General features: G+C 71.5%; 36 protein-coding genes, 1 tRNA gene and 2 rRNA genes. 8 read left to right on the plus strand and 31 right to left on the minus strand.

Going from position 1 to position 43,256, the window contains the following annotated elements:
• Window positions 1-564 precede the first annotated feature (564 nt).
• A tRNA-Ala gene (locus HII36_RS24395) sits at window positions 565-637 on the minus strand.
• A gap of 729 nt (window positions 638-1,366) precedes the next feature.
• On the minus strand, window positions 1,367-2,377 hold the full coding sequence (locus HII36_RS24400; RefSeq protein ID WP_328807858.1) for a GntR family transcriptional regulator: 1,011 nt from the start codon (window positions 2,375-2,377) through the stop codon (window positions 1,367-1,369).
• A gap of 717 nt (window positions 2,378-3,094) precedes the next feature.
• Between HII36_RS24400 and HII36_RS24405 the strand changes: the two genes are divergently transcribed.
• On the plus strand, window positions 3,095-4,495 hold the full coding sequence (locus HII36_RS24405; RefSeq protein ID WP_173525566.1) for an FAD-dependent monooxygenase: 1,401 nt from the start codon (window positions 3,095-3,097) through the stop codon (window positions 4,493-4,495).
• Between the two features lie 1,073 nt (window positions 4,496-5,568).
• Here the strand turns inward: HII36_RS24405 and HII36_RS24410 are convergent.
• Together HII36_RS24410 and rsfS are read right to left on the minus strand one after the other, a co-directional pair.
• Window positions 5,569-6,198 (minus strand): histidine phosphatase family protein, encoded by a 630-nt coding sequence (locus HII36_RS24410; RefSeq protein ID WP_173525567.1) that lies wholly within the window; start codon window positions 6,196-6,198, stop codon window positions 5,569-5,571.
• On the minus strand, window positions 6,195-6,590 hold the full coding sequence (gene rsfS, locus HII36_RS24415) for a ribosome silencing factor (protein WP_173525568.1): 396 nt from the start codon (window positions 6,588-6,590) through the stop codon (window positions 6,195-6,197). Before rsfS ends, HII36_RS24410 begins: the two co-directional genes overlap by 4 nt.
• 193 nt (window positions 6,591-6,783) lie before the next feature.
• Here rsfS and HII36_RS24420 point away from each other — a divergent pair, with 193 nt between their 5' ends.
• On the plus strand, window positions 6,784-7,776 hold the full coding sequence (locus HII36_RS24420; RefSeq protein ID WP_217369900.1) for a hypothetical protein: 993 nt from the start codon (window positions 6,784-6,786) through the stop codon (window positions 7,774-7,776).
• 37 nt (window positions 7,777-7,813) lie between these two features.
• On the opposite strand, the gene nadD is transcribed toward HII36_RS24420, so the two are convergent.
• Window positions 7,814-8,422, minus strand: coding sequence for a nicotinate-nucleotide adenylyltransferase (gene nadD / locus HII36_RS24425; RefSeq protein WP_173525569.1), 609 nt, complete (start codon window positions 8,420-8,422; stop codon window positions 7,814-7,816).
• An 88-nt stretch (window positions 8,423-8,510) separates the two neighbouring features.
• On the opposite strand from nadD, the gene HII36_RS24430 reads away from it, so the two are divergent.
• Window positions 8,511-9,542, plus strand: coding sequence for a M48 family metallopeptidase (locus HII36_RS24430; protein WP_173525570.1), 1,032 nt, complete (start codon window positions 8,511-8,513; stop codon window positions 9,540-9,542).
• Window positions 9,543-9,566: 24 nt separating this feature from the next.
• Here the strand turns inward: HII36_RS24430 and HII36_RS24435 are convergent, their stop codons facing one another.
• From HII36_RS24435 to HII36_RS24460, 6 genes are all read right to left on the minus strand, one after another.
• Window positions 9,567-11,330 (minus strand): serine/threonine-protein kinase, encoded by a 1,764-nt coding sequence (locus tag HII36_RS24435; RefSeq protein WP_173525571.1) that lies wholly within the window; start codon window positions 11,328-11,330, stop codon window positions 9,567-9,569.
• A gap of 91 nt (window positions 11,331-11,421) precedes the next feature.
• The gene (locus HII36_RS24440; protein ID WP_173525572.1) at window positions 11,422-11,598 is read right to left on the minus strand and encodes a hypothetical protein; all 177 of its coding nucleotides are present in this window, start codon (window positions 11,596-11,598) and stop codon (window positions 11,422-11,424) included.
• Between the two features lie 50 nt (window positions 11,599-11,648).
• Window positions 11,649-12,932, minus strand: coding sequence for a glutamate-5-semialdehyde dehydrogenase (locus HII36_RS24445; protein ID WP_173525573.1), 1,284 nt, complete (start codon window positions 12,930-12,932; stop codon window positions 11,649-11,651).
• A gap of 124 nt (window positions 12,933-13,056) precedes the next feature.
• Entirely contained in the window at window positions 13,057-14,175 is a 1,119-nt protein-coding gene (gene proB, locus HII36_RS24450) for a glutamate 5-kinase (RefSeq protein ID WP_328807859.1), read from the minus strand.
• A gap of 10 nt (window positions 14,176-14,185) precedes the next feature.
• Window positions 14,186-14,818, minus strand: a complete 633-nt coding sequence (locus tag HII36_RS24455; protein WP_173525574.1) for an MBL fold metallo-hydrolase — start codon at window positions 14,816-14,818, stop codon at window positions 14,186-14,188.
• Window positions 14,819-14,871: 53 nt separating this feature from the next.
• On the minus strand, window positions 14,872-15,852 hold the full coding sequence (locus HII36_RS24460) for a DsbA family oxidoreductase (RefSeq protein ID WP_173525575.1): 981 nt from the start codon (window positions 15,850-15,852) through the stop codon (window positions 14,872-14,874).
• 68 nt (window positions 15,853-15,920) lie between these two features.
• Between HII36_RS24460 and HII36_RS24465 the strand changes: the two genes are divergently transcribed.
• Window positions 15,921-16,478 carry a TetR/AcrR family transcriptional regulator gene (locus tag HII36_RS24465; protein ID WP_173525576.1) on the plus strand — a complete coding sequence of 186 codons (558 nt, stop codon included), beginning with the start codon at window positions 15,921-15,923 and terminating at the stop codon, window positions 16,476-16,478.
• Between the two features lie 83 nt (window positions 16,479-16,561).
• Here HII36_RS24465 and HII36_RS24470 read toward each other — a convergent pair whose 3' ends face one another.
• Window positions 16,562-19,078 (minus strand): ATP-binding protein, encoded by a 2,517-nt coding sequence (locus HII36_RS24470; RefSeq protein ID WP_173525577.1) that lies wholly within the window; start codon window positions 19,076-19,078, stop codon window positions 16,562-16,564.
• 88 nt (window positions 19,079-19,166) lie between these two features.
• On the opposite strand from HII36_RS24470, the gene HII36_RS24475 reads away from it, so the two are divergent.
• A complete protein-coding gene (locus HII36_RS24475; protein WP_173525578.1) occupies window positions 19,167-20,285 on the plus strand; it encodes an MFS transporter in 1,119 nt (372 codons plus the stop codon).
• On the opposite strand, the gene HII36_RS24480 is transcribed toward HII36_RS24475, so the two are convergent.
• Window positions 20,251-20,841, minus strand: a complete 591-nt coding sequence (locus HII36_RS24480; protein WP_173525579.1) for a TetR/AcrR family transcriptional regulator — start codon at window positions 20,839-20,841, stop codon at window positions 20,251-20,253. The genes HII36_RS24475 and HII36_RS24480 overlap by 35 nt on opposite strands.
• 78 nt (window positions 20,842-20,919) lie before the next feature.
• Between HII36_RS24480 and HII36_RS24485 the strand changes: the two genes are divergently transcribed.
• Together HII36_RS24485 and HII36_RS24490 are read left to right on the plus strand one after the other, a co-directional pair.
• The gene (locus HII36_RS24485) at window positions 20,920-21,957 is read left to right on the plus strand and encodes an FAD-dependent monooxygenase (RefSeq protein WP_173525580.1); all 1,038 of its coding nucleotides are present in this window, start codon (window positions 20,920-20,922) and stop codon (window positions 21,955-21,957) included.
• Between the two features lie 26 nt (window positions 21,958-21,983).
• A complete protein-coding gene (locus HII36_RS24490) occupies window positions 21,984-22,901 on the plus strand; it encodes a GNAT family N-acetyltransferase (RefSeq protein WP_173525581.1) in 918 nt (305 codons plus the stop codon).
• A 13-nt stretch (window positions 22,902-22,914) separates the two neighbouring features.
• Here HII36_RS24490 and obgE read toward each other — a convergent pair whose 3' ends face one another.
• The 16 genes from obgE to HII36_RS24570 form a co-directional block, all read right to left on the minus strand.
• Window positions 22,915-24,267: a GTPase ObgE gene (gene obgE / locus HII36_RS24495; protein ID WP_173525582.1), complete on the minus strand. Its 1,353-nt coding sequence runs from the start codon at window positions 24,265-24,267 to the stop codon at window positions 22,915-22,917.
• An 86-nt stretch (window positions 24,268-24,353) separates the two neighbouring features.
• The gene (gene rpmA / locus HII36_RS24500) at window positions 24,354-24,611 is read right to left on the minus strand and encodes a 50S ribosomal protein L27 (RefSeq protein WP_173525583.1); all 258 of its coding nucleotides are present in this window, start codon (window positions 24,609-24,611) and stop codon (window positions 24,354-24,356) included.
• 15 nt (window positions 24,612-24,626) lie between these two features.
• Window positions 24,627-24,929 (minus strand): 50S ribosomal protein L21, encoded by a 303-nt coding sequence (gene rplU / locus HII36_RS24505; protein WP_049575732.1) that lies wholly within the window; start codon window positions 24,927-24,929, stop codon window positions 24,627-24,629.
• A 207-nt stretch (window positions 24,930-25,136) separates the two neighbouring features.
• Window positions 25,137-28,268, minus strand: a complete 3,132-nt coding sequence (locus tag HII36_RS24510; protein WP_236003829.1) for an Rne/Rng family ribonuclease — start codon at window positions 28,266-28,268, stop codon at window positions 25,137-25,139.
• A 144-nt stretch (window positions 28,269-28,412) separates the two neighbouring features.
• On the minus strand, window positions 28,413-29,240 hold the full coding sequence (locus HII36_RS24515; protein WP_173525584.1) for a TIGR03936 family radical SAM-associated protein: 828 nt from the start codon (window positions 29,238-29,240) through the stop codon (window positions 28,413-28,415).
• Window positions 29,241-29,320: 80 nt separating this feature from the next.
• Window positions 29,321-31,231, minus strand: a complete 1,911-nt coding sequence (locus tag HII36_RS24520; protein ID WP_173525585.1) for a TIGR03960 family B12-binding radical SAM protein — start codon at window positions 31,229-31,231, stop codon at window positions 29,321-29,323.
• Window positions 31,232-31,272: 41 nt separating this feature from the next.
• Window positions 31,273-31,452 carry a hypothetical protein gene (locus HII36_RS24525; RefSeq protein WP_173525586.1) on the minus strand — a complete coding sequence of 60 codons (180 nt, stop codon included), beginning with the start codon at window positions 31,450-31,452 and terminating at the stop codon, window positions 31,273-31,275.
• An 8-nt stretch (window positions 31,453-31,460) separates the two neighbouring features.
• The gene (rodA, locus tag HII36_RS24530; RefSeq protein WP_173525587.1) at window positions 31,461-32,624 is read right to left on the minus strand and encodes a rod shape-determining protein RodA; all 1,164 of its coding nucleotides are present in this window, start codon (window positions 32,622-32,624) and stop codon (window positions 31,461-31,463) included.
• A complete protein-coding gene (gene mrdA / locus HII36_RS24535; protein ID WP_173525588.1) occupies window positions 32,617-34,662 on the minus strand; it encodes a penicillin-binding protein 2 in 2,046 nt (681 codons plus the stop codon). Before mrdA ends, rodA begins: the two co-directional genes overlap by 8 nt.
• Entirely contained in the window at window positions 34,659-35,123 is a 465-nt protein-coding gene (gene mreD / locus HII36_RS24540) for a rod shape-determining protein MreD (RefSeq protein WP_173525589.1), read from the minus strand. Before mreD ends, mrdA begins: the two co-directional genes overlap by 4 nt.
• Window positions 35,120-35,998, minus strand: coding sequence for a rod shape-determining protein MreC (mreC, locus tag HII36_RS24545; RefSeq protein ID WP_173525590.1), 879 nt, complete (start codon window positions 35,996-35,998; stop codon window positions 35,120-35,122). The genes mreD and mreC overlap by 4 nt, the downstream gene beginning before the upstream one ends.
• Window positions 35,998-37,029 (minus strand): rod shape-determining protein, encoded by a 1,032-nt coding sequence (locus tag HII36_RS24550; protein WP_173525591.1) that lies wholly within the window; start codon window positions 37,027-37,029, stop codon window positions 35,998-36,000. Before HII36_RS24550 ends, mreC begins: the two co-directional genes overlap by 1 nt.
• Before the next feature lie 244 nt (window positions 37,030-37,273).
• Window positions 37,274-37,684 (minus strand): nucleoside-diphosphate kinase, encoded by a 411-nt coding sequence (gene ndk / locus HII36_RS24555; RefSeq protein WP_090773482.1) that lies wholly within the window; start codon window positions 37,682-37,684, stop codon window positions 37,274-37,276.
• A 118-nt stretch (window positions 37,685-37,802) separates the two neighbouring features.
• Complete coding sequence (locus HII36_RS24560) at window positions 37,803-39,527, minus strand: hypothetical protein (protein ID WP_173525592.1); 1,725 nt, start codon at window positions 39,525-39,527, stop codon at window positions 37,803-37,805.
• Window positions 39,528-39,583: 56 nt separating this feature from the next.
• Window positions 39,584-39,925: a DUF4233 domain-containing protein gene (locus HII36_RS24565; RefSeq protein ID WP_173525593.1), complete on the minus strand. Its 342-nt coding sequence runs from the start codon at window positions 39,923-39,925 to the stop codon at window positions 39,584-39,586.
• Between the two features lie 196 nt (window positions 39,926-40,121).
• Window positions 40,122-41,411, minus strand: a complete 1,290-nt coding sequence (locus HII36_RS24570; RefSeq protein WP_173525597.1) for a bifunctional folylpolyglutamate synthase/dihydrofolate synthase — start codon at window positions 41,409-41,411, stop codon at window positions 40,122-40,124.
• 183 nt (window positions 41,412-41,594) lie between these two features.
• Between HII36_RS24570 and HII36_RS24575 the strand changes: the two genes are divergently transcribed.
• On the plus strand, window positions 41,595-42,419 hold the full coding sequence (locus HII36_RS24575) for a dioxygenase family protein (RefSeq protein WP_173525594.1): 825 nt from the start codon (window positions 41,595-41,597) through the stop codon (window positions 42,417-42,419).
• A gap of 526 nt (window positions 42,420-42,945) precedes the next feature.
• On the opposite strand, the gene rrf is transcribed toward HII36_RS24575, so the two are convergent.
• Together rrf and HII36_RS24585 are read right to left on the minus strand one after the other, a co-directional pair.
• A 5S ribosomal RNA gene (gene rrf, locus HII36_RS24580) occupies window positions 42,946-43,062 on the minus strand.
• Between the two features lie 74 nt (window positions 43,063-43,136).
• Window positions 43,137-43,256 (minus strand): 23S ribosomal RNA (locus HII36_RS24585); the annotation flags it as partial.

The following is a 43,256-nucleotide window of genomic DNA, read 5'->3' on the forward strand; positions in this document are numbered from 1 at the left end:
CCCATCGGCCGTTTCCGTTCCCCAAGCCTTCCCTCCCCTCGGCCCTCCCCATGGTCAGGCGGGCGAGGCTGGCGATGGTCCGACTGGTTGCGGCGAGAGGCGTCTTGCATGAGGTGACACGGCGGGCGTAGTGGTCGACCCAAGCGGTCTACTTCGATCGACCACCACGCCCGTCCCGGAGATGGGCCTGCCGCACGCACACCCTCTTCGAGCACATCACGCCCCCCGTTCAAGCCCCCTTGCCGTGAAGGCATCCGAAGCCAACCGTGAGCGATGCTTTACCTACAGCAACCGCACACCCGAATCCCCACGACCGAGGCCACCCCACCCCTCAGACCGCTTCTCACAATCCCGGACACCTCCCGCGATCCTGCGCCATCCCATGAACAAGAGCAGGAGGACAACGGCGTAGGAGATGACGAGGCGCTTGTAGGAGACCTGGCTGAGGATCCGACTTCGATGGCCCATGGGGGCGCAGGGTCCGTGGGGGGTGCATCATCAGGTGAACGAAAAAACGCCCCTGCCCGTCGATAGTTCGACGAGACAGAGGCGGTTCTGTTTGTGTGGAGCTATGGGGATTCGAACCCCAGACCTCCTCCATGCCATGGAGGCGCGCTACCAACTGCGCTATAGCCCCTGGTCACCGCCTCGAGTCCTCCCGTTGCGGCGCTCCGAGAGCATATAGCCATCTGGACCCATTCGCATAATCGCGCCCGCCCCGCCTACTCGTTCAACCCTCCGCCCGATCTGCACACAGACGCCCACAGGCGTTCCCTGGACGCTCATGCACGTTCCATGAACACCCACAGACGCTCACCCCGCCCACTTCTTGGCCGACACCCTCTCGCCCGACACCCGTTCGCCCGACGCCATCTTGGCCGACACCCGTTCGCCCGACGCCATCTTGGCCGACACCCTCACCCGATACCCCTTGCACGATCTCGCCCGATACCCCACTCGCCTGATGCCCCTCGCACAACGCCCTGCCGGTTCCCATTCGGGAAGTTGCGACTTCGCCGCCACGCTGTCGCGTTGTCATCCGGCTAGCCAGGCCGAAAGCTGCCGTGCGTACTCGATTTGTCGTCTGACGCCTGTTGCTCACCGTCATGGCTCCCCCGCACGCCCCGATTCGTCGTCCGAACGCCTGTTGCCTCACCGCCGCGACTCCCCCGCACACCTCTCCTACTTCTGGCTAGGGACGGCGGGGCCACTCCTAGCCACCTCCTCCGCCAGGACGCCCGTCAGAACGGCACTCGTCTCACCACCAGCGACCCACCTCCCGTCTCCACGACCAGCCCCAAGGGAGGCCCCAGGCCGAGAACGCCATAGGCTCCGGCAGCCCCATCCAGCCGCACCAACGCGCCGCTCAGCCGCGAGTCCTCGTTGCATGTGATCCGTATGGCGCTCTGGTGCGGGTCCCGCCGTCTCGGGTTCTGGCCAGGAGGACGGCGAGGCCGTCCAGGTGGCGGTTCAGGCCGAACTCGAACAGCGAGTCCAGGTCCAGGTTCAGGTCCGGGCTCATCAGGACGCCGGCCAGCGTCGGGTACGCGCCGTCGGCGAACAGGGCGGTCAGGTCGGGTTCGCGGGTTTGGATCCACTCGTCGTCGGTGAGGCCGGTGTCGGTGCGGGCCTGTTCTTCGGGTTCGAGGCTGGCGGCCGTACCGCGGACGAAGTTGGCCAGCGACACGGTGACGTGCAGCATGGCGTTGGGGTCGAGCCCGAGGCCGTGCACGGCGCGCAGCAGCCACTCGGTGTGCGCCATGCCGCCAGGGACGAACTCCGGCCTGGTCAGCGAGATGGCCTGGGCGAGCCAGGGGTGGCGGCGGTAGATGCGCCACTGCAGGCGTAGCGACAGCTCCACCTGGGCGCGCCAGCCGCGGGGTGGCCGGGCGGGCAGCGGATCCCCGGCGTAGGCGGCGTCGGCCATGAGGTGGACGAGTTCGTCCTTGCCCGCGACGTGCCGGTACAGCGACATCGCGGAGACGCCGAGTTCGGTCGCGAGGCGGCGCATGGAGACGGCGGGCAGGCCCTCACCGTCGGCGATCTGGATGGCGGCGCGGACGATGCGCTGCCTGGCGAGGTCCTGCGGAGGGCGTGCGGGCGGGTCCTGGTCGCGGCCGGTGACCACGGTGCCTACCCCGGGTACGGCACGGGCCAGCCCTTCCTCCTGCAGCCGGCTGAGCACCTTGGTCGCGGTGGCCATGGCGACCCCCCAGTCTCGGGTGATCTGCCGGGTGGATGGCAGTTTGTCACCTGCGGCCAGTTCGCCGGTGGCGATGCGTTTCCGCAGTTCCTCGACGATTCGGAGGTATGGCGCGTCGGATCGGTCCGTCGATGCCGTCGATGGTCTCGAGGACATGCCTGGTCTCTCTGGCATTCCTGCATCACTCCCGTCTCGTTCGTTTCGGTCGTTCGCCAACCCCTGCCACGCCTGGCTCCGGGCACCGGGCCTGGGTTCGCAGCTCGGTCCCGGGCCTGGTTCCCGGGTTCCGGTTCCGGGTCCTGGTTCCCGGGTCCTGGTTCCCGGGTCCGGGGCCCGGGGTTCCGGGCCCGCGTTCCAGGTCCGCGGGTTCCAGGTCCGCGGGTTCCAGGTCCAGGTCCAGGTCCGGGGTCCCGAGTCCGAGGATCCGGGTTCCGTGTCCGCGGTTCCAGGTCCGCCGTTCCAGGTCTGCGGGTTCCAGGCTCAGGTCCGGGATTCCAGGCCCGGGTCCGCGGCTCCAGGTCCGGGGTTCCAGGTCGGCGGCTTCAGGTCCAGGTCCGGAGCGCCAGGTCCGGAGCTCCGGGCCGGGGATTCAGGTCCAGGCGCTGGCCCCGGAACGAGGCTCGCGGCTCGGTCCCGGCCCAGGCCCCAGGTTCCGGTTCCAGTTCCGGTTTCGAGCCTGGATCCCAGGGTTGGGGTTGGTCCCAGCCATGATCCCGATCCAGGTCCGGGTGCGGTTCTGGTGCGGTTCTGTCCTAGTGCACCTCCTGCCATCCAACCACGTGGCGGCCACTCGGTGCACTAGTGCGGGACTCCCGAGTATTGCCTGGAAAGTGGCGCGATCCTATGGTTCGCGTACGACGTACACCACCGCACTGGAGAGCGAGCCGCACTATGCGCAACCAGAACATCCTGATCTCCGGCGCCGGCGTGGCCGGACCCGCACTCGCCTACTGGCTGGCCAGGTACGGATTTCGTCCCACAGTCGTCGAGCGGGCCCCTGCGCTGCGCCCCGGCGGTCAGGCGGTGGACTTCCGTGGCGCGCCGCAGTTGGACGTGCTCGACCGCATGGGCATGCTGCCGACCGTCAGGGCGGCGGCGACCGGAATGGGTGACATAGTCATCGTCAACGCCGCGGGGCGACGGTTGTCGAGCCTGCCCGCCGAGGTGTTCGGCGGTGAGGTGGAGATCCTGCGCGGCGACCTGTCGCGCATCCTGTACGAGGCCTCATTGCCCGGCACCGAGTACATCTTCGGCGACTCCATCACCACGCTCACCGAGACCGGGGACGGCGTGCACGTCACGTTCGAGCGGTCGCCGACGCGGACGTTCGACCTAGTCGTCGGCGCGGACGGGGTGCGATCGAAGGTACGCGAGCTGGCGTTCCCGCCGGTGGAGCCCGTCCACCTGGGCCTGTACGGCGCGATCTTCACCGTGCCCGACGAACTCGGCACCGGCAGCCAGGGCCGGATGTACAGCGTCCCCGGTCGCTGCGCCACGATCCAGGGCACCCGGGCCTCGCTCGACTTCGCCTCTCCTCCCCTGGACTACGACCACCGCGACCCGGCCGCGCAACGAGCGCTGATCTCACGCGCGTTCGACGGGCTCGGCTGGCGGGTGCCCGAACTGCTGGCGGCCATGGACGAGGCCGTCGACTTCTACTTCGCCCCCGCCTGCCAGCTCGTGCTCGATCGGTACGCGGCGGGACGCGTCGTCCTGGTCGGCGACGCGGGTTACGCACCCGGGCCCGGCGGGATGGGTACGGGGTTGGGAGTGATCGGGGCGTACGTGCTGGCGGGAGAGCTGACCTCGGCCCGGGGTGACCATCGGGCGGCGTTCTCGGCGTACGAGACGCTCATGCGCCCATATATCGCTACGTGCCAGAGCCAGGCCAAGGGGGCGGACAAGTACCTGGTTCCGCAGAAGAGGTCCCAGATCTGGACGCGTAATCAGATGATGCGGCTTTTGCCGTACATGCCGGGGAAAAACATGATCAAAAGGATGACCGAGCGCGCCGCCAGTGCCATCACGCTCAAGAACTACAACGACAGCAGCAACCTGCATATCACCACTCCGGCCGCCGCCCATCGGGGCGTCCCTGCCGCCGCCCATGTCAGCGCTCACACCGACGTCCATACCCGCGCCCGGACCGACGTCCATGCCCGGGCCAATGCCGACCGCAGGCTGACGTCGACGCCTCACGCTGACTCCGCCACCGCTACAGCCACCGCAAACGCCTCCGCTTCCGCTTCCGCGACGGCCACGCCTCCTCGTGTGGCGCTCTCAGGTCATTGAACGCGCGCGCGTGGGTTCCGGCCGCCCAAGACAGCGCAGGACACAAGCAACCGTCTGGCCAGGTCACGGCCACGGTCGCGATCACAGCCGCGGCCACGGTCGCGGTCAGAGCCGCAGTCACGGCTGCGGCTACGGGTTACGGCCGCGGTTCGGCCCATCGACCGACCAACCAGTCGCGCGCCATCAACCACCGGGTCCTGTTCGGCGCGACACCCACGGCGGTCTGGGCGAACGGCGACGGCTGGGCGAACGGCGACGGCCGGGTGACCGCTCGGCCGGCCACGGTCTCCGCGCGGTCGGCGACGGTCTCCGCGCGCTAGGCAACGGCTGGCTGGGCGCTGCGGGCTCGGGTGAGTGTCGGCGGGCGTTGGTTCCGCCGACGTGAGTGGCGCACCTGGCTGCTGGAGCGAGGCCCGATCGGTGGGTCGTCGTGCCGACAGGAGCCGCCGACACCCTGGTCGCCCAGCGGTCACCCGGCGGCGCGGCTCGGCCAAGAACGGTCACCCGGCAGCGCAACTCGCCCCAGCGGTCACCCCACCACAGCGGTCGCCCCGACAGCGCCCGCCGACAAAGGTTGCCCGACGGCAGTTGCCCGGCAGCGGTTACCCGACGGCAGCTGCCCAACAGCGGGTTACCCGTTGGCACCGCCCGACCCGCGCTGCGCCGACCGCACCCTGCCGACACGACAGCGCCCGGTGACAACGGTTGCCCGTCAGCGGATACCCCTCAGCACCCGCCCGACAGCGCCGACCGCATTCTGCCGACACGACAGCGCCCGGTGACAACGGTTGCCCAACGGCGGTTGTCCAACCGCCGTTGGCGACAACGGTTGCCCGTCAGCTGTTGCCGACAACGGTTGCCCGTCAGCGATTACCCCTCAGCACCCGCCCAACAACGCTGGGCTGACAGCACCTGCCCGACAACGGTCACCCGCCGCCACTCACCTGCCGCCACTCGGCCCAACGCTCCCCAACCGCCCAAAACCACCCCGAACCCGCGCCAAACACAAACCCGCCTCAACAACACTCCACAGCCGAGCCACCCGCAACCGAGCCACCCAGCCGCGCGACCCGTCAGACCTCCGCGTCCGGACGGTCGTCGCTGCTGATCGGCTCAGGCAGCGTGCCCGCGTTGTGCTCCACCAGCCGCCACCCCCGCCGCCCTTCCTCCAGCACCGACCACGAGCAGTTCCCCAGCCCGCCCAGCGCCGACCACAGCGGCTCAGGCAGCCCCAGCAGCTCGCAGATGCCCAGCCGCAGCGCGGCCCCGTGCGAGGCCACGACGAGCAGGCCGTCGTCGTCGAGTCTGGCGGCCCAGCGCCGCATGGCCCCGGCCACCCGGGCGGCCACCTCGGTCACCGGCTCGCCGTCGGGCGCCTCCCAGGCCGCGTACTCCTCGGGCCACTGGGCGGCGATCTCGTCGCGGGTCAGGCCTTCCCACTGGCCGCCGCCGCGTTCGCGGAAGTCCTTGTCGACGGCCACGTCGAGCCCGACGAGACGGCCGAGCGCGAGCGCGGTGTCGTTGGCCCGCCGCAGGTCGGAGGAGACGATGAGGGTCGGCCGCAGCGACGCGAGCAGGGAGCCGGCCCTGGCCGCCTGGGCGAGGCCGGTCTCGTCGAGCGGGATGTCGGAGTGCCCCTGGAAGCGATGTTCGACGTTCCACAGGGTCTGCCCGTGCCTGAGGCAGACGATGCGCTTGCTCAAGTGCGCGCCCGCTGGATGTTGGACTGCAGCACGCTCTCGGGAAGGCCGATGGCCGGGCAGTCCTTCCACAGGCGCTCGAGCGCGTAGAAGGTGCGGTCTTCCTCGTGCTGGACGTGTACGACGATGTCGATGTAGTCGAGCAACACCCAGCGGCCCTCGCGCTCGCCCTCGCGGCGCACGGGCTTGGCGTCCGCCTCGATGCGCAGGCGGTCTTCGATCTCGTCGACGATGGCGCGTACCTGGCGGTCGTTGGTGGCGGAGCAGAGCAGGAAAGCGTCGGTGATGACGAGCTGCTCGCTGACGTCGTAGGCGAGGATGTCATCGGCCAGCTTGTCGGCGGCCGCCTCTGCGGCGATGCGGACGAGCTGGACGGCTCTGTCAGATGCGGTCACGATGCGGGTCTATCCTCCTGAGTTGACTGCCCTACCTTGAGGTTACCCTTCCGGACCGACACCCCACCTCTGAGTATCGGCGAGTGTCCCGAACCTTCACCGATTCGTCCGGTTATTAGGGCAAATATGACGACTTGGTGAGCGGGCACTTGCGCACACCCACCGCCGCCCGCCCCTCGGTAGGGTCGAGGCCGTGGGCGGGGTGAAGATCAAGGGCATCTCGTACGTCTGCGACGGCGTGCCCGCCGAGGCCGTGCGGCGCGATCTGCGGGCGATCAGGCGAGATCTGCACTGCACCACCGTCATGCTGATCGCCTCGGACCACGCGGCCCAGGTCGCCGCCGCCGAGGCCGCGCTGGAGGCCGGGCTCGACGTCCATCTCCGGCCGGACCTGTCCGGCCGCTCCCGCGCCGAGCTCCTCGCCAGGCTCGCCCGCACGGCCGTCGCGGCCGAGGAGCTGCGGGCGCGTCATCCGGGCCGGGTCACGCTCGTCCTCGGCACGGAACTGTCGGTCACCACGTCAGGCATGGTCCCCGGGCCGGGCGTCCTCGTCCGGCTGCGGGTCCTGATCCGCTGGGGGCACCTGTTCAGACGGCGCATCACGCGCAAGCTGAACGCGCTGCTCGGCGAGGCCCTGGCCACCGCCCGCAGGGACTTCCACGGCCCGATCACGTACGCGGCCGGCTACTGGGAGGACGTCGACTGGTCCGCCTTCGACCTCGCCGGCGTGAACCTCTACCGGATGGGCCCGGACCCGGCGGCGTACCAGGCACGGCTGCTCGGCCTGCTGCGAGACGCCGGCAAGCCGGTGGTGATCACCGAATTCGGCTGCGGCGCGCACATCGGGGCCGATCTGCGCGGCCCGGGCTCGTTCATGATCGTCAACTGGTTCGCGAACCCGCCCCGGGTCAGGGACGGCCACGTACGGGACGAACGCACCCAGGCGCGCTACCTGTCCGAGCTGATCGAACTTTACGACCGGCACGGCGTGCACGGCTGTTTCGTGTTCACCTTCGCCATGCGCGACTTCCCCCATCGCCCGGATCCGCGCGCCGACCTGGACATGGCCGGGTTCGGCCTGGTCAAGACAGATCCGGCCGACCCGGGACGCTGGACGCCCAAGGCCGCCTTCCACGAGGTGGCCCGCCGCTACACGCCCCACGCAACGCCCCCGGACCCGCAGTGAGCGCACCCACGGCCACCCAACGGCCGCGAACAGCCCCCTAGCTGTAGAGACCGCGCTTGTTGATGTACTGGACGATCCCGTCGGGCACCAGGTACCAGATCGGCTCCCCCTTGGCCACCCGCTGCCGGCACTCCGACGAGGAGATGGCCAGCGCCGGGATCTCCAGCAGGGTCACGCGCCCCTCGGGCAGCCCCGGGTCGTGCAGGGTGTGCCCAGGACGGGTACAGCCGACGAAGTGGGCCAGCTCGAACAGCTCGTCGGCGTCCTGCCAGCCCAGGATGGCCCCGAGCGCGTCGGCGCCGGTGATGAAGTACAGCTCCGCCTCGGGCCCGTAGATCTCGGAGATGTCACGCAGCGTGTCGATGGTGAACGTCGGCCCCGGCCGGTCCACGTCCACCCGGCTCACCGAGAAGCGGGGGTTGGACGCCGTCGCGATCACGGTCATCAGGTAGCGGTCCTCTGCCGCGGAGACCTCGCGCTCGGCCTTCTGGTACGGGCGTCCCGTGGGCACGAAGACGACCTCGTCGAGGTTGAAATGGTGGGCCACCTCGCTGGCCGCGACGAGGTGACCGTGGTGAATGGGGTCGAACGTACCGCCCATAACACCCACGCGTCGCTTCCCCTGGACACCAGGCGCGTTCATCATGAAACGGACCTTACGCGGACTCAGTATCCCAACATGATGCCACCCCCCTTCGTTGATGACCGCGCATCACTTCCGTGGCGGACGTAGCATGCCGGGCATGACGACCACCCCGGACCGCAATCGCGTCCAACTGCCCGGCATCTCGTCCCGAGCCTACGAACACCCCGCAGACCGGTCCGCCCTGGTCGCTCTGCGTAAGTTGAGTGGGTTCGACACCGTTCTCAAGCAGATGTCCGGCCTCATCAGCGAACGACGACTGCGCCTGATGTACCTCGCCTCCGCCGTACGCGTGAGCGAGACCCAGTTCCGCTCCCTGTACGACATGGGCCGCGACGCCGCCTACATCCTCGACCTGCACCGGATCCCCGAGATCTACGTCCAGCAGGACCCGCAGGTCCAGGCCAAGGCCATCGGCTTCGACGACCCGTTCATCGTCGTGACCACCGGGCTGCTCAACCTCATGAACGAGGAGGAGCAGCGCTTCGTCATCGGCCACGAGACCTCGCACATCCTGTCGGGTCACGCGGTCTACCGGACGATGCTCGACATCCTCACCCGCCTGGCCACCCGCGTCGCGTGGATCCCGCTCGGCTACATCGGCCTGCGCGCGATCGTGGCGGGCCTGGAGGAGTGGTACCGCAAGTCCGAGCTGTCCTCCGACCGCGGCGGCCTGCTGACGGGCCAGAACCCCGAGGCGGCCAAGCGCGCGCTGATGAAGCTGGCCGGCGGCGACTACACCCACGAGATGAACATCGAGGCGTTCCTGGAGCAGTACCAGGAATACGACACCGCCGGCGACCTGCGCGACGGCTTCCTCAAGGTGCTCAACCTGCTCGGCACCACCCACCCGTTCGCCGTGGTGCGCGTGGCCGAGCTGGACAAGTGGCACCGCGGCGGCGAGTACGAGCGCATCCTCGGCGGCGACTACCCGCGCAGGGAGGACGACGCCGACGCCAGGGTCACCGACGAGATCAAGGCCGCGGCCGAGTCGTACCGGGCCTCCTGGGCCCAGTCGCAAGACCCGTTCATCGGCGTGCTGCGCGACGTGGCCGAAGGCGCCGTCAACGCGGGCGAGCGCATCTTCAACCGCTTCTCGCGCCGCGACGGCGGCCAGGGCTGACCCCGCCAAGCAGGTCGGCGCAGGTCAGAGCAGGAGAGCGATCGCGCGCACTGCCGCCGCGCACAGGGCGACGAACCCGCCCAGCACGGCCAGTGCGCGCAGCCCCTCCCTGCGCAGCTCGGGCAGCCGCCCGCCGATCCGCTCGATCTCGCGCCCGCTGACGGCCCCGCACAACATGCCGAACACCACGCCGGCCACGGTGACGGGCGCGGGCTGCTGCCACCAGTCCGAGGTGATCTGACCGCCGCCGGTCGCCCACAGCGCGCCGCCGGAGGCCACGGCCACCGGCACGCCCGGCCACACCACGGCCGTCGCCGCAGCCCCGGTCAGGGCGAACGGGAACGACAACACCCGCAACGCGATCCTGGTGCGCCGCGCGCTGCGGTTCCTGACCAGCCAGTGGCTCATCCACAACGACCTGGTCACCACCACGAACGCGGCCGTGATGGCGATGGAGGCGATCGGCCAGATCACCGACGTCACCACGCACGGCACGGCCAGCACCGCCAGCAGCAACAACGCGCCGTTGCCGGCCGGCAGCGTGGTGGGCGCCTCGGTACGCAGCCCGCTCCTGCGCCCGGCGGTCGGCTTGGCCTGCTGCTTGGCCGGGGTCCTCGGACGAGCGCGCGGCCCGGTCGACTCGCCGCTCGTGCGCCCGCGTACGGCGGGCTTGGCGTCCGTGCTCGTGCGTGGACGAGCGGCGGTGACCTTGCCCTCCGGATTCGTCCGGCCACGGGGGGCGGGCACCTTGCCGTCCTGGTTCGTCCTGGCACGGGCGGCGGGCTGCTTGCCTTCGGGGTTCGAGCGGCCACGTGACGTGGCGGCCTTGCCGTCCTGGTTCGTCCTGGTGCGCGGGGCGGGCACCTTGCCGTCGGCGCCGCCCGGGCGGGCGCGTCCCTCGTCGGCGCGGCTGCGTACCGCCGTGCCCTTGCCTTCCTCGGCCACCACCGCGGCGGCGGCGCGGGCCGGGGCCGGCGGCTCGGGCTCGGGCGTGCTGGTGGCCTTGGCCAGCCGAGACAGCCGGTCGGCGAGGATCGCGGCGGTGGGCCGCTTGCTCGGCTCGCGGTTGAGCGCGGCCCGCACCAGAGGCAGCAGCGCGACCGGCACCCCCTTGAGGTCGGCCTGGCCGTTCAGCACCGCGTACATCTGCGCCTCGGCGGTGCCGCGGCCGAACGTGGGCCGGCCGGTGGCGGCGAACGCCACCGTGGCGCCCCAGGCGTGGACGTCGGCGGGCGAGTCGACGTGCTCGTCGGCGAAGATCTCGGGCGCGGTGTAGCCGGGCGTGCCGAGGAACGTGCCGGTCATGGTCAGCCGGGTGGCGTCGAGCACCTGCGCGATGCCGAAGTCGATGAGCACCGGACCGGTCGAGCCCATGAGGATGTTGCCCGGCTTGAGGTCGCGGTGCACCACCCCGGCCGCGTGGATGATGGCCAGCGCGGCGGCGATGCCCTGCGCCATGTCGACCAGGTCGGCCACGTCGAGGGGGCCGCTCTGGCGTACCAGGTCGAGGAGGGTGGCGCCCTCGATGTGCTCCATGACCAGGTAGGGCCGGTCACAGCTCAGATCGGCGTCGAGCACCTTCGCCACGTACGGGCTCTCGACCCGGCGCAGCGCGCGGACCTCACGCTCAAGCCTGATGCGGGAGGTCTCGTCCTGTGCCAGGTCGTGCAGCACCTTGAGTGCGACGCGCTCGCCACGGCGGGCGCTGGCGAGGTAGACCTCGCCCATGCCGCCACGGCCCAGCCGCTCGACCAAGGTGTACGGCCCGACCTTGCCGAGCTTGCTCACCGTCCCTCCCCGCTCGGCGCGCCCATAAGGGACACAACCCTAGCGCTGGGGCGACGGTTGACGCCTGCGGCACGCCGGAACCCGCGCGGGTTTATCGCCGCGAACGGTCGGAGAGCATGCTGTCGAACTCGCCGGTGGGCTCGTCCGACAGATCCTTGCGCCCCTTCCTGCGCCAGTTGACGTGCCCGCGGGCCTCCAGCCAGAGCAGCAGGCGGTCGGCGCCGAACAGCACGGCGGCCGAGAAGACGAGAGCGATGACAATCTCCATGCCTCCCAGTCAAACCACCCGGTACGGGGCCGGTCAGGCCGACACGCCGGTCAGTCGCAATCGCAGCTCGCCATCACGGTGCCCTCTGACGTGCGCAGTTGCCCCTCACCGGTGTAGACCCACTTGGTGGAGGTCAGCTCGGGCAGGCCCATCGGGCCGCGGGCGTGCAGCTTCTGGGTGGAGATGCCGATCTCGGCGCCGAACCCGAACTCACCGCCGTCGGTGAACCTGGTGGACGCGTTGACCGCCACGGCCGCCGAGTCGACCAGCGACACGAAGCGGCGCGCGGCCCGCTGCGACCGGGTGACGATGGCGTCGGTGTGGCCCGAGCCGTACTTCCTGATGTGCGCCACCGCCTCCTCCAGCGAGTCGACGACGGCGGCGGCGATGTCGAGCGAGAGGTATTCGGTGAAGAAGTCGTCGTCGGTGACCGGCACGACCTCGCCGTGGCTGGCGATGCGCGCGTCGCCGTGCACGGTCACGCCCGCCTCGGCCAGCGCGGCCAGCGCCCGCGGCACGAACGCGCCGGCCACGTCCGCGTGCACCAGGAACGTCTCGGCCGCGTTGCACACCGACGGCCGCTGCGCCTTGGCGTTGACCAGGATCTGCACGGCCAGCTCCACGTCGGCGTCGGCGTCGACGTAGACGTGGCAGTTGCCGACGCCGGTCTCGATCACCGGCACGGTGGACTCCTCGACCACCGAGTTGATCAGGGACGCGCCGCCGCGCGGAATGAGCACGTCGACCAGGCCCCGGGCGCGCATGAGCGCCTTGACCGAGTCGCGGGTCTGGCCGGGCACGAGCTGCACCGCGCCGGACGGCACCTCGGTCTCCGCCAGCGCCGCCTGCATGATCTTCACCAGCGCCGTGTTGGACGAGTACGCGCTCGACGACCCGCGCAGCAGCACCGCGTTGCCGCTCTTGAGACAGAGCGCGGCTGCGTCGACGGTGACGTTCGGCCGGCCTTCGTAGATGATGCCGATCACGCCCAGCGGCACCCTGAGCTGGCGCAGCTCCAGGCCGTTCGGCAGCGTGGAGCCCCGGACCACCTCACCCACCGGGTCGGGCAGGTCGGCGACCTGGCGCACGGCCTCGGCGATGGCGGCGATCCTGGTCTCGTCGAGCCGCAGCCGGTCGATCATCGCCTCGGACGTGCCCTGGGCCCTGGCCCGCTCGACGTCCTCGGCATTGGCCTCGACGATCTCGGCGGCGTGCGCGACCAGGGCGTCGGCGACGGCACGCAAAGCCCGGTCCTTCGGCGCCCGCGGCAGTGGGGCCAGCTCGGCGGCGGCCTCTCGTGCCGCGTGGGCAACCTCCAGGAACTCCGTTGTCATGGCTCCGCTCCGCTCCGCTGCTCCGGGCTCTTCGAGCCCCGATCTTCCCTCGTCACTCCAGTGATCGCCGCCCGGCGGCGCTCCTCGATCGGGAGCGGGACGTCGCGCGCCCCTCGCCGGCGGGTCAGCCGTGGCTCTCCAGTATGACGATGTCGTCGCGGTGAATCAGCTCGCGTTCATATTCCGGACCGAGCGCGCTGGCCAGCTCCCGCGTGGAGCGCCCGAGCAGGCCGGGGATCTCGGTGGCGTCGAAGTTGACCAGCCCCCTGGCCACCACGCCGCCCCGCGGCCCGCACAGGTCGACCGGGTCGCCGGCGGCGAAGTCGCCCTCCACCGAGGTCACCCCGGCCGGCAGCAGCGACTTGCGCCGGCCCACGATCGCCTCGACCGCGCCCTGGTCGAGGATGAGCCGGCCGCGGCCGGTGGTGGCGTGGGCGAGCCAGAGCAGCCGGGTGCCCGGGTGGCGGCCGCCGGGGTGGAAGTAGGTGCCGACGTCGGCCCCGGCCAGCGCCTGGGCGGCGTGCGCGGCGGCGGTGAGCACGACGGGCACGTCGGCGCCGGTGGCGATCCTGGCCGCCTGCACCTTGGTGATCATGCCGCCGGTGCCGACCGCCGCGCCGTTCTTGCCCAGCTCGACGCCGACCAGGTCTTCGGGACCGCGGATCTCGGCCAGCCGCCGCGACCCCGGCCGGCTGGGCGGGCCGTCGTAGAGCGCGTCGACGTCGGACAGCAGCACCAGCGCGTCGGCGTGGATCAGGTGGGAGACGAGCGCGGCCAGCCGGTCGTTGTCGCCGAAGCGGATCTCGTCGGTGGCGACGGTGTCGTTCTCGTTGACGATGGGCATGATGCCCAGCTCCAGCAGCCTGGCCAGGGTGCGCTGGGCGTTGGCGTGGTGCGCGCGGCGCATCATGTCGTCGGCGGTCAGCAGCACCTGGCCGACGCGCAGGCCGTACCTGGCGAAGGAGGAGGTGTAGCGGGCGACCAGCACCCCCTGGCCGACGGAGGCCGCCGCCTGCTGCGTGGCGAGGTCGCGTGGTCGCGCCGACAGCCCGAGCGGGCCGAGGCCCGCCGCGATCGCGCCCGACGACACCAGGACGATCTGTGTCCCGGTGCGCCGCCGCGAGGCCAGCACGTCGACCAGGGCGTCGACCCGGTCCACGTCGATCGTGCCCTGGGGGGTGGTGAGCGAGGAGGAGCCGATCTTGACGACGACCCTCGACGCTGAGCTGATCCGATCTCGCACGCCCTGAACCCTATCCGAGGGCCGCCGACTCCCCTGTCGCGATGTCCAGGTAAGCGGTCTCGCCCTTGAACTCCATCCACTGCGCGAAATAGTCGCGGCCCAGGTCGTTCAGCGTGGCGTCGTGGATGGGGAACGCGCGGGCCGGCCGCACCGCGCGGACGAAGTCCAGCGCCTCGGCCAGCTTGAGCCAGGGCGCGGCGGCGGGCACGAGCAGCGTCGTCACCGGCGAGCTCGGGACGAACAGCGAATCACCCGGGTGATAGACGTCGCCCTCGACGAGGTAGCCGACGTTGGCGCAGCCGGGCAGGCCGTCGTAGATCTCGGCGTGCCTGCCGCCGACGACCTCGACGCCGAACCCGGCCGCGGTGAAGCGCTGCCCCGGCTCGACCGGGACCAGGGCGTCGCCGAGCTCGGGGACCTCGGCGGCGGCCGCCTGCGGCAGGTGGACGCGCAGCGCCGGCTCGCGCAGGCGGGCCGCCGCGAGCTTGTCGGCGTCGAGGTGGTCGGGGTGCTCGTGGGTCACCAGGACGTCCGTGGCCCCGTCGAGCGCCTCGGCCTCGGTGAACACGCCCGGGTCGATGACGAGCACCCGGTCGCCGACCTCCAGGCGGACGCAGGCGTGGCCGTACTTGATCAAACGCATGCGGCCACTGTGCCAGGCCCGCCCACACCCGCACAGGCCGGGGCTGCCGCCGGTCAGCCGGCGTATTCGGGGGTCATGGCGGCGGCCATGGCCAGGTGCGGGGCGGCCTGCTCGGCCTTGCCCTGCCGCTGCAGCGTGCGCCCGAGCAGGTGCCGGACGTAGGAGTCGTCCGGCGTCTGCGCGGCCAGCTCGGTCAGCGCGGCGGCGGCCCGGCCGAGCTGGGCGGAGGCGTAGTAGGCGCGGGCGGCCAGCAGGCGCAGGCCGCGGTCCTCGCCGTGCTCGGCCAGCAGCGGCTTGAGCAGGGTGAGCGCGCCCAGCGGGTCGCGCCGGTCGAGCAGGGACTCGGCGTGCCTGAGCCGCTCGACCTCGGCGGGCAGCCGCCGCTGGACGTGCCCGGCGGCCTCGGTGAGGAACGCCAGGATCGTCGCGGACGACTGCGCGCCGGCCAGGGCCAGCCCGTTGACGACGAAGGTGGGCGAGGTGGCCACGCCCCGTGCCTTGCCGACGAGCAGCAGCTCGCGCACCTCGTCGGCGCCGTCGCCGTGGGCCAGCAGCCCGGGGCCCTGATCGAAGCCGGCCGCCCGGGCCGCGTGCGCCAGCACGTCGGGGCTGCCGATGTCCTCGCCCCTGCTGAACACGGCCGCGAGCACCTGCTGTGCCACGGCGTCCTGCAGCGCCGCGCCGCCGTGCTCGTGGGCCAGCACGATCAGGCGGTGCGCGTCGTGGCTCCTGGTACGCCAGGCCGAGCCGGTCCACGGCGCGATCCCCTCACCGGCGGCGACCTCGGAGACGCGCACCCGGTTCCCCGCCGGGGTCAGCCCGGGCGCGCAGGCCCGCAGCGCTTCGTCGGCCGCCGGGTCGCGCAGCAGCTCCTCCATCGGGGTGGCGACGGCGGGCGCCGACGGGTCGATGAGGTACGGCCGCCACACCACCTCGACCGGCTCACCGTCCCAGGCCGCCAGCGCGCTCTCCAGCCGCCGCCTGCCGATGCCGGCCCACGCGCAGATCATGTCCGCCCAGATTTCGATTCGCATAGCGAACAAGATAATCGACAACTGTCGTTTAAGCAACACCTGTCGGCCTGTGCGGTAGAGTGGCGGCCGTGAACGTGGACGATCCGCGCGTGCAGCGCACCCGGGCCAGGCTGCGGGCCGCCATCCTCGACCTGTCGGCCGACCACGACCTGGCCGACATCACCATGTCGGCGGTGGCCAAGCGGGCCGAGATCAACCGCGCCACGGTCTACCAGCACTACCCCGACCTCGACAGCCTGGTCACCGACGCGATGGAGGACGCCATGGTCCGCATCGTCCAGGCGGCCGGGCTGTGCCCGTTCGACGCCCCGCGCGACGTCGTGCCGCCGCCGCTGGCCGAGCTGTTCGAGCACGTGGCGGCCCAGGCGCCGCTGTACGCGCGGATGCTCGACGCGCACGGCAGCGCCAGGCTCGCCGTGGGCCTGCGCGAACGGCTGACCACCGAGCTGACCAGGCGTTTCGCCGAGGGCAACCGGCCGTCGGGCCACGGCGACGTGCCGGTCGAGCTGCACGCGGCCTACCTGGCGGGGGCGCTGTGCGGCGTCGTCGCGCACTGGATCACCGCGCCGCGTCCGCGGCCCGCGCACGAGACAGCGCTCGCCTTCTGGCGGCTCTTCCGCGACTGAGGCGCTTCTCCTGCGACCAAGGCGCGCCTTCTGGCTCCTCTTCCGCGACCGAGGCGCTTCAGTCGACGACTGAAGCGGCGGCGTCAGACGACCCCGTCGCGGCGGGCCAGCGCGGCGGCCTCCACCCGGGAGGCCACGCCCAGCTTGGCCAGGATGTTCGACACGTGCACGCCCGAGGTCCTGGCCGAGATGAACAGCCGCTCGGCGATCTGCCTGTTGCTCAGCCCCTCGGCCACCAGCCGCAGCACCTCCAGCTCGCGCGGCGACAACCCGGGATCGCCCGCCAGGCTGACCCGCGCCGCCGCGGCCGCCGCCGCGACCTCACGCCGCAGCGGCGGCGAGCCGATCCGCTCGGCGATCGCGGCCGCCTCACGCAGCGAGTCCCCGGCCGCCGCCCGGTCCTGGCCGGCCGCCCTGACCAGGGCCTGCGCCAGCGCGTACGGCTGACCGACCGCCCGCCACGCGGCCACCGCCGCCGCCCACGAACCCCCGCACTCGGCCTCGAACGTGGCCCGGTGGGCCCGCTGCACCAGCCCGGTCGTCGCGATGCCCGCGGGCGCCACGTGTATCCGGCCCAGCCTGGCCGCCACCACCAGCAGCGGCCAGGCGTAGCGGCGGCTGAGCGTCAGGTCGTGCTCCGTCAGCACGTGCTCGACCAGCCGCCCGGCCCGCCCGGTGTCGGCGCGGGCCAGGGCCAGCTTCGCTTCGAGCAGATCGGGCTCCAGGCACGAGTCGTAGCCGCGCGAGCGGCCCCGCATGAGCGGCCTGGCCTGGCCGAGCAGGTCCTCGGCCGCGTCGGGTTCGCCGTCCAGGAGCGCGACCGCGCCCCTGACCAGGAGGACCCAGGCCCGGTGGATCGGCGGCGGGTCGAGCGCCAGGGCCGCGTCCAGCACCGCGCGTGCCTCCTGGTGACGGCCGAGCGAGACCAGCGTCTCGCCCAGGTTCGAGGCCAGGTGCGCGCCGCGCGAACGCACCATGCCCAGGTGCTCGGCCTGGGCCAGTCCGCGCCTGGCCGCCGCCTCGGCCCCGGCGTGCTCGCCCGCGGCCTCCAGCACGTCGGCCTCGCCGGCGTAGGAGATCAGCAGCGTGTCGTCGTCCGGCGCGGACGCCCTGGCCCGGGCGTACAGGGTGGCGGCGGCGTCGAGGTCGCCGTCCAGTGCGGTGAGCGCGGCCAGGGTGACCAGCGACGGCGTGTCGCCGAGCGCCAGCGCGGCCGTGGCGTGGGCGCGGGCCTCGGCGTCCTGGCCGTTCCAGTACAGGGTGGTGGCGAGTGCGCCGATCAGCCTGGACTCGCGCGGGGCCAGCCGGACGGCCAGGCGCAGGTCGTCCAGCCCGTCCTCGCCGAGCAGGTCGCGGATCGCCACGCGCAGTTCCAGCAGGCGGGCGGCACGCAGCGGGTCGTCGCCCACCTCGCCGAGCGCCCGGGTGGCGAGCTCCTCGGCGCGGACGGCGTCACCGGCGTGCAGCGCGTCCCTGGCGGCCAGGGCCAGGACCTCGGCGTGGTCGGCGGGCGCCGGGTGGGCCGGATCCCACAGGTCGAGCACGCGTTCCCAGCGGCCCGCCCGCCAGGCGGCGTCGAAGGCGCGCCGCCGGTCGCCCGCCGCGTACCAGTGGTCGGCGGCCTGTTCTGGCCAGGCCTCGGCGCAGCGGGCGTGCAATCGGCGCCGCTCACCCGGCAGCAGGTCCTCGTAGACCGCGTCGCGGATCAAGGCGTGCCTGAAGACGTACGCGTCGCCGTCGACGAGCAGCAGCCTGGCCGACACGACGGGCCGGAGTGCGTCGTCCAGGGCCAGGTCGTCCAGTCCGGCGACGGATCTGAGCACCTCGTGCGGCGTGCTGCGGCCGGCGACGGCGGCCACGCGCAGCACGTCGAGGCTCGCCCGCCCGAGACGTTCGGCCCCGGCCAGCAGCAGCTCGCGCAGCGAGGCCGGGGTGCGCGCGGCCGCGCCGCCCGCCTCGGCCAGCGCCTCGACGAACAGCGGGTTGCCCTCGCTGCGCGCGGCGATCCGCGCCACCTCGCCGGGATCGGCGTCGGGGCCGAGCAGCGCGGCCACGTCGTCCGTGGCGAGCGGCGGCACCCTGATCACCGTCGCGCCGGGCAGCCGCAGCGGCTCGCGCGAGGTCGCGACGATCAGCGGGCCCGGCCGCGTGAGGTTCCGCAGCAGGAACGCCAGCAGGTCGCGGCCGGCCCGGTCGGCCCAGTGCAGGTCCTCCAGCACGAGCACCAGCGGGCGGCGCTCGGCAGCGCGCTCGACCAGCAGCAGCGCCTCCTCGAACAGCCGCGCCCGGCCCAGGTCCCGGTGCTCGCCGGCCTCGCCTAGCTCGGGCAGCAGCCGGGCCAGCCCGTGCCGTCCGCCGCCGGGCACCAGCTCGGGCCCGTAAGCACGCACCAGCCTGCGCAACACCGGGACGAACGCCGCATAAGCCACGTTCCCCGGATCGGCGCCGCCCGCCACCACCAGGGCGTCGACCTGCCGGGTGAACTCGGCGACCAGCCTGGACTTGCCGATCCCGGCCTCGCCCACGACCAGCGCCGCACCGGGCGTCCGCGCCCAGGCGCCGGCCAGCGCGGCCAACTCCGCCCTCCGTCCGACGAACACATCGCCCATTATCGGCGGCCGCTTTACGTAGGCCGCTACGCATCCTGCCCGATGTGCGGCGACCGGCTGGTTTGCCAGCGTCGTCGGCATGATGACGCGTTCGATGATCCACATGATGATCGCCTCGGTGAGCGGGCTGCTCGGCTTCTACCTGCTGTTCTCCACGGTCCCGCTGTACGCGGCACAGGGCGGCGCGGGCGAGTTCGGCGCGGGGGCGACGACCGGCGCGATGATGGCCGCCACGGTGGCGGCCGAGCTGGCGGTGCCGTGGCTGCTGGCCAGGCTCGGCTACCGCCGGGTGCTGGCGCTCGGCCTGCTGCTGCTCGGCCTGCCCGCGCTGGTCCTGCCGCTCTCGCCGGCGCTGCCGCTGGTGCTGGCGGTGAGCCTGCTGCGCGGCGGCGGTCTTGGCGTGCTCGTGGTCGCCGGCACCGCGCTGGCCGCCGAGCTGACCCCGCACGAGCGGCGCGGCGAAGGTCTCGGCCTGTACGGCGTGGCCGTCGGCGTCCCCTCGGTGCTGGGGCTGCCGCTGGGCCTGTGGGCGGGCGACGCGCTCGGGTTCACCCCGGTGCTGGTCGCCGCCGGGCTCGTCCCGCTGGCCGGGCTGCTGGCCGTACTGCCGGCTGGGCTGCCGGCTGGGCCCGCGCTGCCCGACACCAGGCCCGTACGCACCAGGACCCCGGGTCGCCTGGCCGGGCTGAGTGGCTTGGCGGGGCTCACCGTGCTCTTCGCCTCGGTCACGGTGGCCACCGGGGTGCTGGTGACGTTCCTGCCGCTGGCGGGCTCGCCCGAGCTGGCCTCGCTGGCGCTGCTGGCGCAGTCGATCGCCACGCCGGTGGCCCGGTACTGGGCGGGCAGGCACGGTGACAGGCACGGCTCGGCCCGGCTGCTCGGGCCCGGCGTCCTGGCCGCGGCCGCGGGCGTCGCGGCGCAGATCTGGGTGGACGCCCCGATCACGGTGGTGGCGGGCATGGCGTTGTTCGGCGCCGGGTTCGGCGTGCTGCAGAACGCCACGCTGACGCTGATGTTCGAGCGGGGCGAGACGGGCACGGTCAGCGCGCTGTGGAACCTGGCCTACGACGCCGGGATGGGCGTGGGCGCGCTGGGCTTCGGCCTGTTGCTCCCGGCCGTCGGCTATCCGGCCGGGTTCGCGGCGATCGCCGTACTGATGATCGTCACGTTGCCGCTGCGGGGTAGGCCGTGTCGATGAGCCCGCGCAGGAAGGCGGGGACGTCGTCCAGCCCGTACGCCTTGAGCGTCTCCGGGCTCTGCGTGAGCAGGTAGGTCAGCGCGGTGTTGACGCACATGGTCACCATGGCCGCGGCCGATCGGGTGGCCGGCAGCCCGGCCGCCCGCTGCGACTCCAGGTGCAGCGCCAGATCGGCCTGGGTGAGCTCGGCCAGCGTCTCCCGCACGCGCGGTCGCCGCGCCGCCTCCGCGTGCAGCTCGACGTAGGCCAGCACGCGGGAGCGGTTGACCGTGCGCGCCCGCTCGACCAGCTCGGCCAGCAACGCGACCAGCCCGTCGCGGCCGTCGACGCTGATCGACTGCGCGTGCCGCAGATCGGCCCAGTAACGCTCGACGCAGCGTTCGGCGGCGGCCTGCAGCAGCGCGTCACGGCTGGCGAAGTAGTTCTTGGCGGTGCCTTCGGGCAGGCCGGCCCGCTGGTCGACGGCCCGGTGGGTCAGCCCTCTGCCGCCCTGCTCGGCCAGCACCTCGATGGCCGCGTCACGCAGCAGGTCGCGCCGGTCCCGGTTCTCCGCCATGGCCTTCATTATGGCGACTTGCCCGATCTACCACAACAGTGGTACCACAGTTGGGGTAGATCAAGGAGAGGATGACCCATGAAGGGAACCGCCGCCATCGTCGGCGCGGGCATCGGCGGGCTGGCGACCGCCGTCGGGCTGCGCCGTATCGGCTGGCAGGTGACCGTGCTGGAGCGCTGGACGCGGATCAGGCCCGAGGGCACCGCGCTCGGCCTGCGTCCCGACGCGCAGGCCGCGCTCGCCAGGCTGGGGCTGGCCGACGAGCTGCGCCACCGCACGATCCCCTACCGGCACGCGCAGATCCGCACCCCGGGCGGCCGCCGCATCGCCGACCTGCCGCTGGAACGCATCGAGCGGGCGGGCGGGGCGCCGGTGCTGATGTTGTCCAGGACGTCGCTGATGGAGCTCCTGCTCGCCGCCGCGCACGACCTCCCGGTGGAGACCGGCACGAAGATCGCCGACCCCGAGGCGCTGCGCCGGGACCACGACCTGGTGGTGGGCGCCGACGGGCTGCGCAGCACGGTCCGCGCCGCCTACTTCGGCACCGGCGTACGCCCCCGCTACAGCGGCATCGTGGCCTGGCGCGGCGTCGCCGGGTTCGAGCCGCCCGCCCACGGCGAGACCTGGGGTCCCGGCCAGGTGTTCGGCATCACGCCGCAGGAGCCGGGTGTCAGCAACTGGTACGCCGCCGTCCAGACCCCGGAAGGCCACCGCGAGACCCTGGACGACCTGCGCCGGCGCTACGCCGGCTGGCACGACCCGATCCCCCGGATCCTGGCCGAGGCGAGCGAGGACGGCGTGCTGCGGCACGAGATCCACGACCTCGCACCGCATCTGAAGTCGTTCGTCACCGGCAACGTCGCCCTGGTCGGCGACGCCGCGCACGCCATGACGCCGGCGCTCGGCCAGGGCGCCTGCCAGGCCCTGCTGGACGCGGCCGCGCTCACCGCCTGCCTGGAGTCCGCGGACGAGGTGGCGGGGGCGCTGCGCGCGTACGACGCCCAGCGCAGGAGGCCGGCGCAACGCGTGGTGACGCTGTCGCGCCGCATGACCCGGCTGGCCGGCCACCGCCTGACCGGGCCGCGCAACACACTCATGCGCCTGCTGCCCGCCTGAGCGAGTCGTCGGGGACAATCCTCCCCATGACTGACCTCAGGTTGCCCGCCGGGTTCCGGGCCGGGCCGGCCTCGCTCGCCGACGCCCCGGCGATCCACCGGCTGGTCGCGGCCGCCGAGCACGACCTGCTCGGCCGGCCGGAGACCGGCCAGGACGCCATCACCGCCGACCTCGCGCGTCCCGGCCTGGACCTGGCCGCCGACACGCTGCTCGTGCACGACCCGCATGGCAACCCGGCCGCCCGCGCCTGGGTGAACCGGGGCCGGCGGTGCGCGATCGACGTCCACCCCCGCCATCGGGGGCTCGGGCTGGGCGGCGCGCTGCTCGGCTGGGCCGAGGTCAGGGCACGCCGGCTGGGCAGCCCGCGCCTCGCCCAGACCATCCAGGACGCGGATCACGCGGCGACGCTGCTGCTGCGCTCGCGCGGCTACACGGCGTTCGTCACCCAGTGGCTGCTGCAGATCGCGCTGCCCACGGCGCCGGCGGTACCGGGTCCGCCACCGGGCATCACCGTGCGGCCGTTCGAGCCGGGCGACGAGCAGGCGGCGTACCTGCTGACCGAGGACGCCTTCGACTCCTGGCAGCAGCGGCGCAAGTCGTACCAGGAGTGGGCGCGGCTGACCGTCGGCCGCCCCACCTTCGCGCCCGCCGCCTCACCGCTGGCCTTCGCCGGCGGCGAACTGGTCGGCGCGGTGTTGTCCCTGGACGCCCCCGGCACGAACGAGGGGTACGTCGACCGGGTGGCCGTCCGCGCCGATCACCGCGGCCGGGGCATCGCGGGCCTGCTGCTGCGTACCGCGTTCCACGCCTTGCACCAGGGCGGCCGGCGCGGCTGCACGCTCTGGACCCATTCGGACACCGGCGCGCTGTCGCTGTACGAGCGGGCCGGTATGACGGTCAGGAGCAGCTCCACCGTCTACGGCAAGCCGCTCACCGACGCGTGACGGGCGAGGGCGGCTACCCCAGCCGGTTGTCCGTGCCGCGCGGCCCCTGGCGCACCGACTCCGCGTGCAGCGTCGGCTGCCAGTCGAAGACGTAGCCGCCTTCCATGGGCCCGATCACGACCTCGGCCCCGGCCTTCGCCCCGGCCTTGACCAGCTCTTCCTCGACCCCGAGCCGCTCCAGCCTGTCGGCCAGGTAGCCCACGGCCTCGTCGTTGGTGAAGTCGGTCTGGCGGATCCACCGCTCCGGCTTCTCGCCGGTGACCTGGAACATGTTCTCGTTCACCCGGCGCACCTTGAACCCGGTCTCGCCGAGCTGCTTGGGCCGGATCACCAGCCTGGTCGGCTCCTCGACCGGCTTGTTCGCCCGGGCCGCGGCCACCCACTCGCCCATCGCGAACGTGAACTCGCGCAACCCGTCGTGCGTGGCCGCCGAGATGGTGAACACCTGCAGCCCCTTGGCCTCGAACTCGGGCCTGACCAGCTCGGCCAGCTCCCGCGCGTCGGGCACGTCGGCCTTGTTCAGCACGACCATGCGGGGCCGGTCTTCGAGTTTCCCGTACGCCGCCAGCTCGGCCTCGATCACCTCGTAGTCGGTGACCGGGTCGCGGCCGGGCTCCATGGTGGCGCAGTCGATGACGTGCACGAGCATGTCGCACCGCTCGACGTGGCGCAGGAACTCGTGCCCGAGCCCCTTGCCCTGCGAGGCGCCGGGGATCAGCCCGGGCACGTCGGCGACCGTGAACACGGTCTCGCCCGCGGTGACGACCCCGAGGTTCGGGATCAGCGTGGTGAACGGGTAGTCGGCGATCTTCGGCTTGGCCGCGCTGAGCGCCGCGATCAGCGACGACTTGCCCGCGCTGGGGAACCCGACGAGCGCCACGTCGGCCACGCTCTTGAGCTCCAGCATGACGTCGAGCCCGTCGCCGGGCTCGCCGAGCAGCGCGAAACCGGGGGCCTTGCGCTTGGTGCTGGCCAGCGCGGCGTTGCCGAGCCCGCCGTGCCCGCCCTGCGCGATCACGTATCGGGTGCCGGCGCCGACCAGGTCGACCAGCACCTCGCCGGTCTGGGCGTCCTTGACCACGGTGCCGTTGGGCACCGCCAGGATCACGTCGCCGCCGTTGGCGCCGTCGCGGTTGGAGCCCTGCCCCTGCTTGCCGTTGTCGGCCTTGCGGTGCGGACGCCGGTGGTATTCCAGCAGCGTCGCGGTGTTCGGGTCGACCTCCAGGACGACGTCACCGCCCCGCCCGCCGTTGCCGCCGTCGGGCCCGCCCAGCGGCTTGAACTTCTCCCGGTGGATGGAGGCGCAGCCGTTTCCCCCGTCACCGGCCCTGATGTGCAGGACCACCTGGTCCACGAAGTCCGGCATTACCTTCTCCCCCAGTACGTACAAGAAAAAAAGCTAGGGGTGGATCGGATCGATCCACCCCTAGTGCAACTTCGAGAGCCGCGAAATTACTCCGCGACCGGAATGATGCTCACGGCCTTGCGACCGCGCTTGACACCGAACTGCACGTGGCCCGCGGCCAGCGCGAACAGCGTGTCGTCGCCACCGCGGCCGACGTTGTCGCCGGGGTGGAAGTGGGTGCCGCGCTGACGGACGATGATCTCGCCCGCGTTCACCAGCTGCCCACCGAAGCGCTTGACGCCCAGGCGCTGAGCGTTCGAGTCACGGCCGTTCCGGGTGGACGACGCGCCCTTCTTGTGTGCCATCTCTCAAACTCCCGATCAGGCCTGGTCGATACCGGTGATCTTCACCTGGGTGTACCGCTGACGGTGACCCTGGCGCTTCTTGTAACCGGTCTTGTTCTTGTACTTGAGAATGCGGATCTTCGGGCCCTTGGTCTCACCGAGGATCTCGGCGCTGACCGTGAACTTGCCCGCCTCCGTGGTCACATCGCCGTCGTTGACGACGAGCACCGTCGGCAGCGAAACCGAAGAGCCGACCTCGCCGGCGACCTTGTCCACCTCGAGGACGTCACCGACGGAGACCTTCTGCTGCCTGCCGCCGCAACGAACGATCGCGTACACCGCGGAACCCTTCTACTGACTCACTGTTGCGTCACCGGCCGCTCCCGCGGAGCGACCGGCCGAATGCTGCGCCATGTTCATTCGGCCTGTCTCAAACCGACGAACCGAGTAGGCGCGCCAACAGGGCACGTCACCTGACGCACCGATTCACCAGGATACCGGATGAACGGTTTCCCAGCGAACCGGCCGGATCGTCGGACAGCCCACCTAGTCGGTGGACTTGGCTCGGCGGGAGCGTCGCCGCCCCCTGCCGGAAGTCTGGCTTGCCTGGTCGTCCTCTCCCGGGACGTCTTCAAGCGCACCGGTCACGGTATCACGGCTCGCGGAGTCTTTCGCCGCGGAAACCTTGTCGGAGACCGCCTTCTCGATCGCCATCTTGCCCTGCGTGCCGCGCGGCTCGGGCTTGGCCTCCACCGGCTCCGTGGAGACGATGAGGCCCCGGCCGTTGCAGCACTCGCACGGCGTCGAGAACGCCTCCAGGAGGCCCTGTCCGACCCGCTTACGGGTCATCTGGACCAGCCCCAGCGAGGTCACCTCGGCGACCTGGTGCTTGGTCCTGTCGCGCGCCAGGCACTCCAGCAGCCGGCGCAGCACCAGGTCACGGTTCGACTCCAGCACCATGTCGATGAAGTCGATCACGATGATGCCGCCGATGTCGCGCAGCCTGAGCTGCCGGACGATCTCCTCGGCCGCCTCCAGGTTGTTCCTGGTGACGGTCTCCTCGAGGTTGCCGCCCTGGCCGGTGAACTTGCCGGTGTTGACGTCGACGACGGTCATCGCCTCGGTACGGTCGATCACCAGCGAGCCGCCGCTGGGCAGCCACACCTTGCGCTCCAGCGCCTTGGCCAGCTGCTCGTCGATCCGGTACGACTCGAAAACGTCGCCGTTCTCGTCGGTGTCCCACTTCGACAGCCGCTCGCCCAGGTGCGGCGCGACGTACTTGACGTACTCGTCGACCGTCTCCCAGGCGTCGTCGCCCTGCACGACCAGGGAGGTGAAGTCCTCGTTGAAGACGTCGCGCACCACCCGGATGGTCAGGTCGGGCTCGGCCGACAGCAGCTCGGGCGGGCTGGCCGACTTGGCCTTCTTCTGGATGTTCTCCCACTGCGCCGACAGGCGGGCCACGTCGCGCGCCAGCTCGTCCTCCGAGGCGCCCTCGGCCGCGGTGCGGACGATGACCCCGGCGTTCTCCGGCATGACCTTCTTCAGGATGCTCTTGAGCCGGGTGCGTTCCTTGTCGGGCAGCTTGCGGCTGATGCCGGTCATCGACCCGTCGGGGACGTAGACCAGGTACCGGCCGGGCAGGCTGATCTGCGACGTCAGCCGGGCGCCCTTGTGCCCGATCGGGTCCTTGGTGACCTGCACGAGCACCGACTGGCCCGACTTCAGCGCCGACTCGATGCGCTTGGGCTGGCCTTCGAGCCCGGCCGTGTCGAAGTTCACCTCGCCGGCGTACAGGACGGCGTTGCGCCCCTTGCCGATGTCGACGAACGCGGCCTCCATCGACGGCAGCACGTTCTGGACCTTGCCCAGGTAGACGTTGCCGACGTAGGACTGGCTGGCCTCGCGGTTGACGTAGTGCTCGACGAGCACGCCGTCCTCCAGCACCGCCATCTGCGTGCGGTCGCCCTGGCGGCGCACCACCATCATCCGGTCGACCGACTCGCGGCGGGCCAGGAACTCCGACTCGGTGATGATCGGCGGACGCCTGCGGCCCAGCTCGCGGCCCTCGCGGCGGCGCTGCTTCTTGGCCTCGAGCCTGGTGGAGCCGCGCACGCTCTGCACGCCGTCGGTGGCGGTGTCGAGCGCGGCGCGACCTGCGCGCGGCGCGCGGATGCGCACGACGGTGTTCGGCGGGTCGTCGCTGGACGGCTCGGCGCCGTCCTCGGTGCCGCGGCGACGGCGCCTGCGGCGGCGGCGCGAGCTGGAGGTCTCCTCCTCCTGCGCCTCCTCGGCCTGCTCCTCGTCGCCTTCGTCCTCTGACTCGTCGCCCTCTTCCGACTCGTCGCGCTCACGCGACTTGCCGCGGCCCCGGCCGCCCCTGCGCCTGCGGCGGCGCCGGCCGGTGCCCTCTTCCTCCTGCTCGTCGGTGTCGAGGTCGGCGAGGTCGCCCTCGTCCTCGGCGATCTCCTCGACCGGCTCCTCGTCGGCCTCGCGCGGCTCACGCGTCTCGCGGACCTCACGGACCTCGGCGGCGGGCGGCTGCACGGGCTCGGGCAGCCTGGCGGGCTTGGCCTGGGTGGGGTCGGGCGCCTGGAACAGCGGCGCGAAGATGGCGGCGGGCCGCTGGAACGTCATGCCCGGCTGGTCCTGCCTGCGCGCGGACAGCCCGAACGGGTCGGACAGCAGGCTGGGCCGCTCGACCTCCTCGTCGAGGTCTTCGCCGGCGGGCTCGTCGTCGAGCGGCTCGTCCTCGGGCAGGATCTCCAGAATGTCCTCGTCGGCCCTGGCCTCGGGCTCGGCTTCCTGCCGCGCGGCGGGGGCGGCCTCTGCCAGCACCTCGGCGGACTCGGGCTCGATGGCCTCGGCGATCACGGCGTCGGCGACCACGGGCTCGGGCGCGATGGCCTCGGGCTCGGGCTCGGCCTTCTTGCGGGTACGGCGGCGCTTCACCGGCGCGGCCTCGACCTCGCCGGGCGCGGCCACCTCACTGACCTGCGGAGCCTCGGCGGGCTCCGCGACCGGAGCCTCGGCAGGGGCCTGCGCCGGGAGCGCTCCCGCGACCTCCGCGCCGGCCTCGGCCTCCGCGGCCTTCTTCGTGGTACGGCGGCGCGGCGTGGTGGCGGTGGACCGGGTCCTGGTGGCGCGCTTGGGCTTCTCCGCGGGCGCCTCCTCGGCGACCTGCCCAGCGATCGGCCCAGTGATCGGCCCAGTGATCGGCTCAGGCGTGGCGACGGGCGCGCCGGTCTCCGCGACGGCCTCGGCCACCGCGTCGGCCACCGCGTCCGCCATGGTCTCGGCCACGCTCTCGGCCACCGCCGCTTCCGCGACCGCCTCGGCGACGGCGTCGGCCACGGCGGCCTCCACCGTGCTCTGCGGCTCGGCAGCGCTCTGCGGCTCAGCCGGGCTCTGCGCCTCGGCCAGGCTCGTGTACTCCTCGATCGGGGCGGGCTCACCGGCGGCGCGCTGCGCGGCCGTGCTCGGCAAAGGCTTGCCCGGCGCCACGGTGGGCGCGGCCTGTGCCGCTGGGACCGTGACCGGAGCGGACGCCGGCTCCTCCGGCAACTCCGGCGGCGGGCCCGCCGGGCGGCTGGAGCGGCGACGCTTGATCACCTTGGGCTGTTCAGTTGTCTCCCCGTCAGGGCCAATGGCCCCGCCGTTGGGCTCGTTCTCGAGCATGCGGGCGCTCTCCCGTCAGCTCCCGGGCGCGTCACCGCGCCGCGCAGGAGCTCTCGTGTCTCGTTGTCCGCCTGCGCCCCCGGTGAGGAGGCGCAGGCGCCAAGTCCTGTCAGCGGTCGTGCCCCGCGTGCGCGGGTCACGCCCTTAACCGCCGACGTGCTCACCCGCCGGTCCCGCCTCGCCGCCGCGCGTGTCGCGGTCCAGGCCGAGCGGGTCGGCAAGCGCACCGGTACCGGCGTCGAGCGGCCCCTGCGCCAGCCTGGTCACCTCGGGAGGGACCGGCGGCGCGAAGTCGGCCACAAGGCGCAGCCCTGTGAGCACATCGTCGGGTCGAACGGCAGGCGTTGTGTGCCGAACAACCATGCGCAGTATGACACACGTCTGTCCGGCCGCCTGAGCTGCGGTTCTGTCTGTTCCTTCGGGCACCTCGAGCCTCAGCACGGCCTCCCGCGCGTCGAAGCGCCTGGGGCCCTTTTTGGTGAGGCGCTCCACCTCGACCGTACCCGCCGCGAGGAACTTCTCCACCGCCGCCTCGGCGAGCCGATGATCGGCGCCGGGCAGCCGTACCTCCCACACGGAGGCCTCCAGGCGGTCGGCCAGCCCCCCGGGGCCCGCCTCCACCACGTCGATCACGTCGAGGCCCGGCGGCAGCGACCCGTCGAGGTCGGCACGCACCTGGTCAGGGTCGCACGGCGTGGTAACGCCGATCTCAAGGTATTCGGCCTCGCTGGCGACACCGGTCGGCGCCGCGCCCGCGTAGGAGATCTTCGGGTGGGGCGAGAAGCCCGCGCTGAAGGCCACCGGGATGCCGGCACGGCGGACCGCCCTCTCGACGGCCCGCGAGATGTCGCGGTGGCTGGTGAAGCGCAGGCGGCCGCGCTTGGCGTAGCGCACACGCAGGCGCTGCACCGTGGGCGCGGGCGGGGGCCCTTCGGGAACAGGTTTCAGAGCTGTGTCGTCCTTCCGTGTCATAGTCAGGTTCCTACGTCTCAGGATAAGCCGCGATGGAGCCTGAACGTGTACGGCGAGGCACGGCTCGCCCACGTGGGGTGCTAGACCACCGTCAGCGGCAGCAGTTTCCGCCCCGTGGGACCGATCTGGATCTCCGTGCCCATCGTGGGGCAGACGCCGCAGTCGTAGCACGGGGTCCAGCGGCAGTCTTCGACCTCGGCGCCGGAGACCGCCTCCTGCCAGTCCTGCCAGAGCCATTCGCGGTCGAGCCCGGCGTCGAGGTGGTCCCACGGCAGGACCTCGTTCTCGGCCCGCTCGCGCGTGGTGTACCAGTCGACGTCCACGCCGGCCTGCTCGGCCGCCGCCATCCACCGCTCGTACGAGAAGTGCTCGCTCCAGCCGTCGAAACGGCCGCCGGACGCCCAGACGGCGCGGATGACCGCGCCCACCCTGCGGTCGCCCCGCGACAGCAGGCCCTCCACGATGGACGGCTTGCCGTCGTGGTAGCGGAAACCGATCGCGCGGCCGAACTCCCTGTCGCCGCGCAGCGAGTCGCGCAGCGCCTTGAGCCGCCGGTCGACGGTCTCGTGGTCGGCCTGCCCGGCCCACTGGAACGGGGTGTGCGGCTTGGGCACGAAACCGCCGATGGACACGGTGCAGCGGATGTCACGCGACCCGGTGGCCTCGCGGCCGGCCTTGATGACCTTCTTGGCCAGGTCGGCGATGCCGAGCACGTCCTCGTCCTCCTCGGTGGGGAGGCCGCACATGAAGTAGAGCTTCACCTGACGCCAGCCCTGCGAGTAGGCGGTGGTGACGGTGCGGATCAGGTCTTCCTCGGTGACCATCTTGTTGATCACCTTGCGCATGCGCTCGGAGCCGCCCTCGGGGGCGAAGGTCAGCCCGGATCGCCTGCCGTTCCTGGAGAACTCGTTGGCCAGGTCGATGTTGAACGCGTCGACCCTGGTGGACGGCAGCGACAGCGAGGTGTTGGTGCCCTCGTAGCGGTCGGCCAGGCCCTTGGCCACCTCGCCGATCTCGGAGTGGTCAGCGGACGACAGCGACAGCAGGCCGACCTCGTTGAAGCCGGACTCCTTGATGCCGTTCTCCACCATGGCGCCGATCGTGGTGATCGACCGCTCCCGCACCGGACGGGTGATCATGCCCGCCTGGCAGAAGCGGCAGCCACGGGTGCAGCCGCGGAAGATCTCCACGCTGAACCGCTCGTGCACCGTCTCGGCCAGCGGGACCAGCGGCTTCTTCGGGTAGGGCCACTCGTCGAGATCCATGACGGTGTGCTTGTGCACCCGCCACGGCACGTCGGGCCGGTTCGGCGCCACCCGCTTGATGCGGCCGTCGGGGTGGTAGTCGACGTCGTAGAACTTCGGCACGTAGACGCCGCCGGACTCGGCCAGCCGCATCAGCAGCTCGTCGCGCCCGCCGGGACCGCCCTCGGCCTTCCACTCCCGGATGACCTCCGAGATGGCGATCGAGATCTGCTCGCCGTCGCCGAGCACGGCCGCGTCGAGGAAGTCGGCGATCGGCTCGGGGTTGAACGCCGCGTGCCCGCCGGCCAGCACGATCGGGTCGTCGTCGCCGCGGTCGACGGCCAGCAGCGGAATGCCGGCCAGGTCGAGCGCGGTCAGCATGTTGGTGTAGCCGAGCTCGGTGGAGAACGACACGCCGAGCACGTCGAAGGCGCGCACCGGCCGGTGCCCGTCGACGGTGAACTGCGGCACGCCCTCGGCCCGCATCAGGGCCTCGAGGTCGGGCCAGACGGCGTAGGTCCGCTCGGCCAGCGTGGCGGGCAGCTCGTTGAGGATCTCGTAGAGGATCGCCACGCCCTGGTTGGGCAGCCCGACCTCGTACGCGTCCGGGTACATCAACGCCCACCTGACGTCGGCGGAGTCCCAGTCCTTGACGGTCGAGTTGAGCTCACCTCCGACGTACTGGATGGGCTTCTGCACCTTGGGCAGCAGCGCTTCCAGGCGTGGGAAAATCGACTCGACAGGCATACCGTCCAGGGTAGCGGGGCTCGGACGGTGGCAGGTCCGCCTCAGACGGTGGCGGGGCCGGGGATGTCGATGTCGTTGCCGCAGAGCACGATGATGTGGTGCCCTTCGTAGCAGGTCAGCTCGACGGCGATGACACCGCTCGCCAGGTTGTGCACTCCGACGACGTGACTGGCGGGCAGCAGGAAGCGCTCGTCGCACTCGTCGCAATGGGCCAGGAACATGTCTCAGTCTAAAACGAGTACTGGCGCACCCTGATGGCCTGGAGCAGCCCGACCGCCATGAGGTTCGCGAAGGTGGCGGTGCCGCCATATGACACGAACGGCAGCGGCAGCCCGGTGATGGGCATGATCCCGATCGTCATGCCGACGTTGATGAACGTCTGGAACGCGAACCAGCACACGATCGTGCCCGCCACCAGCGTGCCGAACCTGTCGTCGCACTGCCGGGCGATCTTCAGCCCGCGCAGCAGCACCACGCCGAGCAGCAGCACCACCACGATCGAGCCGAGGAAGCCGAACTCCTCGCCCGCGACGGTGAAGATGAAGTCGGTGTGCTGCTCGGGCACGAACCGCCCGGTCGTCTGACCGCCGCCGAGCAGGCCCTTGCCGTAGAGCTGCCCGGAGCCGATCGCGATCAGCGACTGCGTGCTGTTGTAGCCCACGCCGCGCGGATCGACGCTCGGGTCGAAGAACGCGGTGAACCGCGCGATCTGGTACGGCTCCAGCAGTTGCAGGTAGAAGACCGCGGCCACCGAGGTCGCCGACACCAGCGCGAGCAGCGCGATCCACCGCTTGCGCACCCCCCCGATCACCAGCCCGGCCGCGGTGATCACCACGAGCACCATCGCGGTGCCCAGGTCCGGCTGCAGCATGACCAGGCCCACCGTCAGCGCCGCGGCCAGCAGCGCGAGCAGGATGTCGAGCCCGCGCGGCCTGTCGGTGCCCTCGGCCGGCTGGGCCAGCAGCATCGCGATGATCAGCAGCAGCCCGACCTTGGCGAACTCCGACGGCTGCACCGCGAACCCGCCGCCGAGCAGGATCCACGAGTGCGAGCCGTTGATCGTGGCGCCCAGCGGCGTGATCACCAGCCCGAGCCCGACCAGCGAGATGAGGAACACCAGCGGCGCGTACGCCCGCATCGCCCGATGGTCGACGGTGGCCACCAGCGCGCACAACACCAGCCCGATGCCCTCGTTGAGCAAATGCTTCTTGACCAGACCCGTGGCCCCGGGGGCCCAGGTCCTGGTGGACGACCACACCAGCAGCGTGCCGATCACGCACAGCCCGGCCACCGCGGCCAGCATGACGCCGTCGAGCCGCCGGACGCTGGACTGCTGGCTGGTGATCCGCCGCAGCAGCGAGGGACGCCTGATCGCCGACGTGCGGTCAATCACCCCCCACCACCGTCCCGTCCGGCTTGAACGTGGGCGGCTTGGTGCCGAGCTGCCCGCCGGGCACGGCGGCCGGGCCCTTGATGCCGTAGATGCCCTCGTAGATCTCCCGCACGGCGGGCGCGGCCGTCTGCGCGCCCATCCCACCCTGGGAGACCATGACCACCACGACGAACTGCGGATTGTTCGTCGGCGCGAACGACGCGAACCACGAGGTGTCCTTCTTGCCCCACACCTCCGCGGTACCGGTCTTGCCGCCGATGCGCACCCTGTCCATCGGGAAGCCGCTGAACGCCCCGGCCGCCGTACCGTCGGAGGCGACCTGGCTGAGCGCGTTCTTGATGTAGAGCCGTTCCTTCTCGCTGATCGGCAGCTTGCCGACCACGGGCGGCTCGAACGTCCTGACCACCTTGCCGTCGGGACGCACCTGCGCCCACCCGATGCGCGGGCTGCGCAGCTTGCCGTCGCTGACCAGCGCCATGTACGCCCTGGCCAGCTGCATCGGCGTCACCAGCACGTCGCCCTGGCCGATGGAGAAGTTGGCCGAGTCACCGGGCCGCAGGATGAAGCCCTCGGTGCAGTTCTCCAGCGCCAGCCGCTTGAGGAACTCGGCCCTGGCCCGGTCCTTCTCCTCCGGGTAGCCCTTGCGCGAGCGCTCGCAACTGGTGTGGCTGGTCTGCTCCCACAGCGTCTTCTTCCACATGCGGTCGGGAATGCGCCCGGCCGACTCGCCCGGCAGGTCGATCCCTGTCTGGTCGCCGAACCCGAACCCTCTGGCGGTGTTGGCGAACACCTCTCTGGCCGTCTTCTTCGGGCTGCGCCCGCCGTCCTTCAGATACTGCTCGTACGCCGCCCGGTAGAAGATCGTGTCGCACGACTTGACCAGCGCCGTGTGCAGGTCGAGCGTGCCCAGCGGGATGCCGCGGAAGTTGTTGAACGCCCGGTCGCCCACCATGACCGAGCCCGGGCAGGCGTACTTGCCGTTCAGCGGGTAGCCGGCACGCAACATCGACGCCACCGACGAGACCTTGAACGTCGATCCCGGCGCGAACTGGCCGTTGATCGCCCGCGACACCAGCGGCTTGCCCGACTTCTCCGACAGCAGCCACTGGTAGCCGCGCGCCGAGATGCCGCCGCCCCAGACGGCCGGGTCGTAGCCGGGCTGGCTGGCCAGCGCGACGACCCTGGCGGTACGCGCGTCGAGCACCACGGCCGCGCCGCCGTCGGCGCCCGGCGCCTTCATGGCCTTGCCCAGCGCCCGCTCGGCGATGGCCTGCACGCGGGCGTCGATGCTGGTCACCAGGTGGTCTCCGGCGACCGGGCGCACCTGCTGCTCGACGCCGAGCGCCTTGCCCATCCGGTCGACCTGCACCCGGCGCAGCCCGGACTTGCCGCGCAGCGCGTCGTCGTAGACGTACTCGATGCCGTCGCGTCCGGCCAGGTCGACGCCGGAGAAGCTGGCCTTGAGCCCCTCGCGCTTCTCCAGCTCGGCCTCGGTGACCGGCTGCAGGTAGCCGAGCATCTGCGCGGCCGCCCGGCCGCCCGGGTAGTGGCGCACGGAGTGGATCTCGGCGGTGACGCCGGGGAACTCCTCCTGCCGCTCCAGGATCTGCAGCGCCTGGCGGGTGTCGACCTTCTCGTCCAGCGGCACCGGCTGGTAGGGCGAACCCGTCCAGCACGGCTTGCCCACCTTCGGCCCGCACGGCGTGATGCGCTGCTCCAGCTGCTTGACCGGCTTGCCGAGCACGTCGGAGAGCTTGCGCAGCACCTTCGCGCCGCCGTCGCGCATGCGCAGCAGCTCGCCCCGGTCCACCGAGACGACCAATGCCGCCTTGTTGCGCACCAGCGGCCGGCCGTGACGGTCGAGGATCTGGCCGCGCACCGCGGGCACGATGACCGCTCTCGTCCTGGTCTCCGTGGCCCGCGTCACGAACTCGTGGCCGCGGACGACCTGCACCTGATACAGCCGTACGCCCAGCACGACCAGCAGTGTCAGCACCAGCACGTGCAGCACCAGCAGCCGGGCCCGCATCCTGATCATCGCGCGTACCCCGGCCGTCTGCCTCGGGTGGCCAGCCAGATCACGACCGGCGACAGGAGCAGCGTGTAGACGATCGTGACCGGCACCTGCTCGGTCAGCGTGGTCACCGTCACCCGCGGGTCGGAGATCAGCCCGCTCACCCCGGCGGCCAGCAGCGGCGCCATCAGCACGCACAACACCACGGTGGTCGCCGGGCCGCCCGCGCCCCGGCCCGCCACGTAGCCCACGAGCGCGAGCACGAACGCGTAGTGCCCCACCAGATGCGCGGTCGGCGGCACGATGTCGACCAGCAGCCCGGCGAAGAAGCCGAGCACCGCGCCGGCGGCCGGGCCGCGCGACAGCGCCGCGCCGACGACCGCGAGCAACACCAGATCGGGCTGCCCGCCTGCGGGCAGCGGCACCCGGTTGATCAGCATGACCTGCGCCAGCAGCGCCACGACCACGAACAGCGCGCCGATCATCGCGCTCCCTCCTTGGGCGGCAGCACCGCGTCACGCGGGTCGCGATCGGGCCCGTCGACCACCACGCCGACCACGTCGAGCGCCGACAGGTTCGCGTACGGTCTGGCGTAGGCCGTCCTGGTGAGCTCGCCCGGCGTCGACTCCACGTGCTCGACCACCCCGATCGGCACGCCAGGCACGTACGGCCTGCCGTTCTGCGAGCCGAAGCTGACGATCCGCTCGCCCCTGGTCAGCGGGGCGCTCGCGTCGAGCAGGCGGAACTTCACCAGGCGCCCGCCCTCGCCGACGCCGTGCACGACGCCGATCTCCTGGCCGCCCTCCAGCCTGCCGCCGACCGCCGAGGCCGCGTCGCTCAGCAACACCACGGTCGAGGTGGTCGACGAGGCGTGCACCACCCGGCCGATCAGCCCGTCGCCGTTGAGCACGGTCATGTCGGTGCGGACGCCGTCGTCGCTGCCGGCGTCGATCTGGACCGCGTCCTCGAAGCCCGGCTGGCCGCGCCGCGCGACCACGTTGGCCGGCACGATCTTGTAGCCGCCCGTGCCCGCCAGGCCGAGCAGCCGTTTCAGCTCGGTGGATCTGGCCGCGTCGAGCTTGCCCGCCTGCAGTCCGTCGCGCAGCCTGGCGTTCTCCGCCTTGAGCCTGGCGATGTGCTCCTGCGCGCTCGGCGCGGCGGCCAGCGCCTGCACGAAACCCCCCACCGGCCGGACGACCGAGCCGCACAGCCCCTCCGCCGCGCCGAACAGCCACGACCCCGCGGAACGCAGCGGGCGCAGCGGCGAGCTCTCGCCGGTGCGGTGGTCGACGGTCAGGATGACCAGGGCCGCCGTGAGCAGCACTCCTAGGATCAGCCGGGCGCGGCGCGAGTCTCTCATCAGTGTCGTGACTCCGGAACCAGGACCTGTTGCAGCGCGTCGAACTCCTCGGCGCACTTGCCCGTGCCGATCGCCACCGAGTCGAGCGCGTTCTCGACCAGGTGGACGGGCATCCCCGTCTCGGCCTTGACCCGGTCGTCCATGCCCTTGAGCAGGGCGCCGCCGCCGGTGAGCGCGATGCCGCGGTCCATGATGTCGCCCGACAGCTCCGGCGGGCACTTGTCGAGCGTGGTCTTGACCGCGTCGACGATGGCGTTGACCGGCTCTTCCGTGGCCTTGCGTATCTCCTCGCTGGAGACCACGATCGTCTTCGGCAGGCCGCTGATGAGGTCGCGGCCGCGGATCTCGGCGTGCGTCTCCTCGCCGTTCGGGCAGGCCGAGCCGATCGCCATCTTGATCTCTTCCGCGGTGCGCTCGCCGAGCATCAGCGAGAACTCCTTCTTCGCGAACGAGATCACGGCCTGGTCGAGCTCGTCGCCGCCGACCCTGATCGACTGGCTGGTGACCACGCCGCCCATCGAGATGATCGCCACCTCGGTGGTGCCGCCGCCGATGTCGACCACCATGTTGCCGGTGGGCTCGTGGACGGGCAGCCCGGCGCCGATCGCCGCGGCCATCGGCTCTTCGACGATGTAGACCTTCCTGGCGCCGGCCTGGTAGCCGGCCTCCTTGACGGCCCGCTGCTCGACGCTGGTGATGCCGCTGGGGACGGCGATGATGATCCGCGGCTTGGCGAAGTGTCGACGTTTGTGCACCCGTTGGATGAAATATCGCAACATGCGCTCGGTGACGTCGAAATCGGCGATCACGCCGTCCTTGAGTGGCCGCACGGCGACGATGTTGTCGGGCGTCCGGCCGATCATCCGTTTGGCCTCGATGCCTACCGCCACGATTTTCCCCGTGGCGGTGTTGATCGCTACGACTGACGGCTCGTTGAGCACGATCCCACGGCCACGCACGTAAACGAGCGTGTTCGCGGTGCCCAGATCGACCGCCATGTCACGGCCGAGAAACGCGAGCTTGCTGCCCATGGGGAACGGAGCCCTCCGTTACGTCGTTCGCCAATGACTACGGATCGAATTCGAATCGTAACGTGACGTACCCACAGGTGAGCGCGATGAGCCTATTTCGCCCGTCAAAAATCTCAGCCCCAAGCCCAACCGCAACTTTGCCCGGATTGCACCGGAACATCCGTCTCGTCGCCGAGGGCCCGGGAACGCCACGTGCCCGCACGGCCGTCAGCCGTGCGGGCACGTGGAACAGCCTGGTAATCCCCTAGAAACGGTCCGGGAAGAAGATCTTGATTTCCCTGGCGGCCGACTCGGGAGAGTCGGAGCCGTGCACGACGTTCTCGCCGATCTCCAGCGCGTGGTCGCCGCGAATCGTGCCGGGGGCCGACTTGACCGGGTCGGTCGCGCCGGCCAGCGCGCGGAAGGCCTCGACGGCCCGCGGGCCCTCGAGGACCAGCGCGACGAGCGGGCCGGAGGTGATGAACTCGACGAGCTCGCCGAAGAACGGCCGCTCGGAGTGCTCGGCGTAGTGGGCCTTGGCGGTGTCGGCGTCGAGGGTGCGCAGGTCCATCGCCACGACCTTGAGGCCCTTGCGCTCCACACGGGCGATCACGTCACCGATGAGGCCGCGCTTCACCCCGTCGGGCTTGATCAGGACAAGAGTGCGCTCGGACACTTGAGGTTCTCCTTTGAACAGGTTTGCGATCGTGGGCCGGCTGCGCGGATCGGACTTGCGCCACGCGTCGCCGTAGCCGGGGCTCAGCTTACCGTCCGCCGTCGCCGCGCTCTTCCCACTAGGGTCTGGCGGTGTCCTCGGGCGAGGGCGCCTGCGGCGGAACGGTGGGCAATGTCCCGCTACCCGAGCCGTCGTCAGGGCCGCGCTCTTGGGCGGGTTCCACGTCCCTCGGGCCGCGCTGGGCGAAAGCGCCCTTCAACGGCACGGACGCGGTGATGCGGGGAATCGCGCCGGTCGGCATGTCCTCGTCAGCGATCACCGCAGCAGACTCGCCGCCTTCGTCGGGGACCGCCGCAGCAGGCTGGTCGCCCTCACCGGGGACCGCCGCGGTCACCATGCCCGGGTCTGTGATCACCGTGGCCGGCGTGCCTGAACCGGAGGCCGCCCCAGCCGGAGCGCCAGGATCGGCGGTCGCCACGCGCTCGGCGGCACCACCACCTCCGCCGCGCCGCGACACCGTCGCGATCAGGACGATCACCGCCACCAGCAGGAACCCGCCCACCAGCGCCACCAGATGCAACGCACCCACCAGCCCGTCGACCAGCTCCTGAACCGTGGCCGCACCGGACAGCAGCGTCATCTGCACCCCGGTGCCGAGCAGGTACCCGGCGAGCACCCCGGCCAGGCACAACCCGAGCCCGAACACGGCCACCGCCACCCCGACCCCGTTCAGCGCCGCCGCCATGGCCACCGCCGCGCCCACCGTGAGCAGCGTGAACGGCACGATCAACACCATCCCGTCGGCCGCCGGCACCAGGACGCGGATCAGGCACAACCCCACCACCATGGCCAGCAGCCCGAGCGGGGTGAGCCACCAGCCCGCCGTGCTCGCGTACCTGCACACGGCGACACCCGCGCCCACCGCCAGCGCCGCCGCCACCGTGAACGGCACCCACAGCCCGCGCAGCCCCGGCCCGCCGAGCCCGCCCATCTCCATCAGCGTGATCTGCGCGGCGCTGGGCACCAGCACCACGCCCAGCGCGGCCATCGTGTACGCGGCGGCGCGATGCCCGGGCACGCCGACGTGCGCGGCCGCCAGCACCCCCGCGACCGCGACCACGGCCAGCACGATCACCGGCAGATGGCCCAGGTCGACGACCGCCGTGAAGATCGCGATCACCGCCACCCCCGCCGCCGGCCCGAGAGACAATCCCGGCCCGGCGACCGGCACGCCCGGCAACCCCGCCGCACCGACACCATCGCGAGCGCCTTGACCGGCGCCGCCACCGTGGCCGTCGCCCTGGAGCATGCCGAGCAGCAGATAGGCCGCGGCCAGCGCCAGCGCGATCCCCGTCACCAGCGGGTACGGCTGCAGCGCCACCTTCCAGTCGCTGACCTGGTCGAGCGGCCACAGCGCCAGCGCCTGCGCGGTCAGCAAGCTCGCCGCGAGCCACCCGAGCCACAGCCCGCGCAGCACCGCCCCCCGGTGCCAGACCGCGACCAGCGTCGCGGGCAGAACCAGGCCGGCCCCCACGCCGTGCAGCACCCGTACGACGCCGACCACCGTCCCGGACGCCGCATACCCACCGGCGGCGTCGGCGACGGTGAGCAACGCCAGCCCGCCGACCAGCAGGTGAACCGCGCGCACGCGCCGCAGCAAGAGGGCGGCGAACGGGACGGTCAGCATCACGGCGGGCAGCGCGAGCCCGTGCGCGAGCATCAGCCCGGCCCGGTCGATGTCGCCGGGCATCAGCTTGGCGACGACGGAGAGCGTGTTGGGGATCGTGACGATCGCCAGCGGCAGCGCGGCCACGACGACCAGTGCGAGAACCACGTCGAGCAACCGCGGTGACCTGAGCGGGGACCGCTGAATCGGGGGGACGGCCATGTAGGCCGACTTTAGCGGGAAGTCACGCCTTCGACACGGCGAGCGACGAATATCGCGGTGAACCACAGCGCCATGAAGATCGCGCCGAGGAAGAACATGGCCGGGACCAGGAACCCGGTGCAGATGGCCAGCACCTGCACGACCGTGCCCGCGACGTACCCGTACGGCTTCTTCAGCAGCCCGATGACGACCACGCACAACACGGCCAGCCCGATGCCGGCGGTCACGGCCAGCGCGGGCGTGATGCCGACCACGGTGATCGCCACGGGCGTGATCAGCCCCGCGACGATGGCCTCCATGCCGAGCACGCTCGCACCGAGCCTGCGCATGCCTGGGGTGACCTCGAAGTTCATCGCTCCACCTCGATCGCGATCTCCTGCGCGACACCCATCATCGCCCGACCAGCGCCCCACGTCCCCGAACGCCCGTCACCGCCCCGCCCAGCACCCGTCACAGCAGGACCCAAGTCCCGTCCAGCACACTCCACGACAGAACCGACGTTCCGTCCGGCGCGCGTCACAGCGGAGCCCTCGCCCCGACCCGGGCGCGTCACCGGTCGGCCTTGAGCAGATGCCTGGCGTCGCCGGCCGTGATCACCGACCCGGTGATGAGCACCCCGGTGCCGCTGAACTCGCCTTCCGCGTCGGCGGTGCCGATGCCCAGGTCGATGGCGTCGTCGAGCCGGTCGACGACGTGCACCCGCTCCTCGCCGAACAGCGGCTCGGCCAGCGCGGCCAGCTCCTGCGGCGGCATCGACCTGGGCGAGGAGTTGCGGGTGACGATGATCTGGTCGAGCACCGGTTCGAGCAGGTCGAGGATGGTGTGCACGTCCTTGTCCGCCATGACCGCGACAACACCGATCACCTTGGCGAAGTCGAACGCCTCGTGCAGCCCGTCGAGCGTGGCCTGCATGCCGCCCGGGTTGTGGGCGGCGTCGAGCACGACCGTCGGGTTCCTGCGCACGACCTCCATTCGTCCCGGCGAGGACGCCTGGGCGAAGGCCTGGCGCACCAGCTCGACGTCGAGCGGGTCGTCCCCGCCGGTCAGCGCCTCGACGGCGGCCAGCGCGCAGGCGGCGTTGCTCGCCTGGTGCGCGCCGTACAGCGGCAGGTAGACCTCGTCGTAGACGCCCTTGAGCCCGCGGATCGTGAGCAGCTGGCCGCCCATGGCGACCTCGCGGCTGAGCACGCCGAACTCCAGCCCCTCGCGCGCCACCACCGCGCCGACGTCGGCGGCGCGCCGCATCAGCACCTCGGCCGCGGCCAGATCCTGCTGCGCCAGCACGGCCGTGGCGCCGGGCTTGATGATGCCCGCCTTCTCGCCGGCGATGCTGGGGATGTCGGGGCCGAGCCTGTCGGTGTGGTCGAGCGAGATGGGCGTGATGACGGCGACCGTGCCGTCGGCGACGTTCGTGGCGTCCCAGGAGCCGCCCATGCCGGCCTCGACCACGGCCACGTCGACAGGCGTGTCGGCGAACCCGGCGAAGGCCATCGCGGTCAGCAGCTCGAAGAACTGGATCCGCCGGCGCCCCTGCGAATCGGTCAGATCGACGTACGGGGCGATCTCCTCGTACACCTCGGCGAAGCGCTCCTCGCTCAGCGGCTCGCCGTCGACGGTGATGCGCTCGCGCACGGACACCAGATGCGGGCTGGTGAAGCGGCCCACCCTGAGGTTGCGCTCCTTGAGCAGCGCCTCCGTCAGACGCGCCGTGCTCGTCTTGCCGTTCGTGCCGGCGATGTGCACGACGGGGTACGCCCGCTGCGGCGAGCCGAGCAGGTCCAGAAGGGCCGCGATCCGGTCCAGCGTCGGCTCGAAGTCCCATTCGACGCCGCGGTCCATGATCGCGCGTTCAACCGCACGATAATCCACCCCTCAACCCTACTGACCGCTGTCAGCGCTCCAGACGGCGGGCAAACATATCGTGAATCGTATAGAACATTGGGAGTACACCCTGTCGCCAACCCATGTCACCTTGGGAAACAAGCCTGCCCCACCCCCCGGCAGGCCGCTAAAGGAGGCATCGTGGAAGGCGAGAACACTCGCGGCAGCACCAGAAGGACGCTGTTCAAAGCGGCACTCATAGCAAGTCCGGTACCCGTGCTGCTCGGCGGCGGCGTGGCCCTGGCCCGCGATTCCATAGCGAACGGCCAGCCCCTCGAGCCCACCCCGTTCTGCGACGACGGTGACGACCCCACCATTCCGCAGACCGAAGGACCGTACTTCAAGCCGAACTCACCCCAGCGTGCGACCCTCCCGGGGTCCGGCACCCTGCTGACCGTCAGCGGCTACGTCTTCGGCTTGGCGTGCCAGCCGCTGGCCAACGTCCTGCTGGACTTCTGGCAGGCCGACAGGAACGGCGCGTACGACAACTACACCTACAACTTCCGCGGGCACCAGTTCACCAACGCCCAGGGCGCGTTCAAGCTCACCACCATCGTCCCCGGCCTCTACCCGGGACGCACGCGCCACATCCACGTCAAGGCCCAGGCCCCCGGCCGTCCGGTCCTGACCACGCAGCTCTACTTCCCCGGTGAACCCCGCAACAACACCGACACGATCTACGACCCTCGACTTCTCATGAACGTCCGCACCGTCGGCAGCGGACGCGAGGCCACCTTCGACTTCGTCCTGAACGTCGCGGGCTCCACCACCTCTCCCACGGCGACGGCGACGTCCACCACCACGACGAGCCCGTCTCCGGGCGGCGGAACCTGGCGGGTTGGGGTGACCTACCAGGCGGGGAACCAGGCTACCTACGGTGGCGCGACCTACCGGTGCCGGCAGGGGCACACGTCGCAGGCAGGTTGGGAACCCCCCAACGTGCCTGCTCTGTGGGCCCGCGCCTGACCACTGGTCCCCGAACACAAAAGAGGGCCACCCCGGCTGCTGGGGGTGGCCCTCGTTCGCGTTCAGAGCCCGAGGCCGCCGCTCAAGGCCGCCGAGGCGCAGTCCACCGGCCAACCTGAAGCCAGGTGGGCCGGGTAAGGGTCAGGGTCAGATCAGAGAAGTCCCCGCCAACCGCACCGCCCCGCCGGCGCCCTCAGGCGCGGCCAGCCGCACGTGTGAGTAAGCGTGACGCCTCTGGAGCCGACGGACAGCCCCCGCTGTGACACAGGCGTTCTGGGACGCGAGACAAGGCACCACAGTCAAGCCCCTCCGCACAGGTCTTCCGTGGGCGGCCGGCCCAATGAAGACGCCGGCATTGGTCATTGGCACGCGAGCTCCGCGGCCAGCTCGCTGCCACCCACGCGCAGTCACCGGAGCCACAGTCCAGGACCCCGGAAACACAAAGGGCCGTCGGCCGACAGACCCCGGAAATGCGGAAAGGGCCCGCACGCACCCGAAGGATACGTGGGGCCCTCCCCAAAAGATTGTCCGGCGGCGACCTACTCTCCCACACCCTCCCGAGTGCAGTACCATCGGCGCAGAGAAGCTTAACTTCCGGGTTCGGAATGTAACCGGGTGTTTCCTTCCCGCCATAACCGCCGTAACACTATGAAACAAACAACAGGAAAACCTGTTTGCTGTCTCAGAATTGCCTAGTGGACGCGAGCAAGATGCTTTGTGGTCAAGTCCTCGGCCTATTAGTACCGGTCAGCTCCACACGTTACCGTGCTTCCACCTCCGGCCTATCAACCCGGTCGTCTACCGGGAGCCTTACCCACTCTCATGGTGGGAGACCTC

Source organism: Nonomuraea antri (assembly GCF_013283785.1).
Classification (GTDB): domain Bacteria; phylum Actinomycetota; class Actinomycetes; order Streptosporangiales; family Streptosporangiaceae; genus Nonomuraea; species Nonomuraea antri.

Coding starts and splice junctions, on each gene's coding strand:
- HII36_RS24445 (WP_173525573.1), bottom strand. CDS start 12,932: ATGACAACGGAGTTCCTGGAGGTTGCCCACGCGGCACGAGAGGCCGCC.
- mrdA (WP_173525588.1), bottom strand. CDS start 34,662: ATGATCAGGATGCGGGCCCGGCTGCTGGTGCTGCACGTGCTGGTGCTG.
- obgE (WP_173525582.1), bottom strand. CDS start 24,267: ATGCCGGACTTCGTGGACCAGGTGGTCCTGCACATCAGGGCCGGTGAC.
- HII36_RS24480 (WP_173525579.1), bottom strand. CDS start 20,841: ATGGCGGAGAACCGGGACCGGCGCGACCTGCTGCGTGACGCGGCCATC.
- HII36_RS24485 (WP_173525580.1), top strand. CDS start 20,920: ATGAAGGGAACCGCCGCCATCGTCGGCGCGGGCATCGGCGGGCTGGCG.
- rpmA (WP_173525583.1), bottom strand. CDS start 24,611: ATGGCACACAAGAAGGGCGCGTCGTCCACCCGGAACGGCCGTGACTCG.
- HII36_RS24515 (WP_173525584.1), bottom strand. CDS start 29,240: ATGACACGGAAGGACGACACAGCTCTGAAACCTGTTCCCGAAGGGCCC.
- HII36_RS24520 (WP_173525585.1), bottom strand. CDS start 31,231: ATGCCTGTCGAGTCGATTTTCCCACGCCTGGAAGCGCTGCTGCCCAAG.
- mreD (WP_173525589.1), bottom strand. CDS start 35,123: ATGATCGGCGCGCTGTTCGTGGTCGTGGCGCTGCTGGCGCAGGTCATG.
- HII36_RS24525 (WP_173525586.1), bottom strand. CDS start 31,452: ATGTTCCTGGCCCATTGCGACGAGTGCGACGAGCGCTTCCTGCTGCCC.
- HII36_RS24570 (WP_173525597.1), bottom strand. CDS start 41,411: ATGGACCGCGGCGTCGAATGGGACTTCGAGCCGACGCTGGACCGGATC.
- mreC (WP_173525590.1), bottom strand. CDS start 35,998: ATGAGAGACTCGCGCCGCGCCCGGCTGATCCTAGGAGTGCTGCTCACG.
- HII36_RS24400 (WP_328807858.1), bottom strand. CDS start 2,377: ATGCCAGAGAGACCAGGCATGTCCTCGAGACCATCGACGGCATCGACG.
- HII36_RS24405 (WP_173525566.1), top strand. CDS start 3,095: ATGCGCAACCAGAACATCCTGATCTCCGGCGCCGGCGTGGCCGGACCC.
- HII36_RS24455 (WP_173525574.1), bottom strand. CDS start 14,818: ATGCGTTTGATCAAGTACGGCCACGCCTGCGTCCGCCTGGAGGTCGGC.
- HII36_RS24475 (WP_173525578.1), top strand. CDS start 19,167: ATGATGACGCGTTCGATGATCCACATGATGATCGCCTCGGTGAGCGGG.
- HII36_RS24510 (WP_236003829.1), bottom strand. CDS start 28,268: ATGCTCGAGAACGAGCCCAACGGCGGGGCCATTGGCCCTGACGGGGAG.
- HII36_RS24430 (WP_173525570.1), top strand. CDS start 8,511: ATGCCGGGCATGACGACCACCCCGGACCGCAATCGCGTCCAACTGCCC.
- HII36_RS24490 (WP_173525581.1), top strand. CDS start 21,984: ATGACTGACCTCAGGTTGCCCGCCGGGTTCCGGGCCGGGCCGGCCTCG.
- nadD (WP_173525569.1), bottom strand. CDS start 8,422: ATGATGAACGCGCCTGGTGTCCAGGGGAAGCGACGCGTGGGTGTTATG.
- HII36_RS24550 (WP_173525591.1), bottom strand. CDS start 37,029: ATGGGCAGCAAGCTCGCGTTTCTCGGCCGTGACATGGCGGTCGATCTG.
- HII36_RS24565 (WP_173525593.1), bottom strand. CDS start 39,925: ATGAACTTCGAGGTCACCCCAGGCATGCGCAGGCTCGGTGCGAGCGTG.
- HII36_RS24460 (WP_173525575.1), bottom strand. CDS start 15,852: ATGCGAATCGAAATCTGGGCGGACATGATCTGCGCGTGGGCCGGCATC.
- HII36_RS24440 (WP_173525572.1), bottom strand. CDS start 11,598: ATGGAGATTGTCATCGCTCTCGTCTTCTCGGCCGCCGTGCTGTTCGGC.